The organism is Sphingomonas sp. FW306-05-A (genome assembly GCF_058782275.1).
In genome coordinates, this window is sequence record NZ_JBYSXN010000002.1 from 854,639 (window position 1) to 912,309 (window position 57,671).

Consider the following 57,671-nt stretch of genomic DNA (forward strand, 5'->3'; position numbering starts at 1 on the left):
CCCGACCCGCCCGGTCCCACGTCATCAGCATGATGAAGCTGTCCCCGTGATTGACGACGAGCCGGCCATCGGGGGCTTCGGTCCACGTCGACGCCGCGCGCAGCACGTCGGGTGCGCCGTCGAGCGGTAGGTCGACTTTGCCATGCCGCAGCCGCAACACCGTGCCGAGCGGGGGATCGAGCGTGCCAAAATGCGTCTGGAGATACGCCGCCGCCTTCGCCAGCGCATCGCGCGGATCGAGTTCGGGGCGGCGCTGGTAATGCCATTTCTGCCCGGTCCGCAGCAGGATCGCGGCGAGTGCCTGCCCGCTGTGCTGCCCGTCGAAGTTGCGGTTCCAGCGTTGCAGCACGCCGAGCGCGGCGCGGAGTTGCGGATCGCCGCGCGGGTCGACCCGTGCGATGTCGCGATACCACCGCGCAGCCCAGCTGTAGCGGCTGATCCCGGTGTCGAACTTGATCCGCAACAGCTCCGCCTCGCCGATCCGCGGGGTCTGGCCCATCAGCTCGAGCGCGCGGGTGCCGCGGTTGGTGGTGTCGGTTTCGATCCCGAGCAGCGGGCTGTAATCCTGCGGGCGAAGCTCGGACCCCTGCCCCGCCGCCTGATACGGCGTGTTGTTGGCGTTGATGAGGAATCTCGACGCGGGGTTCACGTTGCGCGGCACCTGCGCGAATGGCACCGTCCCCGGCATCAGCGCGCGCGACGTGTCGCCGGGCAGCAGATGCTGGTAATCATAGCCCGGCCGCCGGTTGGGGAAGCTCGCGTTATAGACATAGGCAATGGTCCCGCGCGCATCGCCATAGAGGAAGTTGGTCGCTGGAACGCCCTGGATCGCGAGCGCCTGCTGCCATTCGCCGAAATTGCGCGCGCGCGTCAGGCGGTAATATTCCTCGATCATGCGGAGCTGGTCCGCACCCGCATAGCGGATCGCAAAGGCACCGCTCTTGTTGACGATCACCGGCCCCTGCACCGCGCGGTAAACCATCTTGGGGATCGGCAGCACGAACGGACCGAACCGCACGCCGAGCCATACGCGCTGCGCCTCAAGCGGCCGCCACGCGCCGTCGAAGCGATAGCGGGTGTGGTCGGCATCGGTGACGAGTTTGTAGACATCGGTCAGGTCGGGGCGGTTGACCGTGTTGGTCCAGCCGAGATGCTCGTTATGCCCCATCACCGGGAACGGCACGCCAGGGAAGGTCGCGCCCGAGAAATGCCAGCCGGTCCCCGATTGCACCGACAGCTCATACCACGCGACCGGCCCCTTCCACGGCTGGTGCGCATTGGAGAGAACGCGGGTTGCGCCGTCGGTCGATCGCCCAGGCGCAACGACGAACGCGTTGGAGCCGTTGGGCATCCGCTCGCCGGTTGCCGGCAGCGTGGCAGGATCGGGCGCATCGGGGGTCGCGCCAGCGCTTTCGCGCGGAAGCGGCCGGTCGCCGGACAGTGCGCCCAGCACGGCGTCCAGCCCGAAGAAGAAGGGCGTGCGCAGGACGAAGCCGGTCGCGATGTCCTCGCCGTTGACCGGGAACAGCCGCGCCAGTCGCACCTCCCCCGGATGCCGTCGCGCAAAGACGTTGAGCCCGGTCGCATAGGCATCGAGCAACGCGCGGACATCGGCGGGTTGCTTGCGATAATCGCAATGCGCGGTCTCGCGCGCGCCGAGCAGCGCGAGCGTGTAATCGACCTTTGCCCCGTCCGCCCCGGTCATCGCACCGAGCCGTCCGCGCGCCATCGCCACCGCTTCCTGCAGCGTCGCGAAATCGTCCTCGGCATGCGCATAGGCGACGCCATACGCGACGTCAGGATCGGTCTTGCCGAAGATGTGGGGTACGCCGAAACGGTCGCGCGCGATGACGCTGTCGTAGCGGTGCGCGGGCGGCGGGGTCGCGCTGGTCGACGCGATCGGCTCCCACAGTGCAAGGCCAGCGGCAGTGACGACCAGCAGCCCGGCGAGCCCAAGCCCGAGTGTTCGCAGCATCCATTCCCCCTGTGGCTCTGGTCTTGGCCAGTGCCATCGCTATCTTGGCCTACGGGGCGTATTTGTCACGCAATCCGTAGTCTCACGACTTGTGTTGTATATTTGCAACACCATATCGGCGCGAAAGCAACTGTGAGGGTGGTGAATGAACATCGAGAAATTTACCGATCGCGCCAAGGGTTTCCTGCAGTCGGCCCAGACCGTCGCGATCCGCATGAGCCATCAGCGGATCGCGCCCGAGCATATCCTGAAAGCGCTGCTTGAGGATGAGCAGGGCATGGCGTCCGGGCTGATCAGCGCGGCGGGCGGCGATCCGAAGCGCGCTGCGAGCGAGACCGATCTGCTGCTGGCGAAGATCCCGGCGGTATCGGGGAGCGGCGCGCAACAGACGCCGGGGCTCGACAATGACGCGGTGCGCGTGCTCGACCAGGCCGAGCAGATCGCGACCAAGTCGGGCGACAGCTTCGTGACCGTCGAGCGGCTGCTCGTCGCGCTCGCCTTGTCGCTCAATACGGCTGCGGGCAAGGCGCTCAAGACCGCGGGCGTCACGCCCGAGGCGCTCAATGCGGCGATCGAGAAGGTGCGCAACGGTCGCGTCGCGGACAGCGCGGGGGCCGAGGACAAGTTCGACGCGCTCAAAAAGTTTGCGCGCGACCTGACGCAGGCGGCGCGCGACGGCAAGCTCGACCCCGTGATCGGTCGCGACGAGGAAATCCGCCGCACGATCCAGATCCTCGCGCGCCGCACCAAGAACAACCCGGTGCTGATCGGCGAACCCGGCGTCGGCAAGACCGCGATCGCCGAGGGGCTCGCGTTGCGCATCGCGAATGGCGATGTCCCGGATACGCTCAAGGACCGCAAGCTGATGTCGCTCGACATGGGCTCGCTGATCGCGGGTGCCAAATATCGCGGCGAGTTCGAGGAGCGGTTGAAGGGCGTGCTCGACGAGGTGAAGGCCGCCGAGGGCGACATCGTCCTGTTCATCGACGAGATGCACCAGCTGATCGGCGCGGGCAAATCCGAGGGCGCGATGGATGCGGGTAACCTGCTGAAACCGGCGCTCGCGCGTGGTGAGCTGCATTGCGTCGGCGCGACCACGCTCGATGAATATCGCAAATATGTCGAGAAGGACGCAGCGCTCCAGCGCCGCTTCCAGCCGGTGTTCGTGGGGGAGCCGACGGTGCCCGACACGATCTCGATTCTGCGCGGACTGAAGGAGAAGTACGAGCTCCACCACGGCGTGCGGATCACCGATGCGGCAATCGTCGCGGCGGCGACCTTGTCCAACCGCTACATCACCGACCGCTTCCTCCCCGACAAGGCGATCGACCTGATGGACGAGGCCGCGTCGCGCATCCGCATGGAGGTCGAGAGCAAGCCCGAGGAAATCGAGATCCTCGACCGGCGGATCATCCAGCTCAAGATCGAGCGTGAGGCGTTGAAGCGCGAGAGCGACGCGGCGTCACAGGACCGGCTGGTCAAGCTCGACGGCGAACTCGCCAATCTCGAGCAGCAGTCGAGCGAGCTGACGACGCGCTGGCAGGGCGAGAAGGACAAGATCTCCGCCGAGGCAAAGCTCAAGGAGCAGATCGATGCCGCGCGGCTCGAACTCGAGCAGGCGCAGCGTGCGGGTGATCTGGCGAAGGCGGGCGAGCTGTCCTACGGGCGCATCCCCGACCTTCAGCGCCAGTTGGATGCCGCGGCGGGTGCGACCAAGGGCGCGATGCTGCGCGAGGAAGTGACGGGCGAGGATATCGCGGGCGTCGTCGCGCGTTGGACCGGGATTCCGGTCGAGCGAATGCTCGAGGGCGAGCGCGACAAGTTGCTCCAGATGGAGGCGACGATCGGCAAGCGCGTGATCGGCCAGCAGAACGCGATCCGCGCGGTGTCGACTGCGGTGCGGCGTGCGCGTGCGGGATTGCAGGATCCCAACCGGCCGCTGGGGTCGTTCCTGTTCCTCGGGCCGACGGGCGTCGGCAAGACCGAGCTGACCAAGGCACTCGCGGAATTCCTGTTCGATGATCCAACCGCGATGGTCCGCATCGACATGAGCGAGTTCATGGAAAAGCATGCGGTCGCCCGGCTGATCGGCGCGCCTCCGGGCTACGTCGGTTACGAGGAAGGCGGCGTGCTGACCGAGGCGGTGCGGCGGCGGCCGTATCAGGTCGTGCTGTTCGACGAGGTCGAGAAGGCGCATGGCGACGTCTTCAACATCCTGTTGCAAGTGCTCGACGACGGGCGGCTGACCGACGGCCAGGGTCGCACGGTCGACTTCACCAACACGATCATCGTGCTGACCTCGAACCTTGGCAGCCAGGTGCTGACGACGCTGGGCGAAGGCGAGGATGTCGCGAGCGTCGAACCGCAGGTGATGGAGATCGTCCGCGGGCATTTCCGGCCCGAGTTCCTCAACCGGCTCGACGAGATCGTGCTGTTCCACCGGCTCGGCCAGGCGGAAATGGCGCCGATCGTCGACATCCAGGTCAAGCGGATCGCGACGTTGCTGGGCGAACGCAAGGTGACGCTCGACCTGACCGATGCGGCGCGGCTGTGGCTCGGGCGGGTCGGTTATGATCCGGTGTACGGCGCGCGGCCGCTGAAGCGTGCGGTGCAACGCTATCTGCAGGATCCGCTCGCTGACCTGATCCTGCGCGGGAGCGTCAAGGATGGCGCGACGGTACGGGTCGATGAGGGCGACGGGAAGCTGGAGCTGGTGGTGGAGTGATGGGCTTCCCTGCCTGAGGCGGGCGGCTTGGTGTTGGGCGCTGCCCCCACCTCATACCGACCCACCCCCGGCCCCTCCCTTCCAGGGAGGAAAGGAGGCTGCGGTACCCCTCGGATTAGTCCACCAATACCGTGAGAGTGCGAGCCAGTGCTTGCAGACCAGCGTAACGGGCTCCCCTCCCTGGAAGGGAGGGGTTGGGGGTGGGTTGGCCCGTTGTATAACGCTGCGCCAGCCTCATACTCCCCCAACCTTTCCAGGGATGGGACGCAGACAAAAAAAGGGGGCGGTTCCTGTCCAGGAACCGCCCCCCTTTTCGATACCCCAGCCTTACAGCTTGAACTTCGCCCCTGCCAGGAAGCGACGGCCATAGATGCCCTCGCCGGTCTGGACCGGGTTGTAGAGATACGCGCCATAGGTGACCGGATCGATCGGCGGCAGGCGATCGAACAGGTTGATCGCGTTGACGTAGAAGGTCAGCCCGTCGGTAACCCGCACGCTCGTGTTGAGATCGAACGTGATGTAGCTCTTCACGCGGCAACCGGTGTACGCCGGCGACGGTGCCAAGCCGCAATCGCGGTAGCCCGTGCCCTGGTCCTCGGCCGACAGATCGTAGCCCGACACGTAATTGACCGTCCCCGTCAGCGACATCGGCCCCTTCTGGAAGGTGTTCTGCCAGTTGCCGCGCCAGCGGTACGTGCCCGAGCCGGCGGTCAGGTTGAAGTTGCCGAGCGTGTCGACATACGTCTCCTTGTGGCCGTCCGGGAAGCTCGTGCTGAGTTCGAGCTGCAACGTCGCGTCGAGGTTGCTGGTCCACGTCACGCCGGCGATGTTGACGCGGCTGTTGATGCCGAAATCGATGCCCGACGACTGGATCGTGTTCGCATTGACCAGTGCCGAGGCGACATACAGCACACGCGGCGTCGCATTGGGGAAGGCAGCGTCGGGCGCGTCCGGGGTGATCGTGAAGCCGTTGGGGATCGCCGCGCCCGAATAATAAGCATTCAGCGCGTCGCCAGACGTCAGCGAGGTGATCGCATTGGTCTTCTTGATGTTGAAGTAATCGACCGTGAACGCGACGTTGCGGATCGGTTCGAACACCACACCACCGGTGAAGCTGCGCGACCGCTCAGGCTTGAGGTTGGGCGAGGCGAGCGTCGTCGCGCCGTAGCTTCCCGAGCGCAGGTACGTCGGGCAAGCGGTGCTGAACGTTGCGACCGAGCAGCCATATTGCGCAAGATACGTATCGTTGAACAGGCCGGCGGAGTTGGTGACATAGCCCGTCGTCGGCAACGCATTGGCTTCCGCAAAGCTCGGGATGCGATAGCCGCGCGACCAGGTGCCGCGGATCGTCAGTTCCTTGATCGGCGAAAACTTCGCGCCAACCTTGGGCGAGAACGCGCCCTGCCCGGTCGAATAATGATCGTAGCGGCCCGACGCATTGACAGACAGCTGGTCGATGATCGGCGCATTCAATTCGCCGAACGCCGAGGTAACGGTACGGTGCCCGCTGGTGCCGAAGGCGTTGATCGTGAAGTACCGCTGCGTCGCGCCATTGATGTCCGAATTCGCGCTCGGCGAGTCGATCCCTTCATAATAGACCGATGCACCCGCACCGAGCTGAAGCGGGCCGCCCGGCAGCTGGAACAGCGATTTGCTGACGGTCGCCTGTGCCTGGTACAGATCCGAGCTCGAGTCCGTGATGTTCTCAGGCGTCAGATAGTTCATCGTCGCCGCACTGGTCGCCGACGGGTTGACGAAATTGTACGAACCGTCCGCGATCACATCGAGCAGATGCTGGATGTAGACATAGCCGTTCTGCTGGCGACGCAGGTCGGTGTGCATCGCGGTCAAGTCGACGCGATAATCCCAATCGCCCAGGAACGTACCGTTGATCCCGGCGGCCGCACGATAGACGCGGTAGCGGGTTTCGTCGCGCGTGACCGAATTGGGCAACGTGCCGACGATCTCCGCGGTCTGGCCTGCTGCGGCATACGGGTTGTTGGGGTTGAGCGTCCCGTTGGTCGCGTTGCAGTTCGCGCGCGCGGCGCAGACATAGACCGGGAGCGTCAACGCCCCCGAACCGGGCGCGTAGGACGCGGCATTCGACCGCGTCGAATACGGCTGAAAGTAGATGCCCGCCGGGGCGTTCGCGTAGATCCCCGAGGGATCGCCGGTGTAGCTGCTGCGCGTCTGGAGGAAGTTGAACTGCGCATAGGCTTCCGAGCTGTCACCGATCTTAGCGGTGAACTTGGCGGTGCCGCCGAACCGCTCGATCGTGGGAGCAACGACGCCGTAGCGGTTGACCGAATCCTGCGAGCAGACGACCGACGGGACGACGCCGCCAGCGGTGTTGGTCGTCGGCTGGCCGTTGACGCACCCGCCGTTGAGCAGCGAATATTGCGTGCCGCCGGTCGGCCGCGCGTAGATGTTGGCACCCGCATTGGTCGCGCCGAAATTGTCGCCGCTGAGGATGTTGTTGGGTCCGCCGATCCCGCTCTGGTCCGACGAATTGTACGGCGCGGGCAGATCGTTGTTGGTGACGCCGCCCGAGCGATAATAGAAGCCGCTGATATAGGCGTTATAGCCCTTCTCATCCAAGCTGCCGGTACCCGCGGTCAGCGTCAGGCGCTGGCTCGGTGCGATGCCGCCCTCCGAGATGCCGGCTTCCGCACGACCAGACACGCCCTGGATGCTGCGCTTGGTGATGATGTTGACCACGCCACCGATCGCGTCCGCGCCGTAGCTCGACGATGCGCCGTCCTTCAGGACTTCGATCCGGTCGACGACGTCGTCGGGGATGGTGTTGAGATCGACGAAGTTGCGCGTCGCGTCATCGGCGAGCGGGTAATAGGCCGCGCGCAGGCCGTCGATCAGGACGAGGGTCGAGCTGCTCGACAGGCCGCGCAGCGACACCGCCGAGGCGCCACCCGCGAACGCGCCGTTCGCGCTGAACGAGTTGGTCAGTGCCGCGCCGTTGTTCGACGAAAGCCGCTGGATGCCTTCCTGCACCGTCGGAATACCGCGGCGGTCGAGCGATTCGGTCGACAGCGTCGTCACCGGCGACGGGGTGACGGTCGCGCGGAACAGCGAGCCGGTGACGACGATGTCCTGGCCCTGTTCGGCGGTCTGCGGGACGGGGGCGGCAGCGGGCGCATCGACAGGAGCTGCCGGGGCGGTCTGGTCCTGTGCAAATGCGGGCAGTGCGACGAGCGAGAGGGCTGCCGACGTCGTCAGGAGCCAAGGCTTCGAGATGAGGGAGGAATTCCGGGGCACGACTGGTTCCTTACAAAACGCGCACCCGAAACGGGGTGCCGGAGTTGGGTGATGATGAGCAAACCAGCGGACGTCTCCGCTTGATGGCGCCAAAGATCACGTGCCGACCGTGTCTGTAAAGCGCGACGCAGCAACGCCATGTTGGATTTGAGAAACGCCGTAGCAAAATTGCAACACCACACGCGCTTGGGGCCGGATCGGCCAAGTATCAGCGTCGTAACGCTGTGTTACCCTTTGCTACTAACCTTTGCTTTGGAGCAACATTATCATCATATTACTTCGGTCCGATTCGGCCTTAACCAACAGCTGGATATCGGATACTTGAGTATACCAAAGAATAGATTTGCTTCTTTGAAGTGCCGCTGAGGAGTCCCGCAAGACAAGGCAAAAAAAAGGGGCGGTGGATCGCATGATCCACCGCCCCCAGATGCTTCGATTAAGAAGCCATATTTTACATGTCGATCGTCAGACCCACGAACAGATACCGACCGTTGGCGTCGAAGATGCCCGGGTAGGTGTTACCGTTGCCGAGCGAGCCGATCGGCGAGGCCGCCTGGCTGAGGATCGGCGGCTGGCGGTCGAGCAGGTTGTTGGCACCGATGCGGAACGTGAACTTGTCCGCCGCACGAACCGTTGCTGCCAGATCGAAGTAGCTCTGAACCGGGATGCGTGCGTCCAGCGGCGAGAACGAACCCGCGAGATCGGCATCGCCGCTCGTGCGCTCATACTTGGTCGCCGACAGGTAGCGCCAGCGTGCCGACAGACCGATGCCCTGCGGCGAGGTGTAGGTCACGCGTGCCGAATGCCGCCACTTGGACTGCGGGTACCCGCACTGTGCGCCATAGAAGCCTGCGCAATCGAACTCGGCGCCGACCTTGTTCGACGTGAATTCGTCCACATAGGTGCCGTTGAACGACAAAGCGAAGGTCCCGACCGAACGCGTGCGCAGCGTGTAGCCAGCAGCGACGTCGATGCCGCGCGTCTTGAGCGAGCCTGCATTGACGTTGGTGTCGACGATGTAGCCGGTGTTGCCCTGGAACAGCGTGCCGTTGGCGTCACGGTTGATCGCACCGCACAGCGCGGGGTCGGCGGTCGCGATGCACTGCGCGATGATCGTGTCGGCGCCGATGACGCCGATCCGGTCCTGCAGCTTGATCGAGAAGGCGTCGACCGACAGGTTGAAGCCGCGCAGGAAGCTCGGCTGGAGCAGGACGCCAACCGTGAACGTGTCCGCCTTTTCAGGGCGAAGGTTCGGGTTGCCGCCGAGCAGGCCGTTATACTGCTCCGACGGGTTCGCTGCGATCAGGCCGAAGCGGTTGGCCGGAACGCCCGCACGGGCGCAGGCTGCGGCATTGTTGCCGTTGACCAGGCCGTTGACGGCCGGACCCGCGCACGGATCGGTCGCGCCGTCGAGCTGGACCGACTGCTGCGCGAACAGCTCCTGCGTGTTCGGCGCACGAACCGCACGGTTGTAACCGCCACGGAAGCGGATGTCCGAAACCGGTGCCCAGACGATCTCGCCCTTGTACGACGAAACGCCGCCCGAGGTGCTGTAGTCCGAATAGCGGAAGCCGCCGTTGATCGTCAGTTCCTTGAAGAAGCGACGGTCGGTGACCAGCGGAACCTGGACTTCGGTGAACACTTCCTTGACGTTGAACGAGCCGTCGATCGGCAGCGTCGCACCGCCCTGCCCGGCGAGATCGCCGGTGAGGAAGCCGTTGTCGACTTCGAGCGTCAGCGATTCCTCGCGATACTCGCCGCCGATGTTGATGCCGATGCCCTGCGTCGAGAACGGCGACTGGAAGCCGTACTTGCCGCCTTCGAACGTGACCGAGCCGCTGACGACCTTTTCCTGGGTGGTGCCCGTCTGGAAGCCCGGGGTCTGGACGTAGTTCAGTGCACCCGCGGAAATGTTGCCCGCACCGAAGATGTTGAGCGGGACGCAGTTCGGATCGGTACCGTCGACGACCGAGCGGCAAACGGTCTGCCCCTGGGTTGCCGAACCGGCGCGCGTATCGGTGATCGCATCGAGCGCGCGCGTGGTGCGCGAGACCGAGAATTCATTGCGATAGACCTGGTTGAAGATCGTCGTGCCGTACTGGCCATAGACGTCGTACGAAACGCCATCGGCGATGTCGCCACGGGCGCCCGCAACGAAGCGGTATGCGGTGTGACGAAGATCGGCCTGACGACCGCCGCCCTCGACGTTACGACGCCCGATCTGGACCATGCCCTGCTGGTACTGCGACCCATCCGGGTTGGTCAGGTTGACGACATTGCCGTTTCCGTCCCGAACGAGGTTCGTGTTGCGGAAGAAGACATCGCGCTGTGCCTGCGACAGGAACGGGTTGTTGCTGTTCAGCACCGTGGTGTTGCTGAAGTCACCCGACGGCGCGATCTGTGCAACCGAGCGATCGTCCATGAACATGAACTCGGCGTACGGCTTGAAGCTGTCGCTCACGTCGTAATGCGCGAGGAAGCCGGCCGTGTAGCGCGTGTCCGGGCGCTGGTAATAGTTGAGCGGGTTGGCGTTGTAGAGCGTCCGGCCAGGGACGAGAGCGCCCGCGCCGTTCAGCGTGTAGAGCTGCTGAAGATTGGTCGCCGCGCCGTTGAAGACGGCGTCGCTCGTGGTGAAGTTCGCCGGGAATGCCGTAGCCGAACCGCCGCAGACATATTCCGCGCCGCTCGCCGGAGCATTCAGGCCGCACGACGAATAGTCGCGATCGCCCTGGAGGATCGCGCCGATCTTGCGATAGCCCATGTAGCCGACGACATGGCCGCGGCCGTCGCTGGTGCCAGCACCCATCTTCAGGTTGACGTCGAACTGCGTGCCGTCGAACGCCTGGCCGTCACGGGCGGGGTAGCCTGCCCGTGCCGAGATGTCCTGGAACCGCTGGCTGCGGTTGTCATGGTTGTAGATGCCGCCCGATGCATCGAGGCTGACGCCTTCGTAGTTGGTGTCGAGCACGAAGTTGACGACGCCGGCAACCGCGTCCGAACCATAGACCGAGCCTGCGCCGCCCGTGAGGACGTCGACGCGCTTGATCAGCGCCTGCGGGATGACGTTGAGATCGCCAGCCGCGGGTGCGGTGCTGCTCGACGAGGGGTTGCCCGGCATCAGGCGACGGCCGTTGACGAGGACGAGCGTACGCGACTCACCGAGGTTGCGCAGGTTGGCGGTCGCGGTCCCGTTCGATCCGTTCGACACCGACGAGCTCTGCGCCGCAAACGACTGCGGCAGGCTGTTGAGCACGTCCTCGATGCGGGTCGCGCCCTGGAGCTTGATCTCGGCTGCGTTGACGACCGTGATCGGGCTTGCCGAGGTCAGGTTGGGGTTCGAGATGCGCGAGCCCGTGACGACGATGTCGCCTGCGTCCGCGCCGGGGGTGTTCGACGCAGCGGGCGTGGTGCCGGCGATGCTGTCGTCACCCGGGGTGGCGCTGGTCGGGGCCTGCTCCTGCGGTGCGGCGGGCGCGGCTGCATCCTGCGCGAGCGCGGGGAACGCGCCGAACACACCGGCGATCATCGTGGACGCGAGCAAGGAGTCGCGCAAAACTCGGTTCTGCATGTAGGATTGGTCCCTTTGGTACGCACCGCTTTTGGAACGGCGTCATGTCAAAGACAGTCATTATCTGGCTGCCGATGCGGCGGTTCTTTACTGTGGGGCCACGCTTCCAAAAGTAAAAAAACATGAACGTACGCAATTGGCGTCATATTGTTCCAAGGATGTAGCCAAATTGACACACTCGACATGTGGCGCGCTTGCCGCTGCGAGAACGCCACCGTATCGCGCGACCGAGCCCCGAACCGAGGACCGCCCGTTGCGCCACAATCCGACCATTCCGACCCTTATCGCGATCGTCTCGGCCGTGGCCGCGATCGTCCTTCCGACCGCGATCGCCGCCGCCGAACCCCGCAAGGAGGTGCGATCCAAGGCGCTGAGCGACGTCGTGCGGTGCCGTCAGATCCAGGACACGACGGCGCGGCTGGCGTGTTTCGACGCATCGGTCGCGGTGCTCGATTCGGCGGAGCAGCGACGCGACGTCGTCGTGGTCGATTCGCAGCAAGTACGGCAGGCGCGGCGCTCGCTGTTCGGGATCGGGGTTCCGAGCCTGTCGATCTTCAGCGGATCGCCCGAGATCGATTCGATCGACACGACCGTGACCGATGCGCAGGTCGATGGTGCCGGACGCTGGACCGTGCGAATGGCGGACGGCGCCCGCTGGGCGCAGACCGACGACAATGTCCTCGGCCGCAGCCCGCGCGCGGGCGACAAGGTCCGCATCAAGCGCGCCGCGCTCGGCAGTTTCCAGATGATCATCGGCGGGCAGCCCGGCGTGAAGGCACGGCGCCTCAACTGAGGCCCGCGCAAACCCATATCGTCCATGCGCCCGGCACGATAAGAGACGGCATGCCGCAGGACCGCCAGGCGTTGCACTTACTGACCATCGCGGCGTCGCATCTCCGCGCGGGCGACATGGCGCAGGCCATCGCCGCGTTCGAAGCAAGCCTCGCGATCGATCCGCATCAGCGTGACGCGTGGTTCAACCTCGGTTGGGCCCAACGGGCCATGCGGCAATTCGACGCGGCGTTGCAGTCCTATGCCCGCGCGATCGCGGAAGGCGATCCGCACCCCGAACAGGCGCTGCTCAACCGCGCGACGATCCTGTCGGACCATCTGTTTCGCCCCGACGCGGCCAGGGCAGAGCTCGAACAGGCGTTGCGCGCCAGCCCCGGTTTTCTTCCAGCGTGGCTCAACCTCGGCAATCTCCACGAGGACCTTGGCGACCCCGCGTCGGCGCGTCAGGCTTATGACGCGGTTCTGGCGCGCGCGCCCGACAATGCCCGCGCCCATGCGCGGCTCGCGGCGATCGATGTCGCGACCGGTGCGGCAGGGTCGGCGATCGCACGGCTCAAGGCGGTGGTTCCGCAGGCGACCGACGTAACCGATCGCGCAGAGCTGCTGTTCGCGCTGGGCAATGCGCTGGATGCGGTGGGGGAGACGACCGATGCGTTCCAGGCGATCGAGGCGGCCAACTGGATCGCACGTTCGATCGCGCCACACCGCTACGACGCGCCTGCACAGGAGCGGCTCGTCGACGCGCTGATCGCGGGCTACCCGGTGCGCGGCGAGACACGCGCTGCGACGGGTCCGGTAGCGGCCAAGACGCCGATCTTCATTTGCGGGATGTTCCGATCGGGATCGACGCTGGCGGAGACGATCCTCGGGCGGCACCGCGAGATCACCCCCGGCGGCGAACTGGAGACGATCCCCGCGATCGTACAGGCGCTGCGCCCCTACCCCGCCGCCGCACTCGCGCTGTCGCCCGATGCGATCGCGCAGCTCCGCGCCCGCTATCTCGCGGACCTGCCCGGCGACGGGTGGGTCACCGACAAGCGCTGCGACAATTTCCTCCACATCGGGCTGATCAAGACGCTGTTTCCCGACGCGCGGATCATCCACACCCGGCGCAACGCGGCTGACACCCTGCTGTCGACCTATTTCCTGCACTTTGGCGACGGCGTCGTTTACGGCAGCGATCTGCTCGAGGCGGCGCATTACTACGTCCAATATGCGCGGCTGATGGCGCATTGGCGGGCGTTGTACGGGGCGGACATCATCGACCTCGATTACGACACGCTGGTGGTCGATCCGCATGCGGCAGTGTCCGCAGTCCTGGATGCGCTCGGGTTGCCGTGGGACGCAGCATGCCTTGGCGAGCCGAACGCTCCGCTCGCCGTCCGCACCGCAAGCGCTTGGCAAGTGCGCCGTCCGATCCACCGCCGCTCGCTCCACCGCTGGCAACGGTATCGCGCGCAGCTTGGCGACGCGATCGCCTTGCTCGAACGACACGGGATCGGCGTTACGCCCTAGGCGCGGTCAGCCCCCGGTCAGTCACCGCGAACAACCGCGCAAGATCCTCCTGTTCGCCCTGCGTGAGGTGCGGATTCCATACGTCGAAGATCAGCACGATCCGCACCTGGTCGCTGCGATTCCACGCCTCATGCTCGATCGTGTCGTCGAACGCGAACGCCTCGCCTTCGCGCCACGCGCGCGTTTCGCCGCCCACCCGGAAACCGCATCCCTCGGGCACCACCAGCGGGAGGTGGATGATCGCGCGAGTGTTGGTAACGCCGGTGTGCGGCGGGATCGCCGCGCCACCCTTGAGGATCGAGAAGAAGGCGGACGGTGCCTTCCCCGGCAAATGCGTCTGCGGCACCCGCGCGAGCGCTGCGGCGGTTTCGGGGCAGAGGTCGCAAACCGCAGCGTTGCGCTGGCCATATTCCCACAGGAAACACGCGCTCCAGTCGCGCGAATCGTCGAGCTTGCTCCACGGCGTATCGGGCGTGCCCTTGTCGAGCCGGACATAGGGGCGGATCGCAGCGCCACCCCCCGCCAGCATCGCGAGCGCCTCCGGGCGGATCGCCGGCGTCGCCGCCTCGAGCTCGGCAAACCAGGGGAAGAGCGCACGATCGAAGAATTCGTCCGCGGGGAGGAACGGAAAATGCACGCCCGCACACTGGTTGGTGTAGATCCGCCGCCGCCCGAGCAGCGTATCCGCGCACGCCTGGAACCGCCGCGATGCCGTGGCGACCTGCCCCGCCTTGTCGAACTCCTGCGACAGTGCGTCGGCAAACGCAGCGTTATGCGCCTCCAGAAACGCGCGCGCGCGCGCTTCCGCATCGATCAGCGCGGGGGGCCGGTCCGTCGCATTGCCCGCAAGCTGGACCACCGCGCTCCAGTGCGGCGCCGCCTCGGACAGAAGCCCCTGGCGTTGCAGCAATTCGCCCATCCGCAAATGCGCGAGGAAATGCAGCTGATCGAGGTCGAGCACCGACTGGAGCGCCTGCCGTTCGCCCGCGTTGTCGCCCGCCGCGCGGTGGGCCGCTGCGAGATTGAGCCGCAACGCGGGCTCGCCCGGATCGAGCGCGACGGCGCGCGCGAAGCTGGTTGCGGCGGTCGGGAAATCTCGATCCGCCAACGCACGCATTCCCCGCGCGTTGAATGCCTCGGGCCGCGGCGGGACGATCGCGATCGCGCGGTCGAGGACCCTGCGCTCGCCCTCGCCGTCGCCGCGTTGGCGCAGCGCCGCCGCTTCGCGCAGCAACGTTCCAACGGCACCGGCAGGATCGACCATGGCCTGTGAAAGCATAGTCCCCCGCGCCATGCAAGCGACCGGGGGACGACGCGTTCCTTAGCGAGCCAGACGGTCGGATTAGGATCGCCCGACGCGACGATTCACAAGCTAAAGTTGCTTCCCCGACGAAGGCCGGGGCCCAGTAGCGCACCGGACAGAGTCGGTCGCTGCGCGCCATTGCGGCTACCATCTCTACTGGGCCCCGGCCTTCGCCGGGGAGGTGCTCAAGGAACCGAGGCGCTGGCGGCATCAAATGTTCGAACCGGGTCGCGCCGGTAAACAACACCAAGCGCGCATTCTCGTCGGCTTCCCCGATCCGCAGCGCCTCGCGATACAAGCGCGGCTTGATCCCGCGCGCGACGTCCGCGAAGATCGGCGGCATGTCGATCCCGGAACCGCCCGTCGCCCCTGCCCCCGAATGGCTGGCCCATCGGTACGATCCGGGGATCGACGCGTTCCAGTTCGTCTCCGCGCCCCGCGATGTACGGCACCGCGTCCCGTTCCTGACCGACGAACATCTCGGATCCTCAGGCGCGCCCGTCGTGATCCCGCGCGGTCGGTGCGATCGATCGGCGGCGACGGGGCGGATCAATTTCGTCTTCCATTCCGCCTATTGCTGCTCGACCCTGCTCGCGAACGCGTACGACCGGCCGGGGCGGGCGTTCAGCCTGAAGGAACCGATGCTGCTCAACGACCTGGTCGGCTGGCGGCATCGCGGGGGTGATCCGCGGCAGATCCTCGCGGTGCTCGGCGACGGTCTCGCGATGCTCGCCCGACCGTTCGCGGCGGGCGAAGTATGCGTGATCAAGCCGTCCAACATCGTCAACGGCCTCACCACCGCGATGCTGGCCGCGCGGCCCGAGGCGGGGGCCGTGTTGCTATACGCGCCGCTCGGACCCTATCTGGGGTCGATCGCGAGCAAGCGGTTATGGGGGCGGTTGTGGGTGCGCGAGTTGCTCGCGAGCTTCCTCAAGGAAGGACTGGTCGACATGGGGCTCGACGCGGAGGCCATCTTCCGCCTGTCGGACCTCCAGGTTGCCGCGGTCGGATGGCTTGCGCAGCACGCGCTGTTCGCGAAACTTGTACAACGGTGGCCGGAGCGGGTACGCACCCTCGACAGCGAAGTCCTGCTCGCGCGTCCCAACGCCGCGCTCGCGGCGATCGACGCGCTGTTCGGGATGACCGCAACCGACGATGAGCGCGACGGGATCGTCCAGTCGGTGTTCCGGCAGCATGCCAAGTTCGGCGGTGCGTTCGACGCCGAGGCGCGCAAGGCGGACCAGCAGTCCGCGTCGGCGCTTCATGCCGAGGAAATCGCGATGGTGCTCGGCTGGGCCGCCAAGGTCGCGGAGGGTGCAGGGATCGCGCTGACGCTGCCGGGCGCGCTGCTCCCGCCATCGGCCTGACGCAAAAAAAGAGGCGACCCGAAGGCCGCCTCTCGAAGATACGAACCGGGCGGACGCGCCGCCCGGGATCGGTCAGAACCGGAACCGCACCGCCGCGCTGAACGCACGACCCAGCGGATCGTAGGTCGACGGGAAGGTGTTGCCGCTGTTGGCGGCGGTCGTCCCCGCCTGACCGCCGACGACGGGCGGCTGCGCGTTGAGCAGGTTCTGCACGCCAAGCGTCAGCTGATATTGTTTGGCGACATCGAACTGCAGCGTCAGGTCCAGATAGTTATACGCCGGGATGCGGTTGAAGTTACGCGTCTGGCCCGCGAGCTCCGAGCTGACGCCAGCGCCGTTGCGGATGACGCCCGAGTAGAGCGCGGGCAGGCCCGGCTCGTACCGCACCTTGTTGATGTGCCGCCACAACAGCGACGCGGTCGCGCCATACGCACCCAGTGTGGTGCGCTGCTGCCACGAGAACTTCGGCATGATCTGCCCAAGGCTCGGGCCGCAGTTCGCGCTGTAATAGCCGACGCAATCGCGGTTGGGCGAGCTTGGGGACGCCTGGAATCGCAGGTGATCCGTCCAGTTGCCGACGAAGTTGAGGTCGAGGGCGAGATCCCCGAACTTGCGGTTGTAGTTGACCGTCAGGTCGATCCCGTCCGTCGCATAGCGCCCGTTGTTGGTCAGCGGCGTCGGCAAACCGAAGGTCGTCGAGGTCGGGCCGCTGAGACGCCCGTTCGCCGGGTTGCGCCGGATGATGGTGCACGCGGACGATGCCGCCGACGCTGCGGTAATGTTGGCGAAACATGCGTCCATCACGTCGCTCGGCAGCGCCGAGGTGATCGCGTCGTTGATCTTGATGTCGTAATAATCGACCGACACCGTCAGGTTGGGAATGATCCCGCGCGGAACGATGACGAGCCCGGCCGTGAACGTATCCGCCTTCTCGGGCCGGATGTTGGGATTGCCGCCGCCGGTTTGGTTCGCCTGCCCTGCCGATGGGTTCTGGATCGAACCGATCGAGGCAGCGGGCGCGCCCTGGGCGATACACACCGCCCGCAAATTGGCGTTGCTCGTGACCGCCGCGCCGGCGCACGGATCGGTGCCGAGCGAGGTCAGCCCGGTGACGGTCGGCGCGAACAGCTCGCCGATGTTGGGCGCGCGGACGGCACGCTGATAGGTACCGCGCAGGCGGATACCGTCGACCGGCTCCCACGTCGCGCCACCCTTGTAGGTGGTGGTGTCAAAGCTCGGGTTGCTCGGCGCATCGATGTTATACGACGAGTAGCGCACACCGGCCTCGAGCGTCAGCTGCTTGAAGAACGCCTTGTCCGCGACGAGCGGGACGAGCAATTCGCCGAACGCTTCCTTGACGTCGTAGCCGCCCGAGAAGGGAAGGATAGCGCCGCCAGCCCCGCCCAGCGCGGACGGATCCTGCGCAAAGGCGTCAGGGATGCGGTCATACTTGTACTTGCGATATTCGGCACCGATCGCATAGCTGATCGCCTTGTCCGACGTCGGCAGGAAGGTGCCCACGTCGCCCGTCAGCAGCGCGCGCGCCTGGTACAGTTCGGTGTTGATGCGGACCGTGCTCTGCGCCTGCAGGAAGGCGACCTGCGCCGGCGAGATGCTGCCCGCCTGGCCGAACAGATTGACGGGTACGCAACCGCCGGTCGTCACGGTGCAGGTCGTCGTGTTGGTCGCGTTGAGCGCCTGCTGCACGCGCTGCGTGATGACATAGCCCGACTGCGTCAGCGACTGTTCGGCGCGGCCGTACGATCCCGAGATGTCGAGCTGGGTCGATTTCGCGATGTCGACCTTCAGGCCCGCGCGGACGTCATAGACCGTGTTTTCCCAGTTGCTGATACGCGGCCCGAGTTCGACGAGGCGACGGTAGACGCCGGGGAGCGGCAATGCTGCGTTGGTGTTGCAGGTTGCCCCAAGCGCGATCCCGTTCGCGGTGCAGATCTGGTCGCGGATCGTCGTGTTGAGATACGGGTTGTTCGCCGGGATCGTCAGTTCGTTCCCGAACACGCCCGACGGAGCGATGATCTGCTCGATCGTGTTCTGCGTGAACATGCCGCGGGCATAGAATTCGACCCCGTCCGCGACGTCGTAATGCGTCGCCGCATAGACGCTCTTGCGGATCATCGGCGTCTGGAAAATATTGTACGGGTTAAAGTTGAACCCCTGATATTGCGGCACCAGCGATGCGCCCGACTGCGAGACCTGCAGATCGGACGTCGGGAAGGAGATCGTCGTCGGCACCGACGTGAAGGACGAACCCGAGGCCACGCCACCGCTCGCGTTGTTGGTGCTGGTGATGCCGAACAGCGAGAAGGGCTGGGTCTGATAGACCGGGTCGATCTTGGTATAACCGAAGCTCAGCACCGCGTTGCCGCGATCGTCGGCGAAGTTCGAACCGACCGTGATGTCACCGCGGAACGAATAGCCGTCGCCGGACTGCAGGATCTTGTTCTGGAAGTTGACTTCGAGGCCGGTGAAATCGCGCTTGGTGATGAAGTTGACGACACCCGACACCGCGTCCGCGCCGTAAGTCGTCGAAGCGCCGCCGGTCAGCACCTCGGCGCGTGCGACGAGTGCGAGTGGGATGTTGTTGAGATCGGTCGCTCCATTGGCGAGCGCCGGAACGACGCGCGCGCCGTCGAGCAGCACCAGGTTGCGCTGCACGCCGAGACCGCGAAGGTCGACCGTGTTGGTGCCGTTCGCACCGTTGTTGACCTGGCTGCCGATGCCCGGCGAAACGCCGGGAAGCGCGCGGAGGAGTTCCTCGACCGTGTTCGGTGCGCGCTTGGTGATTTCGGCATCGCTGATGACCGAAACGGGCGATGCGGACGTCAGGTTGGGATTGCGGATCAGCGTGCCGGTGACGATGATGTCCGAACTCGTCGGTTCGACGGCGGCTGCGTCAGTCACGCCGGGTTCGATCGGGGCCGTTTGTGCCGTTGCAGCAGGAGCAAAACTCGCAGTCGCAATAACCGACAAGGCCGATCCGATTCCGAGCTTACGCGCAAACCTATTGTTCTTCATGAAAGTTTCCCCTTTATTACCGTCACATACGAAATGTGCGGAAATGTACGTCATTCAAAAGAATGACGTCCGATCAGCATCTTTTGTGTGCTTGGGGAAAAGATGCAGTTACATCGGGCTACTGTAAAGTGGCCGCCGTGGACCTTTTTGTGTTTTTGCTGCGATGTAGCAATTTTGCAACAACGTTACGGGAAGGCAATCATTCGTTCGAAGTACGGCCGATCAGGTCCCGTCGGAACGCCGCGTGAAACTGGCATCACCCCAACGCAAGCGAGGCGGAAATTGCTTTCCGCCTCGCTCTGGTAGGTCATGATCCCCGGGTGAACCCGGCCGGATCGTTCAGAACTTGAACGATGCCCCGGCGCGGAACGTCCGCCCGATGACGCCGGCATAATGCCAGGTCGGCAGGTAGTTGATCCCCGAGTAGGATGCCGGTGCGATCGGTGCCTTCTCGTTGGTGAAGTTGCCCACGTTGACGCTGAACGTGAACTTGTCGTTGACCTGCGCCGCCAGGTTGAGATCCGCGTAGATGAAGCGACGGATGTAGCAGAAGTTGTTCCCCTCACCGGTCGGCGAGGAATACAGGTTGTTCGCGCACGACAGGTCGATGTTACCATTGTCGTCCGGTGCGATTTCGTCGGCAGCGACCGACTTGATCCGCGAGACGTAATAGGTCGTCGCCGACAGCGAGACCGGGCCCATTTCCAGCGTGTTCTGCCAGTTGCCGCGGATCCGCGGGGTGCCTGCACCCGACGACAGCTCATATGGCCCAAGCGTCCCGACGAACTTTTGGATCACGCCGTCGCCGTTGTCCTGATTGTATTTCAGGATCGCGGTGACATCGAGCCGGCTCGAGAAGCGCGCCCCGCCGCCGAGCGGGATGGAAGCCTGCGCACCGAAGTCGAGACCCTCGGTCGCGATGTTGGCCGCGTTGACGTACGGCACGTTGATCACGAGCACGCGTGGCAGCGCGTTCGGGAACAGCGGGTCGACCGCGTCGACCGCCGAGACGGTGTAGCCGGCCGGGAGCGGCAGCCCCGCGAAGTAGTTGTTCCGCGCGGTCGATGCCTGCGGGCCGGTCACGATCACGTCGCTCTTCTTGACGTTGTAATAATCGACCGTGAAGCTGACCTGCGGGATCGGCTGGATCACCGTACCTGCGGTGAAGCTGCGCGACTTCTCGGGCTTCAGATTGGGGTTGCCGGTGCTGCCGCCGCCAACGCTGTACGAGTTGTTGTACGGGTTGCCGCCGCCGGTGCACGACTGAAGCGTACCGGTGCCGCCATGCGCCAGGACGAAGTTGCACGGCGGGTTGAAGGACACGAAGCCGGCGAAGCTGCTGCGCGGGTTGCTCTCGGCGAAGGTCGGGGCGCGGAAGCCCTGCGAATAGGTTCCGCGGATCGCGATCTGCTTGATCGGCGTGAACTTGGCGCCGATCTTGGGCGAGAAGCGTCCGAACCCTTCCGAATAGTGATCGTAGCGGCCCGAAGCGTTGATTTCGAGCGTATCGAGCACGGGTGCCTGCAGTTCGACATAGCCCGCCGAAACCGTATGCTGGCCGAACGCCGCCGAAGTGTTGCCGTAATTCTCGAGGTTCGGGTTGAGGCTGTTGTTGTTGGCAACCTCACGACGGACCTGCCCGCCGACCGCGACCTGCAACGGACCACCCGGCAGTTCGAACAGCGACTTGCTGACCGACGCGTCGAGCGACACCATCGAGGTGTAGGACGGTACGCTCAGCGTCGGCGAGATCAACTGGCGGACTGCAGCGCTGTTCAACTCGGGGTTGACGAAGTTGTACGCCCCCGTGTTCACCGCCTGGCGCAAGCCCGCGATGTTGATCGTGCCGTTGGACACGATGTTGAAATTGTCGCGCGCGCCGACCGCATCGACTCGCCAGTCGAACCCGCCGCCGAAGCTGCCGTGCAGGCCAGCGGCCCCGCGGATGACTTCGTTGGTACGGTTGGTCGAGGCGGGAATGTCGCCGAACAGATAGTAGATGCGCGCTGCGCCGTTGGCGGGATCAGCCGCATAAGCCGCCGCATACGGGTTGTTCGGGTTGAGGCGACGATCCGCTGCGATCGAGCAGTTGGTGCCCGCTGCGCAGACATAGACCGGGAGCACAATACCGGGTGCGCTCGATGCCTGGGTCGGCGCGGCGCCGTAAGGCTGGCGCTGACGGATGGCGGGTGCCGCGGTACGGATCAGCACCTGGCTGTGCGAGTAGCTGCCGGTGATATAGCCTTCGACATTGTCGCTGACGCGCAGGCTCAACCGGCCCGTGAATGAGTAGCGGGTCTGCTGCGGCTGGATCTGCGAATATTCGTAGGTGTTGTTATGCTTGCAGCCGACGCCGCCGGCTGCACCGGCGACCGTGTAGGTGCCGCCCGCGCAATTGGTCAGGTTCAGCGTGGTGTACTGGCCCGTTGCGACAGTGCCGCCGGTGAACGGATCGTTGAGGTTGGTCTGGTTCGTACGACGAACGACGGCGTTGACCGTCGCGGTCGTCAGCGCGCTATCCGCGGTGTTAAGATCGCTTCCGCCGATCGAGCTCAGATCGGTGGTGTTGAACGGAAAGCCGCGGTCCTGCACCGAAATTGCGCTGTCGCGCTGATATTCGCCGTTGACGTAGAAGTTGAAGCCCTGGCGTTCGTAATCGCCGATACCGGCGGTCAGATTGGCACGATAGCGCGATCCGTCGCCCTTTTCGGAAACGCCGCCCTCGGCAGTCCCGCTGACGCCGACGACGTTCTTCTTCATGATGATGTTGACGACGCCGCCGATCGCATCCGCGCCGTACGTCGACGAAGCGCCGTCCTTGAGGACTTCGACCCGGTCGACCGCGCTGAACGGGATCGAGTTGAGATCGACATAGGCGTTATGGCCATCGTCGTTGAGCGGGAAGTTGGTCGAGCGCAGACCGTCGATCAGCACCAGCGTCGACGAAACGCCGAGGCCACGCAGCGAAACCGCAGCGCCACCAGCGGAGAAGCCACCCTGGAAGCCGGTCGAGATCGAGCCGGCGCCATCGGCCGAGACCGAGCGGATCGCGTCGTTGATGTTGGTGATGCCGGCGCGTGCCAGCGATTCACTGGTTATGACGGTGACGGGCGAAGGCGTTTCGGTATTGGTGCGACGGAACAGCGACCCGGTGACGACGATGTCCTGGTCGGGTGCGGCGGTTTCCGGGCTGGTCGGCAACGGTGCCTGCACCGATGCAGGTGCGGTCTGCTCGGACGGCGTCGTCGCCGGGGCGGTTTGCGCCCAGACAGGCGCGGCCGCAAATGCCATGGCGAGCGCCACCGGCGCCGCGCTCTGACGCAGACGAGACAGAGTCATGCTGTTCGTTGGATTCATGTTCGATATTCCCCCTGATGCACCCCCCTGGCGCACCGTTAAGATCCGGCCTTTCGGCCTGACCTGATGAGGCGAGACTGTATCCTGCCCCTTATGATGTAAACGGGCACATCCAAATAACTGTATACTGTTACAATCGTGCAACAGACCAATCACATACCCATTGGTCGCGTATTATTATTGCGCAGGCATCGGCCCAGCAACCAGCAACGGATCGATCTTGGCATCCCGCCAGCGCAGGCTCCAGTGCAGATGCGGCCCCGTCGCACGCCCGGTCGCACCCGACAGCGCGATCGGCTGGCCACGCCGGACATGGTCGCCGACATGCACCTGGATTGCCGACAGATGCAGGAACGCGCTGTTCAGCCCCATGCCGTGGTCGATCATCAGCAGATTCCCCTCGAGCGTGAAGGGATGATCCGCCGCGAGGATCACCACCCCGTCGGCAGGGGCGACGATCACCGACCCGGTCGGCTTGGCGACGTCGAGCCCGGAGTGATAGGACCCCGCCTCGCCGTTGCGGTAGATCCGCTGCGATCCGAACAGCGTCGAGATCCGCCCGGTCGTCGGCCAGAGAAACGCCTGCCGCCACCCCTGCGCATCGCTCTGGATTCGCCGCGCGGCGACGATCTGCGCGAGTTCGGTGGGACGGACTGCGTCGAACTCGGGTTGCGGCAGCGGGATCTTGGGGAGCGTCGACAGCCGGGAGATATCCCAGGCGCGTGGCGCGATACTGAGCGTATCGCGGATCACCACGCCATCGTCGCGCGTCGCCGCCAGTGTGGCGCTCGGCCCGGCATCGCGGTCGAACGCGATGACGAAGCGACCGTCCGCCGCCACGGGGACGGCAACGCCATTGAACAGCAACTGCCGCGTGTGATCGGGTGCGGTGCCCAGCAGCAATCCGCCCTGCATCCGGCTGCCTGCATAGTCGAAGCCGGTGCTTGCCGAGGGGCGGGCTGGCTGCGGCAGCGCCGGGCGCACCGTCGTGGGAGCGCCTACCGGAGGAGTGCGGTCGCCCTGCGGTGCCGAGGGCACGACCGCGCAGCCGCCGAGCAGGACGACAAGAAGCCCCGTCGCAATGCCCCGAACCGGGCCAGCGCCCGGGGTCGGCTTATGCGGCAGCGTCGCCGCCCATCGCCTGCGTCGCGAGCGCCGCGGTCGCATAGGCTTCCTGCCGCGCGACGCTCCAGTAGCGCAGGTCGTCGAGCGCGATCCGCGACCCCGACACCGCGCAGACGACGTGATCCCCCGGATTCAGCACGCGAAAGCCGTTTGCCATGAAATGGAGGCGTGCCGCGCGATCGCTGTTGGACATGAGCATCGACTGGGGGCTTTCGGGCAAGAGCGGTTACAACAGGGTCGGCTGGTCGCCGGGTTTGCCAGCATAGGCCTTGCCGCCGCCGCGCTCAACCTTGGCGTCGACCTCGCCGTCGCGGAAGTGGAGCGTCACGGCCCCGGCAGTGCGCGCCGCCGCCGCAGAACCGACAACCTCCCCGCCTGCCGCGGCCCTGGTCGAGACGAACGCATAGCCACGGTCGAGGATGCTGTTGGGCCCCAGCGACTGGACCAGCCGCCACGCCGCCGCGGTGCGATCGCGTGCGCGTTCCAGCTGGCGTTCGAGCGTCGACAGCCGCAGCGCCCCCGCCGAACGATCGAGGTGCCCGCGCGCCACCGTCACGCGGCGTTCGAGCCCGCGGTCGAGCCGTGCGCCGACATCGTCCGCGCGCTGGCGTTGCGGCCCTAGCAACGCGTCGCGCTTGGGCAGCACGCGGACCAAAGCGGTCAGTTGCTCGCGCCCGCGGTCGTGATAGCGGCGCGCGCATTTGCCGGTGCGCTGGCCATAGCCCGCGATCGTCAGGCGCAGGTCTTCGAGGACCGGGACCGCGATCTCGGCGGCGGCGGTCGGCGTCGGGGCGCGCCGGTCGGCGGCGAAATCGGCGAGCGTGGTGTCGGTCTCGTGCCCGATCGCGGAGATCGTCGGGATGGTGCACGCCGCGAGCGCGCGGACGACGACTTCCTCGTTAAACGCCCACAGATCCTCGATCGACCCGCCGCCGCGCGCGACGATGACGAGGTCGGGGCGCGTCTCGGGCGGCATCGCATCGAACCCGCGGATCGCTTTGGCGACTTCCTCCGCCGCGCCAGCGCCCTGCACCTTGACCGGCCACACCAGCACATGCGTCGGGCAGCGATCCTCGAGCCGGTGGAGGATATCGCGGATCACCGCGCCGGTCGGCGATGTGACCACGCCAATCGTCCGCGGCATGAACGGCAGCAATTGCTTGCGGTCGGCGGAGAACAACCCTTCGGCGGCGAGCTTCGCCTTCAGCTTCTCGAGCAGCGCCATCAGCGCGCCCTCGCCCGCCAGTTCCATCCGGTCGATGATGATCTGATATTTGGAACGCCCCGGATAGGTCGTGATCCGGCCCGAGACGATCACCTCCGCGCCATCCTGCGGCTGGAACCCGAGCGCGGCGACCTGGCCCTTCCAGATTACGCCATCGAGCACCGCGCTGTCGTCCTTGAGGCTCAGATACGCATGGCCCGAGGCCACGCGCTTATAGCCCGAGATTTCGCCACGCAGCCGCACGCTGCCGAACTCGCTTTCGACCGTGCGCTTGAGCTTGCCCGCGAATTCGCCGACGCTCATCACCGAATTGCCTGGTGGGCCACCCGCTGCGGGGCCGTTGTCGGCAGGACCGTCCCCCGCTAGGAGGCGGGCCGCGGCGTCAAAAAGAGGGTCCGACATGAATATCCTACTGATCGGATCGGGTGGGCGCGAACACGCGCTGGCGTGGAAGCTCGCGCAGTCTCCGCTGTGCGATACGCTGTTTGCCGCGCCGGGCAACCCGGGGATTGCGGAACATGCGACGCTCGTGGCGCTCGACGTGCGCGATCATGCGGCGACCACTGGCTTTTGCACGACCAACGCGATCGGCCTCGTGGTGATCGGGCCGGAAGCGCCGCTGGTCGACGGGCTCGGCGATTCGTTGCGGGCGGCGGGGTTTGCGGTGTTCGGGCCGGACAAGGCGGCGGCCCAGCTCGAGGGATCGAAGGCGTTCACCAAGGCGCTGTGCGATGGCGCGCAGATCCCGACCGCGCGCTACGCGCATGTGACGTCGCTCGACGCCGGGCTCGGTGCGCTTGCGCGCTTCGGGGTGCCGGTGGTGGTCAAGGCGGACGGCCTCGCCGCGGGCAAGGGCGTGACGGTCGCCACCACGCACGACGAGGCCGAAGCGGCGCTGCGCGACCTGTTCACGGACGCGGGCGGTGAAGCAGTGATCGAGGAATTCCTCGAGGGCGAGGAAGCCAGCCTGTTCGTGCTGACTGATGGCAAAGCGATCCTGCCGTTCGGTTCGGCGCAGGACCACAAGCGCGTCGGCGAAGGCGACACCGGCCCCAACACCGGCGGGATGGGTGCGTACAGCCCGGCACGCGTCCTGACGCCCGAACTCGAGCGCCGCGCGCTCGACGAGATCGTGCGGCCGACCGTGGCCGCGATGGCGGCGGCGGGGACGTCGTTCTCGGGCGTGCTCTATGCCGGGCTGATGCTGACCGCCGACGGCCCCAAGCTGATCGAATATAATGCGCGCTTCGGTGATCCCGAATGCCAGGTGCTGATGGCGCGGCTCGATTGCGACCTGGTGCCGATCCTGCTCGCGGTCGCGCGCGGTACGCTCGCCGATCATGGCGCGGCACAGTGGCGCGATGCGGTGGCGCTGACGGTGGTGCTCGCGGCGAACGGCTATCCGGGCACACCCGAGGCGGGCGGCGCGATCGACGGGATCGCCGACGCTGAGGCGACCGGCGCGATCGTGTTCCAGGCGGGCACGCGCGCGACCGATAGCGGGATCGTCGCGGCGGGCGGACGCGTGCTCGCGGTGACTGGGCTCGGCGACACGATCGGCACCGCGCGCGATGCGGCGTATCGCGGGGTGGATGCAATCCGCTTCCCGAGCGGCTTCTGCCGTCGCGACATCGGCTGGCGCGAAATCGCGCGCGCGGGCGACTGAGCAGGCGTTTTCGCGCGACGGCGGCGGATGGCGTGCGCTAGGACAACCCGACTTATGTAGGAGTATCCGATGGCCGCCTCGCCCGAAAACCCCAACCAGGCGATCGACTTCATGATGCCGATCACGACGGTCCACGTCGCGTTGATGGTCGTGCTGGCCGTGCTGGCCGTGGCGACGATCGTGTGGGGCAGCACGCTCGCGCGACGCCGCAGGAACGCCGCGAAACAGGTCGAACGCAATTTCGAGATCGCCGAGGCGAACGGCGCGACCCAGGAGCCGAGCGTCTCCCCGGACGGTACCCAGGTCGCGACCCCGTCGGAGGACGTGCCCGAACGGCCCGCGCCCGCACCGGCGCCCGCACCTGCCGAGCGCACGGCGGCACCTGCCCCCGCGCCGACACCACCCCACACGATGTCCCCGGTAGCAGCCCGGATCCCGGTCCCGAGTCCCGCGCCCATGCCTGCGCCGGCCCCGGCTAGCGATGCGGCACCGACCCCTGCGCCGGTGCCCCAGCCGACCACCGCCGCTCCGGCCGCAAGCGGGCTCACGCAGATCAAGGGTCTCGGCCCAAAGCTCGCCACGACGCTCGCCGATTTCGGGATCACGCAGGTCGACCAGATCGCCGCGCTCAGCCCGGCCGATGCCGAAGCCCTCGACGCCAAGCTCGGGGTATTTCGCGGGCGGATGGCACGCGACCGGTGGATCGAACAGGCCAAGCTGCTCACCGCAGGCGACCGCGCAGGGTATGAGGCGCAGTTCGGAAAACTGGGTGGGTAGGCGCGCCGCCTCGAACCGATGAAGCCGACGCACTCCTGACATGCCCTTCCCCGGCGAAGGCCGGGGCCCAAGCGCGACGTCCAGCGTCATCGAGCGCACCGCGCCGTTACCGTCGTTCCGCGACTGGGCCCCGGCCTCCGCCGGGGAAGCGGAAGGGCGCGTGGCGTATCGCGCCTTACCCGACTTCGCTGACCAGCAGCTTGTCGATCCGGCGGCCGTCGAGATCGACCACCTCGAACTTCCAGCCCTGCTCGACGAAGCTCTCGCCCTCGCCCGGCAAATGGCGGAATACCGCGAGCGCGAGACCCGCAACCGTCGCATAATCGCGGTCCTCGGGCAGATCGATGCCGAGCCGTTCCGCCAGCGCATCCGCTGCCATCTGTCCGGCGACCAGCAGCGACCCGTCGTCGCGCGTGACGACCGAAGGGGCTTCCTCGGGGTCCGAATCCGACGCGAACTCGCCCGCGATCGCGGCGAGCAGGTCAGCGGGGGTCACGATCCCCTCGAAATGCCCGTATTCGTCGTGGATCAGCGCCATCGGCACCTCGGCCTGACGCAGCGCGTCGAGCGCATCCATCGCGTCGATCTGGTCGAGCACGACCGGTGCCTGGCGCATCAGCGCGCGGACGTCGAGCGGCTGCCCCTTGAACAGCGCCACCGCGATGTCGCGCGCCTGGACCACGCCGATCACCGTATCGACCGATCCTTCGGTCACCGGCAGGCGGCTGTGCGATGCGGTCATCAGCGCGGCGCGGATGCCCATCTCGTCGAGCGTCGCGTCGATCCATTCGATGTCGGTGCGCGGCGTCATCACTTCGCGCACCGGGCGGTCCGCGAGCCGGACGACACCCGAGATGATCGAGCGTTCATGTTCCTCGATCACCCCCGATTTGGAGGCCTCGGCGACGATCAGGTGGAGTTCCTCGGCGGTAACATGCTCTTCGGTCTCGCGCTTCATCCGCATCAGGCGAAACAGCAGGCCCGAGGACGAATCGAGCAGCCACACCACCGGCGCGGTCGCCCAGGCGAGCCCCAGCAGCGGCCCCGCCATCACCGCGGCGATCGGCTCGGGGGCGCGGAGCGCGATCTGCTTGGGGACAAGTTCGCCGATCACCAGCGAGGCATAGGTCGTGATGCCGATGACCAGCGCAAAGCCGATCGTCTGCGTCAGCTCGGTGCCGAGCCCCAGAAACTGAAGCCGCGCGCCGACTGGGCCGCCGAGGCTCGCGCCCGAATAGGCACCCGACAGGATGCCGATCAGCGTAATCCCGATCTGCGTGGTCGAAAGGAACTTGCCGGGGTCCGCCGCCAGCGTCAGCGCAACGCGCGCGCCACGCTTTCCGCTGCGCGCCATCGCATCGAGCCGCGCCTTGCGCGCGGAAACGATGGCAAGTTCGGACATGGCGAAAACGCCGTTGAGCAGGATGAGCGCGAAGATGATCGCGACGTCGATCCAGGGAAAGGGGGGAAGTGGGTGCATGGCGCAAGACGTCCTTCGCGCGATTCGCCGGATTTCACAACAGTTCTGCTGCACCGCGCCGCGTTTCACGACGCGTTGGCGCCGCGATCAGCGCCGGTTTGCGAAGAAACCGCGCAGCATTGCGGCGGATTCGGTTTCGCCGATGCCCGGGAAGATTTCGGGCCGGTGGTGGATAGTAGCTTGCGTGAAGATCCGCGGACCATGTTCGATCGCGCCGCCTTTGGGGTCGCTCGCGCCATAGTAGAGCCGGGCGATTCGGGCGTGCGCAATAGCGCCCGCACACATCGCGCACGGCTCGAGCGTCACCCACAGGTCGCACTCGTCGAGCCGGTCGTTTCGGATCGCGTGCGCCGCGGCACGAATCGCGAGGATCTCGGCATGGGCGGTCGGATCGTGCAGCGTGCGTGGCGCATTGGCGGCGGTGGCGATCACTTCGCCGCGCCGCATTACGACCGCGCCTACCGGTACCTCCCCCGCCGTCGCAGCTGACGCCGCGGCGTCGAGCGCGGCGCGCATCGCGGGAGGCAGCAGGAGCGCGGCGATCGACATCAGCGCGTCATGCCCGATGCGATCGCCGCTAACCAGTGCGGACGGCGCTTACTGCGTGGTGACGGTGTTGCCAGTCGCATCGGCCGGCTTGTTGACGCGCAGCGTGGGGACCGCGATCGTCTTGGTGGTCGTGCCGACCGTCGGTACTTCGACCGACTTGTTCGCGGTGCCGAATTCGACCGTCGCCATCTTCGCCTCGACCTCAGGCGCCTTGCCGCCGGCGACGCTGACCGACGGCAGCTGTCCGGCGAACCCGTCGATCTTCAACATGCCGAGCGACACCAATGCCACGACGACCAGCGCCGCAATCCCGACCAAAGCCAATAAAAAGCGCATCCCACTCTCCCCTGATACCGTCTGATCGAATCGTTACCGAAACCAAACGCCGTGTGTTTGCGGAAGGTTGCATCCGCACCGGCGCGTCGCGGCAATGGCACGTGCGGACCACGGATGTTACAGCAAAAAGGCTGAATCGGTTGACGCGCCCCGGCGTGTTCGGTAAGCGCGCCCCCTTCTAGGGGTTCGCCACGGGCCCCACCGGACATTCAGGAATTTACGATGTCGCGTATTTGCGAACTGACCGGCAAGGGCCGGATGGTGGGTAACAACGTTTCCCACGCCAACAACAAGACCAAGCGCACGTTCCTGCCGAATCTGCAGAACGTCACGCTGATGTCGGACGCGCTGGGCACCAGCGTGAAGCTGCGTGTCTCGGCACACGGTCTGCGCTCGGTCGAGCACGTCGGTGGTCTCGACAACTGGCTGGTCAAGACGACCAACGACAAGCTGTCGCTGCGCTGCCGTCGCCTCAAGCGCGACGTCTCCAAGAAGCTCGTCGCTGCACAGGCTCCTGCGGCGTAAGCCTCAGTTCCGGTCGCCTTGTGCGACCGGATCCAGTCTGAACTTCAGCAGCAGGCTGCGCTGCACCGGCAACTGGTTATCGTCCGAGACGAGCCAGATGACGGTGGCGCGGCCTTCTTGCGTTGCGGTCACACCCTCGAAATTGTCGTGGATCAGCGGTGCCTCCAGCGTCGCGATCTCGCGTCCGCGGACCTGTGCGCCCGGTTTGACCTCGGCGGTGTCGACGATCGTCAGCACGTTCGAGAAGCGGAACCATGCAAAGCGTCGGTTGAGAATCAGCCAGCGCCCGTCGGGCAGCAACGTCATGTCGCTCGGGCTGCTGTTCACAGGCGGGATATAGTCGAAGCGGAAGCCGCGCCGCGGGTCGACCGTCGGGTCGCCCGCGAAGACGATCCCTGCCCGCCCCTTGTGCCCGCGCCACGGCTTGACCTCGCCGATCGTCACCATCCCGCCCCGGGGAAGCAGCATCATCGCTTCCGGCCCCATGTTGACGGGCCACCCCTGCATCGCAGGCGGCGCGACGTGCGCCTCGGCACGGGCAAAGCTCGGATCGTAGCGCCAGAACGCATTGTAATTCTCGAACCCGACCCAGATCGCGCCGGTATTGGGGTCGACGCTCATCGATTCACTGTCGCGGTCGCGCTTTTCCCATCCGGTACTGGGGCCGTCGGGGAGTTCGGCGAAGCTCTGGTCGTGGACCTGCCACTGCGAATCGAGCCTGAAGCGGACGATGTCGCCGCTGTCGCTGAGCAGCGTGAAGCGATCCCCCGCCAGCGTCAGCGCCGAAAATCCCCCGAATTGCGGATCGCGGCTCTTGAGCCGGACCCCGCCCAAATAGACGAGATCACCGACTCGCCGCCGTTGCGGGTCCCGCGGGTCGAGCGCCACGGGTTCGACCGTGAAGCTCGGATCAGGTCCGAGCAGCGGGATACGCGCTGGTCCGCTCCATTCGGGGACGAACAGCAGGAAGAGCAAGGCACAGATCATCAATCGCACCGATAGCCCCTGCGGGAGGGTCCCGCACGACGCAACCGGCTTTCGCGCATGAACGGTTGCTAACAACCGCATTCAGGCTCGTCTCAGCGCGACTCGGTCATAACCGCAGCATCGGAACACACCACGCCGACAAGGGAGACGACGATGTTCAAGAAGCTCATGCTCGCCACGACGACGATCGCAATCGCCGTCTCCGGCCTTGCAGCCACCCCCGCCAGCGCGCAGCGTTATCATGATCGCGGTGGCGATGGCTACGCTTATGACCGCGCGTACAGCGACGGGTACAATCGCGACGATGGCTACCGCGGTGGCTACCGCGACGACCGGCGCGGCTATCGCGATGACCGGCGCGGCTATTACGACAATGGCTACAATGACCGGCGCTATTATAATACGTCGCGCAACCGCTGCCGCAGCGGCGACAGCGGCACGATCATCGGCGCGATCGCGGGTGGCTTGCTCGGCAACGTCGTTGCCGGACGCGGCGACCGGACGCTGGGCACGGTGCTCGGTGCGGGCGGCGGTGCACTGGCAGGACGCGCGATCGATCGCGACGGGCGTCCGGGCTATTGCCGCTGATCCGCTGACGGTTTCACCAGTTTCCCCCGTGTAGCGTATCGGGGGATACGGGGCCGGCTCTGCCCTAGAGGGGCCGGCCCCGGACTTTTTTGATTTCCCTACTTGCTGCCCCCTCGTGCTGCGGCCGCCTGCTGTCTCCACTTCCTGCACTTCCCCGGCGAAGGCCGGGGCCCAGTAGCGGGCCGGTCATCAGCAGGCGTTGCGCCCCGATACCATCGACCTTCGCTACTGGGCCCCGGCCTTCGCCGGGGAAGTGCAAAAGGAGTAGCGGCGCTATCGCCGATCCCCCGCACCTTCGTTGCGCCGGAGCGTGAGCACCTTGACCCCGGTGGCGGTCACCGCGACGGAATGTTCGCATTGCGCGGACAGTTACCGGTCGCGGCAACCGTGCGCTTCCCCGGCGAAAGCCCGGCCCCAGCAGCGGGCCGGTCATAAGCGGGCGTTGCGCCCCGATACCATCGACCTTCGCTACTGGGCCCCGGCCTTCGCCGGGGAAGCGCAGACAGAAGGGAAGGCGCTAGCGCCGAACCCCCGCAACCTCGTCCCGCCGCAGCGTCAGCACCTCGACCCCGGTAGCCGTCACCGCAACGGTATGTTCGCTTTGCGCGGACAATTTGCCGTCGTCGGTCACGACGGTCCACCCGTCCTCCTCGGTCGAGACTTTGCGCGTCCCCTGGTTGAGCATCGGCTCGATCGTGAAGGTCATCCCCTCGCGCAACACCATGCCGGTGCCCGCCCGCCCAAAGTGGAGGACGGTCGGCTCCTCATGCATTTGGCGGCCGATCCCGTGGCCCGCATAATCGCGCACCACCGCATAGCCGTGCTTCTTGGCATGCCGCTCGATCGCAAAGCCGATGTCGCCGAGCCGCGCGCCGGGGCGGACCGCGCCGATGCCCTTCCACATCGCCTCCTGCGTCACGCGCACCAGCCGCCGCGCGGCGGGGGATGCAGTGCCGACGACGTAGGTCTTGCTCGAATCCGCGATGAACCCGTTCTTCTCGAGCGTGATGTCGAGATTGATGATGTCGCCGTCCGCGATGATGTCATCCGCGCTCGGCACGCCGTGGCAGACGACGTGGTTGATCGAACTGTTGAGCACGTACTGGAAGCCATATTGCCCCTTGCTCGCGGGGCGGGCGGCGAGGTCCTCGGTGATGAACCGCTCGACCAGATCGTTGACTTGCAACGTCGACCGGCCCGCAAGGTCCTGCGTGTCGAGCATCTCGAACACCGCCGCGAGCAATTTGCCCGACTGGCGCATCAGGGCGAGGTCTTCCGGAGTCTTGACCATCTCAGGCGGAGGCGTCGGCGGGGAGATGCACCTTGGCGGACGCAAGCTGCGCCGCGACGATATCGTTGAACGAGAGCGTCGGATGCGCCTCGGCCAGCATCCCGATCTTCATCCAGAACTCGGCCTGCGCGTTGATCGAGCGGCACATCACCGTGCTCGCGCGGCGCGCCTCCTCGTGGAGCACGTCGTCGATCTTCACGATACCCATATGTGCGCTCCAGCCGCCCTGACCATATGGTTCGTATATGTTTCGTATAGCGACGCGTCAACGCGGACCGTTCCACGGGCCGCCGCGAACCATCACGCCATTCGCTCGTGCCGCGCCAGTTCGACCCGGACACGCAGTTCGACATCACGTGCAATTTCGGCGGCTTGCGGATCATCAGGCGGCACGAACTGCTCCACCCAGTCGCTCAGTTCGGCGAGCACCGCGGGCGTAACCGGCCCGGTCGCGGACACGGCGTGCAGCCGCTCGAGCAGGCCCAGCCCGCGATCGACCTCCGCCACCACGCGACGCCGCCGCTCGCGCGGGGGTTCGGTCGCGGCGAGTGCGACGAGCATCTGGACCGACGTCGCCGCCTGCAACGGACGTGGCGGCGGGGGCAACTCGGTCGCGGGCGCGGCGACGTCGCTCGCACGAAACGCCCCGGTCGCGCGCGGCAGCGCCGCGAGCAACGCCTGTACCGGCAGGGATACGCCTTCGACCCGCAAAACCTCGCCTCCGCGGCGAACCGACGTCGCCTTCCCTTTCTATAAGAGAAGCGAACGGCCTTTGGTGGCCGGGGGGAAGGGAAATATGCGCATCGCCGCAAAGCTTCACGATATCCTGTCGCCGACGCTGTGCGCTGCGCTGGCGCTGGTGGCGGCGACCCCGGCTTGGGGCAGCGGTCGGATCAAGGACGTGGTCGACGTCGAGAACGTCCGCTCGAACCAGCTGGTCGGCTACGGCATCGTCGTTGGGCTCGCGGGCACCGGCGACCGTACCCGCAACGCGCCTTTCACCGAGGAATCGCTCCAGGCGATGCTCGAGCGGATGGGGGTCAACGTCCGCGGCTCCCCGCTCAAGACGCAGAACGTGGCCGCGGTCTCGATCACCGCGACGATGCCGCCGTTTGCGCGCGCGGGCTCGCGGATCGACGTCACCGTGTCGGCGATCGGCGATGCGACCAGCCTGCAGGGCGGCACGCTGATCGTCTCCTCGCTGCGCGCGCTCGACGGCGAGATCTACGCGGTCGCGCAAGGGCCGCTCGCGGTCTCCGGCTTCAAGGCGCAGGGGGCCGGCGCGAGCGTCAGCCGCGGCGTCGCCACCTCTGCGCGGATCGCCGACGGCGCGATCATCGAACGCGAAGTGCCCTATGCGCTGCGCTCCGCGACGACGCTCAAGCTCGCCCTCAAGAACCCTGATTTCACGACCGCCAACACGATCGCCGCGGCGGTCAACGGCCGGTTCGCGGGCACCGCGACGGTGCTCGACCCCGCCACGGTCGAGCTCCATTCGGGCAGCGGCTTCGGCGGATCGATGGTCGATCTGGTAGGCGCGATCGAGAATCTGCCGATCAAGGTCGATCAGCCCGCACGTGTCGTCATCAACGAAGCGTCGGGAACGGTCGTAATGGGCGCGGACGTGCGGATCAGCCCGGTCGCGATCGCGCAAGGCGGCCTGACGATCAGCGTCACCGAAAGCCCGGTCGTGTCGCAACCGGCACCGCTGTCGAACGGCCAGACGACGACCGTCCCGCGCACCGCGATCACCGTCAACGACGGCAACAACGCCTCGCTCGGGCTGGTCGGCGGCGAGCCGACGCTCGCCGCGCTGGTCAGCGGGCTCAACACGCTCGGCGTCAGCCCGCGCGACCTGATCACGATCCTCCAGGCGGTGAAGAGCGCAGGCGCGCTCCAGGCCGATATCCAGGTGCAATGATGGACCCGATCACGCCCGCCCGCGCTACGCCCCCGCCGACGATCACCCCGAAGGACCGCGCGACCGCGCAGTCGTTCGAGGCGGTGTTCCTCGGCCAGATGACGCAGCTGATGATGGAAAGCGTCGACACCGGCACCTTCTCCGGCGGCCACGGCGAGGAAGTGTTCCGCGGCGTGCTCGCGGAAAAGCTCGGCACCGCGATGGCGGCGCGCGGCGGGCTCGGCCTCGCGCCCGCGGTGCTCGACCAGATCCTCCGGCTCAAGCAAGGAACCCCCGATGCGCAATGACCTGCTCGACCTCGTCCAGTCGCTGCTATCGCTGATCGAAGAGGAAAGCGCTTTGCTCGGCCAGCCCGGCGGCTATCGCCGGATCGGCGAGCTGGCGACCGCCAAAGGTCGCGTCGTGGCGCAGCTCGAGACGCGGCTGGCGCAATATGCACGCGAGACGCCCGGATGGCAGTATCGGCTCGACCCCGCCGATCGCGCGGCGCTGGCGACGGCATCCGAAGCGTTGATGGAAGCGGCCCGCGCCAATGCCGCGGTGCTCGCGCGGCAGATTTCGCTGTCGGACGAACTCCTCGCGGCGATCGCGCAGGAAGCGCAACGCAAGACCGGCGCGACCGCGACCGCTTATGGCGCGGGCGGCCTATTGTGGAGCACCGAACAAGCCGCACCGATCGCGATCAACGCGAGTTTGTAAGTGGCCCCACCCCGTTCGCCCTGAGCGAAGTCGATGGGCCCGCGCTGTGCCGGGGGCTTCGACTGCGCTCAGCCCGAACGGACGGGGACATCACCCGCCATGCTTGCCCAGCGCGGTCTGGAGCAGCGCTTGCTGCTTGCGGTAGATCGTGGTGACCGCGGCGAAATCGGCCTGGATCTGGCCCATCTTGAGCAACTGATCTTCCAGCGTCACGGTGTTGCCGTCGGGCTTGGTCTCGAACGTGTCGGGGTCCGTGACGATGCCGGGATTGACCCCGGTCCGTGCGCCCAAAGCGACCATCCCCGTGGTCGCCGCCACGCGCGGCGCGGCGATCCGCGTGGTGCCGCTGGCCCCGAGCAGATCGGCGAAATCGGGCGCAGTCACGTCCTGCGCCTTGAACCCCGGCGTCTCGCTGTTGGCAATGTTCTGCGCCACGACGCGCTGGCGTTGGCTGAGGAAATGCATCTGCCGCGCGGCACCCGCCATCAGGTCTGTCATGTCCTGCGTTTCCATCCCCGTCGATTGCTGGGTCGCGTGCCCGAATGGCCGTGCCGCGCCTCTATAATAGACGGGTCGCGCGCCTCCCGGCCGCGTTAACGATGTCGCTGGAGCTGCACCGCCATGCTGATGGCCCCCGTCGCCGAACCCGTCGAGCTGAAGCGTTTCTCGCAACGCGAACGCGCCGCCGCGCTGATGCTCGCGCTCGGGCAGGATTATGGCGCACCGATCTGGGAGCAACTGTCGGTCGAGGAAATGAAGGAGCTGTCCGCGGCCATGTCGCAGCTCGGCCGCGTGCCGGCGGCGGTGGTCGAGCATCTGCTGCTGCAATTCACCACCGAAATCTCAAGCCTCGCGTCGTGCCACGGCTCGTTCGAGTCGACCGAGCGGCTGCTGGCGGGGATGATGCCGCCCGAAAAGGTCCGCGACATCATGGAGGACATCCGTGGGCCGTCGGGCCGGACGATGTGGGACAAATTGTCGAACGTCAGCGAAGGCGTGCTCGCGAGCTATCTCAAGAACGAATATCCGCAAACGATCGCGGTGATCCTGTCGAAGCTCAAGTCGGACCATGCCGCGCGCGTGCTCGCCGCGCTGCCGCGCGACCTCGCGGTCGACGTGGTGCAGCGGATGCTGCGGATGGACACGGTGCAGAAGGAAGTGCTCGCCCAGGTCGAGGCGACGCTCAAGAACGAGTTCATGGCCAATTTTGCGCGGTCGCAACGGCGCGACCCGCATGAGGCGATGGCCGAGCTATTCAACGCGATGGACCGTTCAACCGAGGAAGCGATGCTCGAGGCGCTCGACGCCAAGGCACCCGAATCGGCGGAGCGAATCCGCGCGCTGATGTTCACCTTCGAGGATCTCGCCAACCTGCTCCCCGCCGCGATCGCGGTGATCGTCCGCCAGGCGGACAAGCGGCAGATGGCGCTCGCGCTGAAAGGTGCGCCGGAAGTGATCAAGCAGCTGTTCTTCTCGACCATGACCGAACGCTCGGCCAAGCTGCTGCGCGAGGACATGGCCGGCATGGGGCCGATCCGCGCGCGCGACTGCGAGGAAGCGCAGAACGCGCTCGTCCGGCTCGCCAAATCGCTCGCCGAACAGGGGGAGATCGTGCTGGTCGACCCCAAGAGCGACGATACGATGATCCTGTGAGCGAGAGGTAGAATCGATGGACCTGTCGTTCCAGGCGCGCCCGTTCGCGTTCGACCGCATTTTCACCGCGCCCCCCGCGCCACGCCCCGGTTGCGCCCCCGAACGCGACGCCACGTCGCTCGCAATCGAGGTCGAGCTGCTGCAAGGCGAGCTGGCGCGGCAGGCGGAGGCGCATCGGGCGGAACTCGTGCGCGCGCGCGCCGACGGGTTCGAGGCGGGGCTGGTCCATGCCCGCGCGGACCGCGAAACGGCATTGCTCGCGGCGATCGATGCGCTCCAAGACGGGGTCGAGGCGATCACGGAAACGGTCGATGTGACCCGTGCGCAGCTGGTGCAGGACGCCGCCGCGCTTGCGCGTTCCGCGGCCACGCATCTGGCCGCACATACGCTCGCGCTCGATCCCGCCGCGCCGATCGACGCCGCCATCGGGCGCGCGCTCGCGCAGGTCGCACGCGGGACCGAACTCGTCGTTCGAGTGCATTCCGACCTTGTGCCCGCAATCGAGCAACGCATCGCGACCCGCCAGGCGCATGATCGCCGAAAGCTACGGCTGCATGTCGAAGCCGATCAGATGCTTGCGGTTGGTGACGCGCGGATCGACTGGGATGAGGGCGGATCCTGCCTCGATCACGCAGCGCGCGAAGCCGTGGTCAGCAACGAATTCGCAACTTTATTGGCTCATTAATCAGGCCGTCCATAAGGGTTTGCAGGTCCATGAAAGGTGTCATCTTCAACCTCCTGGAGGATGCCGTCGCGATCGAGCACGGGCCGGACACCTGGACCGACCTGATCGACGCGGCAGGAATTGACGGCGCGTTCACTTCACTCGGCAGCTACCCTGACGAGACACTGCTCGCGCTGGTCGACACGGCAGCCGTGGCGACCAATGCGACGCCCGCCGACGTGCTGCGCTGGTTCGGCACCGCCGCGATCCCGCTGCTGGCCGAGCGCTACGGCGTGTTCTTTGAGGGGCATCCCGGCGCGCGCAGCTTTATCCTCAGCGTCAACGAGATCATTCATCCCGAAGTCCGCAAACTCTATTCGGGCGCGGGCTGCCCGCATTTCCAGTTCAGCACCGCGCCAGAGGGTGATCTGATCATCGGCTATCAGTCCCCAAGGCGGCTGTGCGCGCTGGCGGAGGGCTTTATCCAGGGGGCTGCAACCTATTATGGGGAACGGGTGACGATCTCGCATCTTGCCTGCATGCTCGACAACAGCCCCCTGTGCCGCATCCGGGTGCGGTGGGACGAATGATACACGCCCTGGTGGCGGAACCACCATCGGTCGAGACGCGCCTCGCGCGCGCCGAACGCACCGCACACCGCGAGCGCACCGCTCGGCTCGAAGCCGAACGGATCGCCGAGCATGGCCTGCGTACGCTGTACGACAGCAAGCAGCGGCTGCAATTGCTCCAGCACATCACCGGCGTCGCAAACCGTGCACGCACGATTCCCGAGGCGTTGGCGGCGGCGCTGGAGGCGATCTGCGAGCGGATGAACTGGACGATCGGCAACGTCCTGATGGTGTCGGAAGACCGCAGCTACGTCGAGGGCTGCGACATCTGGCGGGCGACCGACGCAAGCGGCGTCATGGCCTTCATCGAGGCGTCGCGCCGGGCGCGCTTTACGACCGGCGAGGGGCTGCCGGGTCGCGTCCTTGCGAAAGGCCGGTCGGAATGGATCGCCGATCTCGGCAACTCATCGATGTTCGTCCGCGCGGCGGAAGCGCTGCACTGCGACCTGGGGACAGGATGTGCGTTCCCCGTGCTGGCGGGGGATGAGGTTGTCGCCATCCTCGAATTCTACATGCGGCAAACGGTTACCGAGGATCCCGAGATCGTCGAGATCCTCGAACAGGCGGGCGTGCAACTGGGCCGTGTGTTCGAACGCGACCGTGCGCAACGCGCGCTGATCCACGATGCGCTCCACGATCCGCTGACCAGCCTGCCGAACCGTGCGCTGTTCAACGACCGGTTGCAGGAAAGCTTTGAGCGCCTTGCCCCCGCGCGCCGTCATGCGCTTGCGGTGCTGGTGCTCGATCTCGACGGGTTCAAGCTCGTCAACGATACGCTCGGTCATCATGCCGGAGACCGCGTCCTGATCCGCGTCGCGCGAGCGTTGCGCGACGCGCTGGCGCGGCTGGAAACGACAGGGGGGTGTGGCCTTGGTGGCGTGCGCTTCTCCTCGGCGCGCATGGGGGGCGATGAATTCACGATCCTCGTCGAGGACCTCGCCGGCGAGAACCTCGCAACGCGCGGCGTGATCGACATGATCGCCGCCGCGCTTCACCGCGCGCTCGACGAAAACCTCGGCTCGACCAGCGAATCCGCGCACGTCGGCGCGTCGATCGGCTATGCGATCGGCTCCGCCGCACACGTCAACGTCGACCAGTTGCTGCGGGACGCGGATCTCGCGATGTACGAGGCGAAGGCGGGCGGGCGTGGCCGGACCGTCGGATTCACCGACGCGCTCGGCGAAACGCTGCGGGACCGGGCGCGGCTGACCAACGAATTGCGCGACGCGATCGAACGCGAAGAGTTCGAACTCGATTACCAGCCGATCGTGACGCTCGATGCAACCGAGGCCGTTCGCGGGTTCGAAGCCTTGATTCGCTGGAACCATCCGCTTCGGGGTCGACTGCTACCAGCCGACTTCATCGACGTTGCGGAGAGCAGCGGCCTGATCCTGTTCCTTGGCGATTGGGTGCTGCGCGAAGCATGCGCCACCGCCGCCAGCTGGCCAGCGACCGGTGGGCAAGCCCCGTTCATCAGCATCAACATCGCCGCCCGCCAGTTCGCGCAACCAGGGTTTGCGGCGCGAGTCCGCCAGATCGTCCTGGAAACGGGGGTCGAACCGACGCGGATCCGGCTGGAACTGACCGAAAGCACCGCAATCGTCGATATCGAGCATACGTGCGCGGTGATCCAGGAGATCCGCAAATGGGGCGTACAAACCAGCCTCGATGATTTCGGCACGGGCTTCTCGTCGCTGTCCTCGCTGCACCGGCTGCCGTTCGACGTGCTCAAGATCGACCGCAGCTTCGTCATGGCGATGGACGGCCAGGGCAAGGGCGACGGGATCGTCCGCGCAATCGTCGCGCTGGCGCGGACGATCGGGATGACGATCGTCGCGGAAGGGATCGAGACCCCGGCGCAGGCGCAGTTGCTGATCGAACTGGGATGCGAACTCGGCCAGGGTTATCATTTCGGCCGCCCCGCCCTTGCGAGCCACGCCGCGGCGCTGCTCGAACGCTGATCGCCGAGCCGGGTCCGACCCGGCAAGTTTTTCCCCCCGGCAAGACCTGCCGCCCTGCATCCTGCCTATAATTTGCCAAAGCGGGGCCACTGCCTCGTAAAGCAACGGGGTCGGGGTTGGAGCAGGTCCGCAATCTGATGGCCCAATTGGGGCCCAAACGCCTGATCATCATGGGCGTGGTCGCCGCGGCACTGCTCGCGGTGCTGGGCGCGGTCGCCCTGCGGGGCGAGGATCGCACGATGGCGTTCCTGTACACCGACCTCGACCCCTCCGCCGCCGCCGCGATCGGCGAGAAGCTGCGCGCACAGAACATCCCGTTCCAATTGTCCGCCGACGGCAGCGCGGTGATGGCACCACAGGACAAGGTCGCGGCACTCCGCATGACGCTCGCCGGGGACCGGCTGGGCGGCAAGATCGGCTATGATGTGCTGGATGCCGAACAGCCGTTCGGCGTGTCCGCGTCGCGCGCGAAGATGGACGAGACCCGCGCGATCGAGGGCGAACTCGCGCGATCGATCCAGAGCATCGACGCAGTGACGCATGCGCGTGTTCATCTCGTCATGCCCGAGCGCCAGATGTTCGCCGCCGAGGCGCGGCGCGCGTCCGCGGCGGTCACGGTCAAGACGCGCGGGCGCCTTCCCGGCGAGACGATCCAGTCAATCCGCTATCTGGTCGCGTCCGCGGTTCCCGAACTGTCCCCCGAAGCGGTGTCGATCGTCGATCAGACCGGCGCGCTGCTCGCGCGGGCGGGCGAGGCGAACGCGGGGGGCGGCGCGGATGCCGACACCCGTCAGGCGCAGGTCGAGGCGAAACTGCGCGACCAGATCATCGCCTTGCTCGAGCCGATCGTTGGCCAGGGCAAGGTCCGCGCCGAAGTGTCGGCGCAGATCGAGCGCGACCAGACGCGCGAGGATTCGACCGTGTTCGATCCCGACAAGCAAGTCATCGCGCATCAGGTGACGGTCGACAGCGACAACCAGGATCGCGAGCTGCAGGGCACCGGCGCGGCGAGCGTCGCGACGCAGCTGCCCGAAGCGCAGGGCCAACCCCCGGCGACCGGCGGCAGCGACACGCGCCAGACCGCACACAAGGAGACATCCGAGGACACGACCTATTCGAACAGCGCGACCCACAGCGTGGTCGTCCGCGCGCCCGGCAAGGTCAACCGACTGTCGGTGGCGGTGATGGTCGACGGCGGGGCGAAGGGACTGCCCGCGCCACAGATCCAGCGGCTGACGCGGCTGGTCGAGAATACCGTCGGGCTGGACGCGCAACGCGGCGACAGCGTGGTCATCGAAAGCATGGCGTTCGCCGCGGACGATGCGCTAGCCGACGGCAAGAGCGCATGGTGGTCGGTGGTGACGTCGGATCAGGTGATCGGGCTGATCAAGCTGCTGGTCATCGCCGGGGTCGGGCTGATCGCGCTGCGGATGATCCGCGCACGACGCGAGCCGGTTCCGGCGGAAGACCCCGAAGCCGCGCAAGCCGCGCTCGCGGACCAGCAAGCTGAGATGCTCGCGATCGCCGAACAGGCGGCGGGCGGCGATCCCGAGGCGCTGCGCCAGCTCGAAGCCTTGCAGGCGTCGCAAAGCGACCAGCCGTTGCTCGACCATGAAATTACCGTCGCGCAAGTCGATGGCCGCGTGAAGGCGTCGGTTCTCAAGAAGATCGGCGACAGCGTGGCGGCAAGTCCGCCCGAAGCCGCGGCGGTGCTCAGGCAGTGGATGAACGCATGATGGGGATGAACGCATGATGGAGCAAAGCATGTCCGACCAGCCCTTTCCCGAAGGCGATCCGGTGTCGCACGATCTTGCGATGCTGGGCGGCGGCGGGGACGATGCGATGGCGTCGGTCTTCCAGGAACTCGATGATCTCCCCGCGAGCCCGCATCACGCCGGACCGACCGGGCTGGAGGCGGTGCACGAAGTTCCGGTCAAGGTTCAAGCGGTGCTCGGGCGGGCGCAGATGCCCGTCGGGGATCTGCTCGGCCTGTCGACGGGCATGGTGTTCGAACTCGATCGCCGCGTCGGCGAACCGGTCGACGTGTTCGTCAACGACCGGCTGGTCGCGCGCGGCGAAGTCGTGCTGGTCGATCATGCGCTGGGCGTGACGCTCACCGAAATCGTCCGGGCGGGGCGCTGAGCGCGTGGCGGGATCGATCGTCCGGATGCTGCTCGTCGGCCCTGCCGGTGGCGCGTTTCACGTTGCCGCCGGGATGGCGCGCGACGCAGGCGCCGAAGTCGCGACCGCAACCACGGTCGAGGCGGCGCTTGCGTGCCTGCGCGAACAGGGTGCTGCGCTGGTGATGATCGACATCGCGGCCGACGTCTGCGGGTTCCTCGCGGATCTTGCCGCCGAGCGGTTCGCGGTTCCCGTCATCGCGTGCGGGATCGATGCCTCGGCGGCGCGCGCGGTCGCCGCGATCCGCGCGGGCGCGCGGGATTATGTGCCCCTGCCCCCCGATCGCGAGCTGATCGCCGCGGCGATCCGCGAGATCGCCGCCCTTCCGGTCGGGCCGCTGATCGGCGAGCATCCCGCCTTCCGGCGCGCGCTCGACTTTGCCCGCGCGATGGGCGCGAGCCACGCCCCGATCCTGCTGACCGGCGAACGCGGCACTGGCAAGGAACGTGTCGCACAGGCGATTCACCAGGCCGGGCGCGGCGGCGGGACGTTCGTGACGATCGAATGCGCCGGGGTCGCCCCCGACATTCTCGAATACGAACTGTTCGGCCATGACGGCACCGCCTTCCCCACCGCCCGCGCACAACGGCGTGGCGCGATGACGACCGCGCGCGGCGGCACGGTGTTCCTGCGCGATATCGAGGTGTTGCCCGCCGCCTTGCAGGCGCGCCTGCTGAACGCAATCGACGAGCCGGGCGCGCCGCGCATGATCGCAAGCGCCCGCCGCGCGCTCGACACGCTGGTCGATGCCGGACGGTTTCGCGCGGACCTGCTTGCGCGCTTCGCGCTGGCGACGATCGTGCTCCCGCCGCTCCGCGCGCGCGGGGGCGATATCGTGTTGCTCGCGCGCAGCTTCGCGTCGAGCTTCGCGGCTTCGGAAGGCCATCCCGACCCGTCGCTGGCGGACCAGACGTGTCGCCTGCTCGGCGGCTATGATTGGCCGGGCAATGTCGCCGAACTGCAAGACGTCATGCACCGCGCGGTGTTGCTGAGCACCGGCCCCGACATTCTGCCCAACGCTTTGGTCTTGGCGGACGGTTCCTGCATCGCCGCAAGCGCCGCGAGCGGGAACGGACCGGCCGAGATGGGCGCGCTGGTCGGCCGCACGGTCGAGGACGTCGAACGCGACCTGATCCTGCTGACGCTGGAACGCTGCCGCGGCAACCGCACATCGGCCTCGCAGATCCTCGGCATTTCGGTGCGGACGATGCGCAACAAGCTCAAGACCTTCGTCGAGGCGGGAATCGCCGTGACCCCGGCGCTGTAAGCGATGCCCGCGCTCAACCAGATGCTCGCGCGGATCGGCGCGAACCGCGACATGGCGCTCGCAATCGGCGTCGTCGCGATCATCGCGATGCTCATCCTGCCGATGCCCGCGTGGCTGCTCGACCTCGGGCTTGCGCTGTCGATCACGCTGTCGGTGATGATCCTGATGACCGCGCTTTTCATCGAAAAGCCGCTGCAACTGTCCGCCTTCCCGACGATCCTGTTGATCGCGACGATGCTGCGACTGGGGCTCAACCTCGCTTCGACGCGGTTGATCCTCGCGCATGGCCATGAAGGCGCACAGGCGGCGGGCGGGGTGATCGGCGCGTTCGGCGAATTCCTGATCGGCGGGGAGACCGTGATCGGGCTCACCATCTTCGCGATCCTCGTCGTCATCAACTTCGTCGTCATCACAAAGGGCGCAGGCCGCATCGCCGAAGTCGCGGCGCGGTTCAGCCTGGATGCGATGCCCGGCAAGCAGATGGCGATCGACGCGGATCTGTCCGCCGGCATGATCACCGAGCAACAGGCGCGCGACCGCCGCAGCGAGGTCGAGGCCGAAAGCGGCTTCTACGGCGCGATGGACGGTGCCTCCAAGTTCGTGAAGGGCGACGCGATCGCTGCGTTGCTGATCACTGCGATCAACGTGGTCGTCGGGCTGATCATCGGCGTCGCGATCCACGGCGTGCCGTTCGGCGAAGCCTTCCACACTTATACGTTGCTGACGATCGGCGACGGGCTGGTCAGCCAGATCCCCGCGCTGATCGTGTCGATGGCGGCGGGGCTGCTCGTCTCCAAGGGCGGGATCGCGGGCAAGACCGGTGCCGCGCTCGGCGAGCAGCTCGGGCGCTATCCCAAGGCGTTCGGCATGGTGTCCGCGCTGATGGGCGCGCTCGCGCTGCTGCCAGGCTTGCCGTTCGTGCCGTTCGCACTGTTCTCCGGATTGGCAGGCTATGCTGCCTGGTCGCTGTCGCGCGCCGCCACCGTCAATGCCGCACGCGCCGCCGCCGCCAGTGCGGCTGCCGAGGCGGCGGAGTCCGCGAACACCGAGGAACCGATCTCGCGCACGCTCGCGATCGACGCGGTGCGGATCGAGATCGGCTACGGCCTGCTCCCGATCATCAACGACGCCGCGCGCGAGCCGCGGCTCGACGATCAGGTCCGCGCGCTTCGACGGCAGATGGCGACCGAGTTCGGCTTCGTGCTGCCCGCGGTGCGGATCATCGACAATCTCGCGCTCAAGCCCGACGAATATCTCGTCACGATCAAGGAAACCGAGGCCGCGCGCGGCGAGATCCGGCTCGACCGGCTGCTCGTCATCAACCCCGGCGGCGGCCAGGTCGGCATCCCGGGCGAAGCGACGCGCGAACCCGTCTTCAACCTGCCCGCTTTGTGGATCGACCGCGACCTGCGCGAGGAGGCGGGGTTCCGCGGGCTGACCGTGGTCGATGCGGGGACGATCATCACGACGCATCTGACCGAGCTGGTGAAGGGCAGCATCGCCGATTTGCTGAGCTATACCGAAGTGCAGAAGCTGCTCGGCGAAATCCATCCGGATTCGGCCAAGCTGGTCGCGGAGATCGTGCCGTCGCGGATTTCGGTCTCGGGGGTGCAGCGGATCCTGCAGAATCTCTTGTCCGAAGGCGTGTCGATCCGCGACATTCCGACGATCCTCGAGGGCATCGCCGAGGCCGCGCCGATCACCGCCAATCTGACGCAGATGACCGAACATGTCCGTGCCCGCCTCGCGCGGCAGATATCGGCGCAACAGGCAATGGATGGCGCGATCCCGATCGTCACTTTGTCCCCCGACTGGGACATGGCGTTCGCCGAGAGCATCATCGGCCAGGGCGACGAGCGCCAGCTGGCGATGGCCCCCTCCGCTTTGCAGGGGTTCATCGCCGCGGTGCGCGAGACGTTCGACCGGCTGGCGGGCGAAGGCGAGATCCCGTGCCTGCTGACCAACCCTTCGATCCGCCCGTTCGTCCGCTCGGTGATCGAACGTGTCCGCCCGGCGACCGTGGTCCTGTCGCAGAACGAAATCCACGCGCGCGCGCGGGTGCGTGCGCTCGGGAGTATCGGCTGATTAAAGCGCGCCCGAAACGGCGCTGCTGCGCGGTAGAGAAGATCGGTCACGCGAAGATATCGTCCCATCATTGCAACGTCTTGTTGCCATGTCGTTGCAGCGCGCGCGTTGAAGGTTCAGAAGCCGGGAATGACACCACCCCAGCCAGCCATCCCGACCGATGGAACAACCGCCAACCTCAGTACGGCGGGACGCGCGCGCGCGATCGTTGCCGGATCGATGGGCAATCTGATCGAATGGTATGACTTCTACGTCTATGCCTTCACTGCCCTGTATTTCTCGAGCGAGTTTTTCCCGAGTGGCGATCGTACCGCGCAGTTGCTTGGAACATCCGGCATTTTCGCGGTCGGCTTCCTGCTGCGTCCGCTTGGCGGATGGTATTTCGGGCGATTTGCCGACCAGCATGGACGCCGTCGTGCGATGGTCGTGTCGATCCTGCTGATGGGGGTCGGTTCCGCACTGATCGCCTCCCTGCCGACCTACGCCACGATCGGCGCGTTCGCGCCCGCTCTGCTGCTGCTCGGCCGCATGATCCAGGGCTTCTCGACCGGCGGGCAATATGGCACCGCGGCGACCTATTTGAGCGAAATCGCCTTTACCGGGCGTCGTGGCTTCTTCGCATCCTTCCAATATGTCACGCTGATCGGCGGACAGCTGCTCGCGCTGGCGGTGATCCTGATCCTGCAACAAGTGCTCGACGTCGAGCAGATGAAGGCGTTCGGCTGGCGTATCCCCTTCGCGATCGGCGCGGTCGCCGCGCTGACGATTCTCCTCTTCCGGCACGTGCTGCATGAGACCACCAATACCGACGCCAAGCACCCCGATGCAGGGACACTGCGCGGGCTGCTGCCGCACTGGCGCGCGTTCCTCACCGTGCTCGGGCTGACCGCGGGCGGATCGCTGATGTTCTATGTCTTCTCGACCTACATGCAGAAATATCTGGTCAATACGGCGCAGATGGACGCGAAGACCGCCAATTGGGTGATGACCGCGGTGCTCATCCCGTTCGCGCTGCTCCAGCCGGTGTTCGGCATCCTGTCGGACAAGATCGGGCGCCGTACCAACATGCTGCTGTTCGGCGCGCTGGGTACGCTGGCCACCGTCCCGCTGCTGTCGCTGCTCGCCAACGTGCAAAGCGCGAGCGCTGCGTTCGCGCTGGTGCTGGCGGGTCTGGCGATCAACAGCCTGTACACGTCGATCAGCGGGCTGTTCAAAGCCGAGCTGTTCCCGGTCCATGTCCGCGCGCTGGGGGTGAGCCTGGCGTACGGCATCGGCAACGCGCTGTTCGGGGGCTCGGCGGAATATGTCGCCTTGTCGTTCAAGAAGGCAGGAAACGAGTCGGGCTTTTACTGGTACGTCACGGCGATTTGCGCGGTGGCATTCGTGACCGCGCTGTTGATGCGCAATACGCGCGACACGGACCCGCTGGACGATGCCCGATGACACGGCGAAGTCCGCGGGCGCGATCGGTTTCCCGTCGGATTTTGCGCGAACGGGCGACTATGATACGTTTGATCGCAATTCCTGACCCAGTCGGAACCCAAGGGTGAACGCGAGGTTTAACGATCATGTTGTGCGACCGATATATGGACGAACTGATCGATGCCTTCGAGGCGGGATTTGGTGCCGTGAACGCGACACCTGCCGCCTGCCCGTTCGATCGGGCCGATGGCGTCCGGCATACTGCCTGGGTCGACGGAACGCAGTACCGCACCGCGACCTTCGCGCAGCACCTGCATTGCCGCGAATCGATCGCGCCGACGGTGCCCTATGTCGCGCTGGTGTCGCACTTTCGGCATGACCATCCTTTTGTACGAACCGCCGTTTCCTTTAATAGCGCGAGCAAGTAGTGGCGTCGCGTTAACCTTACAAACAGCACGTTTGACCGACCACATCGTTCAAAAGCCTAGCGTTTGTTAACCCCGTTGGGCAATTCCGGATCGTCTGGATAGGCGATCCGTAAACAGTATCTTATGGACCCAGCCCCCAGATCGATCGGCATGCGTGCTGAATTTTGGGGGTTTGCGATGTCTGTGCAACCAGAGGCGTTTTTTTCGACGAGAGCGATGGGCTCGCTAGGGTCACGATCAACGGATCGTGGCACGACCGTGCAGCGGGCCCGACTTGCCGCCGGCGCATTTGACACCGCGATCGATATCGAGCTTGCGGATACGACCGATCGTCGGGAAGATGCCTGCTCGCTGATCAACCGCCGCTACGCGTGGCGGGGATATGGCAGCCATCACACGCTCCCCGCGCACCGCGCGAGCGCGACCTTCACCGCATCCGACGCAGCGCGCGTGCTGGGGACCGTGACCCTGGTGGTGGATTCGGATGCCGGGCTCGCCGCGGACAAGATCTTCGCTGACGAACTCAACCCGTTCCGTGAAACCCCGGGACGCAAGATCTGCGAACTCAGCCGCCTCGCGTTCGAAACGGGTCTTCCGTCCAAGCCGCTGCTGGCGGCGCTGTTCCACATCGTGTTCATCTACGGCTATCACCACCATCGCTGCACCGACCTGTTCATCGAGGTCAATCCGCGGCATCGCCGGTTCTATGAGGCAATGCTGGGGTTCAAGCCGATCGGCGCGCCGCGCACCAACGCCAGCGTCGGTGCGCCGTCGCAACTGATGTGGCTGGAAATCTCGAGCATTCGCCGGCGGATCGACGCCGCGATGGGCGATCTGTCGTCCGATGCGACGCCGCGATCGCTGTATGCGCTGTTCTTCTCGCGCGACGATGCGCTGGAACTGGCGGACGAGCTGACGTCGGAAGGTTCGGTGCATCGTGCCCGGAACGGCAACGCGCTGGTGAAGGTCTTCCTGCCCGATCTTTGACGGACAAAAAAAAGGCCGCCGGTTTTCACCGGCGGCCTTTCCTAGCTTAGCGCGATTAGGCGAAAGCGACGGTCGAGCTGCGACGACGATAGCGCAGGCCTGCACCCATCATGCCGAAGCCGGCGAGCATCATCATCCACGTTGCGGTCTCGGGAACTGCCGACGGAATGAAGGTCAGGTTGCCGCCGTACGAAGCGCCGCCCTGCGACGTGCCCGAAACGAGCAGCGTGTTCAGCTGGCCAGCGACAACCGGGAGAGCGTCGCCACCAGCGAACACCAGGTTGCCGTTCGAACCGATTGCGAGGTCGATACCGTTGAACTTCACCGACGAGAAGGTCAGCGAGGTAACGCCGTTCATCAGGACGGTCGAGCTGATCACCGAACCGCTACCGAAGCCGGAGGTCGGCAGCGTGAACGTGAACGTGTCGCTGAACGTGCCAGCGCCGATGGCGATACGCGAGATCGCGCCGTTGTACGTGCCGTTCGGGCCTTCTGCTGCCTGGAACGAACCAACGCCCGGGGTAACGGTGCCGACGGGGAACACTGCTGCCGAAGCCGGTGCAACGTTTGCGATCGCGACAACTGCGACGGCGGCGACGGCGGAAAGGAACTTGGTACGCATTAACATCACTCCAACTGATTGACGAAACCTTACTCGCAAAGAGCGTGCCAATGCCGGTTTTGTGGGAAACGCCGATAAACCCTTAGAGCGATGTGTAAAAATTGCTGACAGGGGGGTCAGTCGCCCCCACTTTTACCCTCTGACGCGACACGCTTGAGCACGCTTTTCGATCCGTCGCGGTGAGAATATTTATCGATGCCCGCTCGTCGAGAACGGGCGCTCCGAAGGAGCGCTCGCCCAGCGCTTGTTCGGCGTGGCCTGCATCCGGAAGCGCAATTCGCCACCCGCAAGGATCTGGTCGTGGCGCAGATACGCCTTGGTCACGGGTTTCCCGTCCAGCGTCACGCCGCCGACATAGGGGTGCGCCGGGTCGAGGCCCTCAGCGATGATCGTCAACCGTTTGCCGCCCGGCAGCGCGAGCACCGCGCGATCGACGAACGGACGCCCGATGACATATTCGAGGCTGCCCGGAGTCACCGGATAAAAGCCCAGTGCGGTGAAGACGAGCCACGCCGACATCTGCCCGAGGTCGTCGTTCCCGGCCAAGCCGTCGGGGGTCGGGTGGTACTGGCTGTCGACGATTTGCTTGAGCCGCGCCTGAGTCCGCCACGGTGAGCCGGCGTAGCTGTAAAGATAGGCGACATGGTGGCTCGGTTCGTTGCCGTGGATGTACTGGCCGATCAGCCCGGCAATGTCCTCGGCATGGCTGTAGTCCAGTTTCGAATTGTCGTAGTCGAACATCGCGTCGAGCTTGGTGACGGTCGCCGCGTCGCCGCCGAGCGCGCTGACCAGCGCGGCCTGATCCTGGGGCACGAACCAGCTATATTGCCACGCATTGCCCTCGGTATAATCCGATCCGTAGTTGATCGCGGTCGGATCGAAGGGGACACGGAACGCGCCGTCGCTCTTGCGCGCGCGGACGAACCCACTTTTGGGATCGAAGCTGTTGCGCCAATTCCCGGCGCGTCCGGCGAAGGTCGCCGCGACGTCCTTGCGCCCCATCGCGGCGGCCATGCGCGATATCGTCCAGTCGTCGAACGCATATTCGACGGTCTTGGACGCCGCCTCGGGTTCGCGGTCGATCGGGACGTAGCCGAGCTTCCGATAGTCGCCGAGCCCGCCGTACGCGTCGTAGGAAGCACTGGCGACCATCGCGTCGAGCGCGGCGTTGGCGTCGAAGCCGCGAATGCCCTTCAGATAGGCGTCGGCAATTACCGGGACCGCATGATAGCCGATCATCGTCCACGTCTCGCGCCCCTGGAATTGCCAGACGGGGAGGATGCCATCGGGACTGTCCACGCGGCTGGCGATCAGCGACTGGACGATTTCGCTCGTCGTCTTCGCGGGCTGGACCAATGTGAGCAACGGATGCTCGGCGCGGAACGTATCCCACAAGGAGAAGGTCGAGCGGAAAGTATAGCCCTTCGCCAGATGGACCTGGTTATCGGGCCCGCGATACCGCCCGTCCGTGTCCCCTGCGACCGAGGGCGCGATCAGGCTGTGGTATAGCGCAGTCGCGACATTGCGCTGCATCGGTGCGGGTGCCTGCAACGTGAGGACGTCGAGCGCCTTGTGCCACGCCGCCACCGTCCGTGCGCGGACCGTATCGAAATCGCCTGGCTCGCTCGCGAGATTGGCAATCGCCCCCGCCTCGTCGACCGACGAGATCGCGACCCGGACTTCAAGCGGTCGCGTCAGTTGCCCGAAGTCGAGCCGCGCGACCAGCGCCCGCCCCGTGCGTTCCGCCAGCGCATCGCTCCCGCGCCCCGGCCCCTGGAAGCCTTTGTAGGGCACGTCGCGCTCGGTGCTGACGAACGCATGATCGGTCAGTGGTGCGGAGAAGCGCATCGCGAAGAACAAGTGCCGATCGGGCGCCCAGCCCCGCGTCTGGCGAGAACCAACGATCGTCCCGTCGGGCAGCAGGCGGACCGACGACCACAGGACCTTGCCGGGATAGGTATAGAGCGAACTGCGCAGGTCGAGCACGAGATGCGCCGCCTTACCCGTGGGAAAGGCATAGCGATGCACCCCGACCCGCGTCCCCGCGGTCATTTCGGCGCGCACCCCGGCGTCGCGAAGCGTCACGGCATAATAGCCGGGTGCCGCGACCTCACTGCGATGGTCGAACCGCGAGCGATAACCCGATCCCGGCTTGGCCACGTCACCGGGTTCGAGCGACACCCTATCGCCCGCCACCGGCATCACCAGGAAATCGCCGAGATCGGAATGACCCGCGCCCGAGAAATGCGTGTGCGAGAAGCCCTGGATCGTCGGATCGTCATAGCGATAGCCCGCCGCCCATTTGTAGCTGTCGCGCACGACATGGGTGGTGTCGGTATCGGGGCTGAGCTGGACCATCCCGAACGGGGCGACCGCACCGGGGAAGGTATGGCCCTCCCCGCCAGTGCCGATCATCGGATCGACCTGATCATAGGTCGATTGCGCCGCGAGCGGAGCGGCAATGGCGACCGCGGACGACAGGGCGAGTGCGGTGAGACTGCGGGCAATGGTCATGGAAACGGTAGAGCAAACGGTAGCGCTGTTGGAAAGGGGGTCGGTTCGCTGTTGCGTTTGACTCGTTTCGTCCCCTAAATCCCTCAGATGGGCGACGAATCAAATGAATGGTTGCTTGAAAGCCGCCAAGGTCTGCCTGCCACGATCGCGTATTTGCGCGAGGCCTATCCTGCACCGCAGTGGCGGGATCACCACAATTTCGGCGAACTCGCCGACTTCTGGCTGCAGGTTCATGCCAGTTTGCGCCAGCAGGGCGACCAGTTGCAGCAGATCACGCAGTCATTTCGGGAAGGTGGACTCGACGCAAATGCGTTCCAGCAGGCTTTCGTGCCGCGGTTCAATCATTTCCTGCAGCATCTCGAGGGGCACCATCAGATCGAGGACGCGGTCTATTTCCCCAAGTTCCGCCAGCTTGATCCGCGGATGCAGCAAGGGTTCGACCTGCTCGAAAACGATCACGAACTGATCCACAGTGCCCTGGTGACATCGCTCGACGCCGCGCGCCAGCTGGTCGTCGCACTGCCGCGCGGTGCGCGTGCGGCGCAGACCGCGAACGACGGATATGCCGATGCGACCGATCGGTTGATCCAACTGCTCGCGCGCCATCTGGCGGACGAGGAAGACCTCGTCATCCCGGCAATGCTGGAACACGGTGAACGCAGCGTCGGCTAGCCCGGGCGCTTCAACGGCCCCAGTTCGATCCCGAGCCGTTTGACGCGGTAGTAAAAGGTCTTGCGCGGAATGCCGAGACGGTCGATCGCCGCGCCGACCTCGCCGCTCGCCGCCGCCATCGCCGCGACGATCGTTGCCCGTTCGAAGGCATCGAGTTGTTCGGGCAAGCTGGCCGGACGCACCTCGGCGACATCCGCGACCGTGTCGAGCCCAAGCACGAAACGCTCGGCATAATGCGCGAGTTCGCGAACGTTGCCAGGCCAGTCGTGCGTCGCGAGATGATGTTGCGCCGCCGCCGTCATCGCCGGCACCGCCTGTCCGATCCGTCGCGCCGCCTCCGCCACGAAATGCGCGAACAACGGAACCACATCCTCGCGGCGTTCGCGCAGCGGCGGCATCCTGAGGCGGACCCCGGCGACGCGGTACAACAAGGCCGGGGCGATCGCATCCTCGGCACGCGCGCCCGGTTCGTCCGCAGTGGCGATCACGCGCAGGTCGATCGGCACCGCATCGCGCGCCCCCGGCGTAACCAGCGCGCGCGCCTCGACCAGGGCGGTCAGCCGCGCCTGCAACGCACGCGACGCCTGATCGAGATCGTCGAGCAACAGCGTCCCGCGGCTCGCCGCCACCACGCTTCCCGTGCCGACGCGCGCGAACAGATCGGTGTCGAGCAGTGCGTCGGGATAGGCCGCGCAGGCGACACCGAGCAGCCTGTGCCGCCGCCGCTTGCCCGCCGCATGGATCCGCCGCGCGAGCAGCGCCTTGCCGGTCCCCGTCTCCCCCTCGATCAGCAAGTCGATATCCGCGTCGGCCAGCATCGGGATCATCGCGCGGAGCCGCTCGATCGCGGGGGAGCGTCCGATCAGGCCGTCGCCGGCATCGTCCTCCGACGCCCCCGCTGCCGCCGCCCGCAACCGCCGATTGTCGAGTTCCAGCGTCCGCGCGGTCGACGCGCGCGCGACCGCAGCCAGCAGCACGTCGGGATCGAACGGCTTGGTCAGGAAGTCCCACGCCCCCGCCTTCAACGCGGATACCGCCATCGCCACGTCGCCATGCCCGGTGATCAGGATGACCGGCAGGCTCGGATCGCGCGCCCGCAACAGTTCGAACACCTCGGTACCCGAAATGTGCGGCAGCCGCACGTCGGTGACGACGACGCCCGCGAAATCGGGCTGGATCGCCTCGAGCGCAGGGGCTGCGTCCGGATAGGCGTCGACCGCAAAGCCGGCGAGCGACAGCAATTGCGTGGTCGACACACGGAGATCCGGATCATCCTCGATCAACGCGACGCGGGGTGTTGCGGCGGTCATGACGCCCGCTGCAACACGATCTCGAAACACGCGCCCCCTGGCCCTGGAACAAGTCGCAAGGTGCCGCCGAGATCCTCCATGATGTCCTTGGCAATCACCAGCCCGAGCCCGAGCCCCGCGGTCCGGCTCGTCGCGAACGGGGTGAACAGCCGTTCCGATATGTCGGGAGCGATGCCGGGGCCGTTGTCGCGGATGCGCACCACGACGCGTTCGGATTGCGGGTCGACCGTCACGACGATCGCGCCGTCCCGATGGGTCAGAAGCGCCTCGGTCGCATTCTGCAGCACGTTGACGAACACCTGTTCGAGCCGGATCCGCCCCGCGATCACGCGCAGGTCCGCGGCGACCGCGGGCCAGTCGACATATATGCGCGATAGCGGTTCGCGCAGGATGAGTTGCGCGCCCTCGATCACTTCGCTGAGCGGCACCGGGCCGATTTCACCGCTCGCCTTGCGCGAGAAGCCCCGCAGTTGTGCGGTGACCGCGCCGATCCGTTCGGTCAGGCGCGCGATCGCCCGCAGGTTCGCGCGAACGTCTTCGGTCGCGCCGCGGTCGAGCAGCGTCTCGCCGGTCGCGGCATAGGTGCGGATCGCGGCGACCGGCTGCGCGGTCTCGTGCGCAACGCTCGCGGTGATCTGCCCGAGCGTCGCCAGCCGGTTGGCCTGGCGCAAGGCTTCGCGAAGCGTGGCCGCGCGCGTTTCGAGCTGGGTGCGTTCCTCGATCTCGTGGCGAAGCGCGGCGGTGCGCTCGGCGACCGCCTGTTCGAGCTGGCTGGTCCGGTCGGCGCGACGGCGCGCCATCGACCGGGCGGCATTGGCCAGCCACAGCAGCACGAACACCAGCAGCCCGGCGACGATTCCGCCCGCACGGGCGACGTCGTCCACTGCCGCGCGCGTCGGCTGCGCGAGCGTGACGCGCCACCCGGCGGGATCGGCTGCGGTCCGCGCGACGAGCAAGGTGCCTTTCTCGCCCGGTACGCGGATCCGATCGGCATTCGTGGTTTGGAAAGGCACCGGCAGCAGCGCCGCCGCACCACTGACCCGCAAGGCGCTGGCACGTTCGGCGGGGGACAAGGGGCGTGTCATCGCGAAACGCCACGTCTGGCGGCTCGCGATGAGGATCAGTCCGGCGGGATCGGTGACATAGGTGATGCCGCCAGCCGCCGCCCACTGGCGCTCGATCGACGCGAAGTCGAGCTTAACGACGACGACGCCCCCCGCCGCCGTACGGCGTGCGAAATAGAGGCCGGGGCGGTTGCTGACCGTGCCAAGCGCGAACTGGCGCGCCTCGCCGCCGCGACGTGCCTGCTGGAAATACGGCCGGAAACGATAATCGCTCCCGACGAAGCTCCTGGTCGTATTCCAGTTGCTTGCCGCGATCGCATGGCCGTCGGGCGCGATGACGTACATCGCGTCGGCACCGGTCTCGGCGGCAAGATGTTCGAGCTTGCGATCGAGGGCCGCAGTCGCGCCCTTCTGTTTGGCCAGCGCCGCGACGACATCGCGATCGTCCGCGAGCGCAAGCGGCAGCAAGCGGAACCGCGCAACCTCGCTCGCGAGCAGCGACGCGCGCAACCGGGCGTCTGCCGCGACCGATGTCGCCAGGCGCTCCCGTGCAGCGTGCGCGATCACGCTACCAACCGCCCAGCCGACCGCGAGCGCGATCAGCGCGACCACGACCGCAAGACCGACTCGTCGCAAGGGAAAGGCGCGGAGCATGGGCGCTTCTAGCAAGCCCCCCGACATGTGCAACTTTCGGCACATAGCCGCTTATCGGCACGCAGATATTGGCGCGCACTTTATTGCCAAATGCTTCCAGAAGCCTGCAAACGCGGCTTTTTCGGCGTTTTTCGAAAGTACAACTGGCCCCACGTCCGACAGGGCGATACTCACCACAACAGGTATCGCCGCAGAGCAGAACCTCGTGTTCAGAGGATGAAGGCCCCATGTCCATTTCGATTCCCGCCGCCGGCGAACAGCCGCCAGCCGCCCCCAAGCGGTGGTACGCGCAACTCTATTTCCAGGTGCTTCTTGCGATCGTCGCGGGCGTGCTGCTCGGCCATTTCGCCCCCCAGACGGGCGAAGCGATGAAGCCGATCGGCGATGCCTTCATCAAGGCGGTGAAGATGGTGATCGCACCGGTCATCTTCCTGACGATCGTGACCGGCATCGCCGGGATGCGCGATCTCGCCTCGGTCGGCCGCGTCGCGGGCAAGGCATTCGCCTATTTCCTGTTCTTCTCCACACTCGCGCTGATCATCGGGATGATCGTCGCCAACGTCGTGCGGCCGGGCGCGGGGCTCAACATCGATCCCGCCTCGCTCGATACGTCCAAGATCAGCGAATATGCCGAAAAGGCGCATGAGACGACGCTGACCGGCTTCCTGACCGGCATCATTCCCGACACCTTCCTGTCGGCGATGACGCAGGGGAACATCCTCCAGGTCCTCTTCATCTCGATCCTGTTCGGGATCGCGCTCGCGCTGATCGGCGATCGCGGCACCAAGGTGCTCGACCTGCTCAACGACGTGTCGATCGCCTTCTTCAAGCTGGTCGGCATCGTGATGCGCGCTGCCCCGATCGGTGCGTTCGGCGCGATGGCGTTCACGATCGGCAAATATGGCGTCGGCACGCTCGCCAATCTGGCGACGCTGGTCGGGACCTTCTACGCGACGTCGCTGCTGTTCGTGCTGGTCGTGCTCGGCCTGGTCGCGAAGCTGACCGGCTTCTCGATCATCAAGCTGATCCTCTACCTCAAGGCTGAACTGCTGCTGGTGCTCGGCACCTCGTCGTCGGAAAGCGCGCTGCCCTCGCTGATCGAGAAGATGGAGCGCGCAGGCTGCCCCAAGTCGATCGTCGGGCTGGTCGTGCCGACCGGCTACAGCTTCAACCTCGACGGCACCAACATCTACATGACGCTGGCCGCATTGTTCATTGCGCAGGCGTGCAACGTCGACCTGACGCTGGGGCAGCAGTTGCTACTGCTGAGCGTCGCGATGCTGTCGTCCAAGGGTGCTGCAGGCGTGACCGGCGCGGGGTTCATCACCCTCGCCGCAACGCTGTCGATCGTGCCGTCGGTGCCGGTTGCGGGGATGGCGCTGATCCTCGGGGTCGATCGCTTCATGTCGGAGTGCCGCAGCCTGACCAACTTCATCGGCAATGCGGTCGCGACGGTCGTCGTGTCGAAGTGGGAAGGC

Annotated in this window: 45 protein-coding genes (2 of these 45 running past the window's edge); 24 read left to right on the plus strand and 21 right to left on the minus strand. The window is 66.2% G+C overall.

Going from position 1 to position 57,671, the window contains the following annotated elements; genetic code table 11:
- Positions 1-1,975 carry the 5' portion of a penicillin acylase family protein gene (locus AC3WJR_RS12825; protein WP_492725411.1) on the minus strand. The gene continues 161 nt to the left of window position 1, outside the view, so 1,975 of the gene's 2,136 nt are visible here — the first part of the coding sequence; its start codon is at positions 1,973-1,975; its stop codon lies off the left edge, out of view.
- Between the two features lie 145 nt (positions 1,976-2,120).
- Between AC3WJR_RS12825 and clpB the strand changes: the two genes are divergently transcribed.
- On the plus strand, positions 2,121-4,700 hold the full coding sequence (gene clpB, locus AC3WJR_RS12830) for an ATP-dependent chaperone ClpB (RefSeq protein ID WP_492725412.1): 2,580 nt from the start codon (positions 2,121-2,123) through the stop codon (positions 4,698-4,700).
- Positions 4,701-5,027: 327 nt separating this feature from the next.
- On the opposite strand, the gene AC3WJR_RS12835 is transcribed toward clpB, so the two are convergent.
- Both AC3WJR_RS12835 and AC3WJR_RS12840 read right to left on the minus strand, forming a co-directional pair.
- Positions 5,028-7,973, minus strand: a complete 2,946-nt coding sequence (locus tag AC3WJR_RS12835) for a TonB-dependent receptor domain-containing protein (RefSeq protein ID WP_492725413.1) — start codon at positions 7,971-7,973, stop codon at positions 5,028-5,030.
- A gap of 451 nt (positions 7,974-8,424) precedes the next feature.
- Positions 8,425-11,541 (minus strand): TonB-dependent receptor domain-containing protein, encoded by a 3,117-nt coding sequence (locus tag AC3WJR_RS12840; RefSeq protein WP_492725414.1) that lies wholly within the window; start codon positions 11,539-11,541, stop codon positions 8,425-8,427.
- Between the two features lie 169 nt (positions 11,542-11,710).
- Between AC3WJR_RS12840 and AC3WJR_RS12845 the strand changes: the two genes are divergently transcribed.
- Both AC3WJR_RS12845 and AC3WJR_RS12850 read left to right on the plus strand, forming a co-directional pair.
- Entirely contained in the window at positions 11,711-12,334 is a 624-nt protein-coding gene (locus tag AC3WJR_RS12845) for a hypothetical protein (protein ID WP_492725415.1), read from the plus strand.
- Between the two features lie 50 nt (positions 12,335-12,384).
- Complete coding sequence (locus AC3WJR_RS12850) at positions 12,385-13,848, plus strand: sulfotransferase (protein ID WP_492725416.1); 1,464 nt, start codon at positions 12,385-12,387, stop codon at positions 13,846-13,848.
- On the opposite strand, the gene AC3WJR_RS12855 is transcribed toward AC3WJR_RS12850, so the two are convergent.
- Complete coding sequence (locus AC3WJR_RS12855; protein WP_492725417.1) at positions 13,838-15,112, minus strand: aspartyl/asparaginyl beta-hydroxylase domain-containing protein; 1,275 nt, start codon at positions 15,110-15,112, stop codon at positions 13,838-13,840. The genes AC3WJR_RS12850 and AC3WJR_RS12855 overlap by 11 nt on opposite strands.
- A gap of 380 nt (positions 15,113-15,492) precedes the next feature.
- On the opposite strand from AC3WJR_RS12855, the gene AC3WJR_RS12860 reads away from it, so the two are divergent.
- Positions 15,493-16,518, plus strand: coding sequence for a hypothetical protein (locus tag AC3WJR_RS12860; RefSeq protein ID WP_492725418.1), 1,026 nt, complete (start codon positions 15,493-15,495; stop codon positions 16,516-16,518).
- Positions 16,519-16,590: 72 nt separating this feature from the next.
- On the opposite strand, the gene AC3WJR_RS12865 is transcribed toward AC3WJR_RS12860, so the two are convergent.
- The 5 genes from AC3WJR_RS12865 to xseA all read right to left on the minus strand — a co-directional run bounded on the left by AC3WJR_RS12865 (position 16,591) and on the right by xseA (position 25,663).
- Positions 16,591-19,440 (minus strand): TonB-dependent receptor domain-containing protein, encoded by a 2,850-nt coding sequence (locus tag AC3WJR_RS12865; RefSeq protein ID WP_492725419.1) that lies wholly within the window; start codon positions 19,438-19,440, stop codon positions 16,591-16,593.
- Positions 19,441-19,893: 453 nt separating this feature from the next.
- Complete coding sequence (locus AC3WJR_RS12870; RefSeq protein WP_492725420.1) at positions 19,894-22,893, minus strand: TonB-dependent receptor domain-containing protein; 3,000 nt, start codon at positions 22,891-22,893, stop codon at positions 19,894-19,896.
- A gap of 195 nt (positions 22,894-23,088) precedes the next feature.
- Entirely contained in the window at positions 23,089-24,078 is a 990-nt protein-coding gene (locus AC3WJR_RS12875) for a M23 family metallopeptidase (protein ID WP_492725421.1), read from the minus strand.
- On the minus strand, positions 24,026-24,235 hold the full coding sequence (locus AC3WJR_RS12880) for a DUF2093 domain-containing protein (RefSeq protein ID WP_354279244.1): 210 nt from the start codon (positions 24,233-24,235) through the stop codon (positions 24,026-24,028). The genes AC3WJR_RS12875 and AC3WJR_RS12880 overlap by 53 nt, the downstream gene beginning before the upstream one ends.
- 27 nt (positions 24,236-24,262) lie before the next feature.
- Entirely contained in the window at positions 24,263-25,663 is a 1,401-nt protein-coding gene (xseA, locus tag AC3WJR_RS12885; RefSeq protein WP_492725422.1) for an exodeoxyribonuclease VII large subunit, read from the minus strand.
- On the opposite strand from xseA, the gene purD reads away from it, so the two are divergent.
- Complete coding sequence (purD, locus tag AC3WJR_RS12890) at positions 25,662-26,927, plus strand: phosphoribosylamine--glycine ligase (protein ID WP_492725423.1); 1,266 nt, start codon at positions 25,662-25,664, stop codon at positions 26,925-26,927. The two genes, xseA and purD, sit on opposite strands and share 2 nt — an antisense overlap.
- 69 nt (positions 26,928-26,996) lie before the next feature.
- Entirely contained in the window at positions 26,997-27,704 is a 708-nt protein-coding gene (locus AC3WJR_RS12895; RefSeq protein WP_492725424.1) for a helix-hairpin-helix domain-containing protein, read from the plus strand.
- A gap of 175 nt (positions 27,705-27,879) precedes the next feature.
- Here AC3WJR_RS12895 and AC3WJR_RS12900 read toward each other — a convergent pair whose 3' ends face one another.
- From AC3WJR_RS12900 to AC3WJR_RS12910, 3 genes are all read right to left on the minus strand, one after another.
- Positions 27,880-29,184, minus strand: coding sequence for a hemolysin family protein (locus tag AC3WJR_RS12900; protein WP_492725425.1), 1,305 nt, complete (start codon positions 29,182-29,184; stop codon positions 27,880-27,882).
- An 87-nt stretch (positions 29,185-29,271) separates the two neighbouring features.
- Positions 29,272-29,700 carry a nucleoside deaminase gene (locus tag AC3WJR_RS12905; protein WP_492726134.1) on the minus strand — a complete coding sequence of 143 codons (429 nt, stop codon included), beginning with the start codon at positions 29,698-29,700 and terminating at the stop codon, positions 29,272-29,274.
- A gap of 81 nt (positions 29,701-29,781) precedes the next feature.
- Positions 29,782-30,069, minus strand: a complete 288-nt coding sequence (locus tag AC3WJR_RS12910) for a hypothetical protein (protein ID WP_492725426.1) — start codon at positions 30,067-30,069, stop codon at positions 29,782-29,784.
- Positions 30,070-30,291: 222 nt separating this feature from the next.
- Here AC3WJR_RS12910 and rpmB point away from each other — a divergent pair, with 222 nt between their 5' ends.
- Positions 30,292-30,594, plus strand: coding sequence for a 50S ribosomal protein L28 (rpmB, locus tag AC3WJR_RS12915; protein ID WP_131526490.1), 303 nt, complete (start codon positions 30,292-30,294; stop codon positions 30,592-30,594).
- A gap of 3 nt (positions 30,595-30,597) precedes the next feature.
- Here rpmB and AC3WJR_RS12920 read toward each other — a convergent pair whose 3' ends face one another.
- Positions 30,598-31,581, minus strand: a complete 984-nt coding sequence (locus AC3WJR_RS12920; protein ID WP_492726136.1) for an esterase-like activity of phytase family protein — start codon at positions 31,579-31,581, stop codon at positions 30,598-30,600.
- Between the two features lie 153 nt (positions 31,582-31,734).
- Here AC3WJR_RS12920 and AC3WJR_RS12925 point away from each other — a divergent pair, with 153 nt between their 5' ends.
- Positions 31,735-32,169, plus strand: a complete 435-nt coding sequence (locus AC3WJR_RS12925; protein ID WP_492725427.1) for a glycine zipper 2TM domain-containing protein — start codon at positions 31,735-31,737, stop codon at positions 32,167-32,169.
- 517 nt (positions 32,170-32,686) lie between these two features.
- Here AC3WJR_RS12925 and map read toward each other — a convergent pair.
- The 3 genes from map to AC3WJR_RS12940 form a co-directional block, all read right to left on the minus strand.
- A complete protein-coding gene (gene map, locus AC3WJR_RS12930; RefSeq protein WP_492725428.1) occupies positions 32,687-33,460 on the minus strand; it encodes a type I methionyl aminopeptidase in 774 nt (257 codons plus the stop codon).
- 1 nt (position 33,461) lies between these two features.
- On the minus strand, positions 33,462-33,668 hold the full coding sequence (locus AC3WJR_RS12935) for a ParD-like family protein (protein ID WP_492725429.1): 207 nt from the start codon (positions 33,666-33,668) through the stop codon (positions 33,462-33,464).
- A gap of 92 nt (positions 33,669-33,760) precedes the next feature.
- Entirely contained in the window at positions 33,761-34,171 is a 411-nt protein-coding gene (locus AC3WJR_RS12940) for a flagellar assembly protein FliX (protein WP_131532345.1), read from the minus strand.
- 85 nt (positions 34,172-34,256) lie between these two features.
- Here AC3WJR_RS12940 and AC3WJR_RS12945 point away from each other — a divergent pair, with 85 nt between their 5' ends.
- From AC3WJR_RS12945 to AC3WJR_RS12955, 3 genes are read left to right on the plus strand one after another with little or no spacing between them, the layout of a single operon-like run.
- A complete protein-coding gene (locus AC3WJR_RS12945; protein ID WP_492725430.1) occupies positions 34,257-35,381 on the plus strand; it encodes a flagellar basal body P-ring protein FlgI in 1,125 nt (374 codons plus the stop codon).
- Positions 35,378-35,668 carry a rod-binding protein gene (locus tag AC3WJR_RS12950; protein ID WP_492725431.1) on the plus strand — a complete coding sequence of 97 codons (291 nt, stop codon included), beginning with the start codon at positions 35,378-35,380 and terminating at the stop codon, positions 35,666-35,668. The genes AC3WJR_RS12945 and AC3WJR_RS12950 overlap by 4 nt, the downstream gene beginning before the upstream one ends.
- Positions 35,658-36,080, plus strand: coding sequence for a hypothetical protein (locus tag AC3WJR_RS12955; RefSeq protein ID WP_492725432.1), 423 nt, complete (start codon positions 35,658-35,660; stop codon positions 36,078-36,080). The genes AC3WJR_RS12950 and AC3WJR_RS12955 overlap by 11 nt, the downstream gene beginning before the upstream one ends.
- Before the next feature lie 90 nt (positions 36,081-36,170).
- On the opposite strand, the gene AC3WJR_RS12960 is transcribed toward AC3WJR_RS12955, so the two are convergent.
- Positions 36,171-36,578, minus strand: coding sequence for a flagellar basal body protein (locus AC3WJR_RS12960; protein WP_492725433.1), 408 nt, complete (start codon positions 36,576-36,578; stop codon positions 36,171-36,173).
- 123 nt (positions 36,579-36,701) lie between these two features.
- Here AC3WJR_RS12960 and AC3WJR_RS12965 point away from each other — a divergent pair, with 123 nt between their 5' ends.
- The 11 genes from AC3WJR_RS12965 (at position 36,702) to AC3WJR_RS13015 (ending at position 49,357) form a co-directional block, all read left to right on the plus strand.
- Entirely contained in the window at positions 36,702-37,733 is a 1,032-nt protein-coding gene (locus AC3WJR_RS12965; RefSeq protein WP_492725434.1) for a flagellar motor switch protein FliG, read from the plus strand.
- A 16-nt stretch (positions 37,734-37,749) separates the two neighbouring features.
- Positions 37,750-38,418, plus strand: a complete 669-nt coding sequence (locus AC3WJR_RS12970) for a FliH/SctL family protein (RefSeq protein WP_492725435.1) — start codon at positions 37,750-37,752, stop codon at positions 38,416-38,418.
- Between the two features lie 29 nt (positions 38,419-38,447).
- Positions 38,448-38,987 (plus strand): heme NO-binding domain-containing protein, encoded by a 540-nt coding sequence (locus AC3WJR_RS12975; RefSeq protein WP_492725436.1) that lies wholly within the window; start codon positions 38,448-38,450, stop codon positions 38,985-38,987.
- Complete coding sequence (locus tag AC3WJR_RS12980) at positions 38,984-40,987, plus strand: putative bifunctional diguanylate cyclase/phosphodiesterase (RefSeq protein WP_492725437.1); 2,004 nt, start codon at positions 38,984-38,986, stop codon at positions 40,985-40,987. Before AC3WJR_RS12975 ends, AC3WJR_RS12980 begins: the two co-directional genes overlap by 4 nt.
- A gap of 137 nt (positions 40,988-41,124) precedes the next feature.
- Positions 41,125-42,723, plus strand: a complete 1,599-nt coding sequence (gene fliF, locus AC3WJR_RS12985) for a flagellar basal-body MS-ring/collar protein FliF (RefSeq protein ID WP_492725438.1) — start codon at positions 41,125-41,127, stop codon at positions 42,721-42,723.
- 106 nt (positions 42,724-42,829) lie between these two features.
- The gene (gene fliN / locus AC3WJR_RS12990; RefSeq protein ID WP_492726138.1) at positions 42,830-43,129 is read left to right on the plus strand and encodes a flagellar motor switch protein FliN; all 300 of its coding nucleotides are present in this window, start codon (positions 42,830-42,832) and stop codon (positions 43,127-43,129) included.
- A 4-nt stretch (positions 43,130-43,133) separates the two neighbouring features.
- Complete coding sequence (locus AC3WJR_RS12995) at positions 43,134-44,435, plus strand: sigma-54-dependent transcriptional regulator (protein ID WP_492725439.1); 1,302 nt, start codon at positions 43,134-43,136, stop codon at positions 44,433-44,435.
- Between the two features lie 3 nt (positions 44,436-44,438).
- Positions 44,439-46,520, plus strand: coding sequence for a flagellar biosynthesis protein FlhA (flhA, locus tag AC3WJR_RS13000; protein WP_492725440.1), 2,082 nt, complete (start codon positions 44,439-44,441; stop codon positions 46,518-46,520).
- Positions 46,521-46,649: 129 nt separating this feature from the next.
- On the plus strand, positions 46,650-47,963 hold the full coding sequence (locus AC3WJR_RS13005) for an MFS family transporter (protein WP_492725441.1): 1,314 nt from the start codon (positions 46,650-46,652) through the stop codon (positions 47,961-47,963).
- Positions 47,964-48,106: 143 nt separating this feature from the next.
- Complete coding sequence (locus tag AC3WJR_RS13010) at positions 48,107-48,370, plus strand: hypothetical protein (RefSeq protein ID WP_354279222.1); 264 nt, start codon at positions 48,107-48,109, stop codon at positions 48,368-48,370.
- Between the two features lie 258 nt (positions 48,371-48,628).
- Positions 48,629-49,357, plus strand: a complete 729-nt coding sequence (locus tag AC3WJR_RS13015; protein WP_354279221.1) for an N-acyl amino acid synthase FeeM domain-containing protein — start codon at positions 48,629-48,631, stop codon at positions 49,355-49,357.
- A 55-nt stretch (positions 49,358-49,412) separates the two neighbouring features.
- Here AC3WJR_RS13015 and AC3WJR_RS13020 read toward each other — a convergent pair whose 3' ends face one another.
- Both AC3WJR_RS13020 and AC3WJR_RS13025 read right to left on the minus strand, forming a co-directional pair.
- On the minus strand, positions 49,413-49,979 hold the full coding sequence (locus AC3WJR_RS13020) for an FxDxF family PEP-CTERM protein (protein WP_354279220.1): 567 nt from the start codon (positions 49,977-49,979) through the stop codon (positions 49,413-49,415).
- Positions 49,980-50,168: 189 nt separating this feature from the next.
- Positions 50,169-52,493 carry a GH92 family glycosyl hydrolase gene (locus tag AC3WJR_RS13025; RefSeq protein ID WP_492725442.1) on the minus strand — a complete coding sequence of 775 codons (2,325 nt, stop codon included), beginning with the start codon at positions 52,491-52,493 and terminating at the stop codon, positions 50,169-50,171.
- A gap of 87 nt (positions 52,494-52,580) precedes the next feature.
- On the opposite strand from AC3WJR_RS13025, the gene AC3WJR_RS13030 reads away from it, so the two are divergent.
- The gene (locus AC3WJR_RS13030; protein WP_354279218.1) at positions 52,581-53,165 is read left to right on the plus strand and encodes a hemerythrin domain-containing protein; all 585 of its coding nucleotides are present in this window, start codon (positions 52,581-52,583) and stop codon (positions 53,163-53,165) included.
- Here the strand turns inward: AC3WJR_RS13030 and AC3WJR_RS13035 are convergent.
- A complete protein-coding gene (locus tag AC3WJR_RS13035; RefSeq protein WP_492725443.1) occupies positions 53,162-54,475 on the minus strand; it encodes a sigma-54-dependent transcriptional regulator in 1,314 nt (437 codons plus the stop codon). The two genes, AC3WJR_RS13030 and AC3WJR_RS13035, sit on opposite strands and share 4 nt — an antisense overlap.
- A complete protein-coding gene (locus tag AC3WJR_RS13040) occupies positions 54,472-56,193 on the minus strand; it encodes a sensor histidine kinase (RefSeq protein WP_492725444.1) in 1,722 nt (573 codons plus the stop codon). Before AC3WJR_RS13040 ends, AC3WJR_RS13035 begins: the two co-directional genes overlap by 4 nt.
- Before the next feature lie 227 nt (positions 56,194-56,420).
- Here AC3WJR_RS13040 and AC3WJR_RS13045 point away from each other — a divergent pair, with 227 nt between their 5' ends.
- Positions 56,421-57,671, plus strand: the 5' portion of a protein-coding gene (locus AC3WJR_RS13045) for a dicarboxylate/amino acid:cation symporter (protein WP_492725445.1). The gene runs 105 nt beyond the window's last position; 1,251 of the gene's 1,356 nt are visible here — the first part of the coding sequence; its start codon is at positions 56,421-56,423; its stop codon lies beyond the right edge, outside the window.

Excerpts from the sequence above, each read along its gene's own strand:
- clpB (WP_492725412.1), top strand. The coding sequence starts at position 2,121 with ATGAACATCGAGAAATTTACCGATCGCGCCAAGGGTTTCCTGCAGTCG.
- AC3WJR_RS12840 (WP_492725414.1), bottom strand. The coding sequence starts at position 11,541 with ATGCAGAACCGAGTTTTGCGCGACTCCTTGCTCGCGTCCACGATGATC.
- AC3WJR_RS12850 (WP_492725416.1), top strand. The coding sequence starts at position 12,385 with ATGCCGCAGGACCGCCAGGCGTTGCACTTACTGACCATCGCGGCGTCG.
- AC3WJR_RS12855 (WP_492725417.1), bottom strand. The coding sequence starts at position 15,112 with ATGGTCGATCCTGCCGGTGCCGTTGGAACGTTGCTGCGCGAAGCGGCG.
- AC3WJR_RS12860 (WP_492725418.1), top strand. The coding sequence starts at position 15,493 with ATGTCGATCCCGGAACCGCCCGTCGCCCCTGCCCCCGAATGGCTGGCC.
- AC3WJR_RS12870 (WP_492725420.1), bottom strand. The coding sequence starts at position 22,893 with ATGACTCTGTCTCGTCTGCGTCAGAGCGCGGCGCCGGTGGCGCTCGCC.
- AC3WJR_RS12875 (WP_492725421.1), bottom strand. The coding sequence starts at position 24,078 with ATGCGACCGCGGCGCTCGCGACGCAGGCGATGGGCGGCGACGCTGCCG.
- AC3WJR_RS12880 (WP_354279244.1), bottom strand. The coding sequence starts at position 24,235 with ATGCTCATGTCCAACAGCGATCGCGCGGCACGCCTCCATTTCATGGCA.
- purD (WP_492725423.1), top strand. The coding sequence starts at position 25,662 with ATGAATATCCTACTGATCGGATCGGGTGGGCGCGAACACGCGCTGGCG.
- xseA (WP_492725422.1), bottom strand. The coding sequence starts at position 25,663 with ATGTCGGACCCTCTTTTTGACGCCGCGGCCCGCCTCCTAGCGGGGGAC.
- AC3WJR_RS12895 (WP_492725424.1), top strand. The coding sequence starts at position 26,997 with ATGGCCGCCTCGCCCGAAAACCCCAACCAGGCGATCGACTTCATGATG.
- AC3WJR_RS12900 (WP_492725425.1), bottom strand. The coding sequence starts at position 29,184 with ATGCACCCACTTCCCCCCTTTCCCTGGATCGACGTCGCGATCATCTTC.
- AC3WJR_RS12905 (WP_492726134.1), bottom strand. The coding sequence starts at position 29,700 with ATGCGCGCCGCGCTCGACGCCGCGGCGTCAGCTGCGACGGCGGGGGAG.
- AC3WJR_RS12910 (WP_492725426.1), bottom strand. The coding sequence starts at position 30,069 with ATGCGCTTTTTATTGGCTTTGGTCGGGATTGCGGCGCTGGTCGTCGTG.
- rpmB (WP_131526490.1), top strand. The coding sequence starts at position 30,292 with ATGTCGCGTATTTGCGAACTGACCGGCAAGGGCCGGATGGTGGGTAAC.
- AC3WJR_RS12920 (WP_492726136.1), bottom strand. The coding sequence starts at position 31,581 with ATGATCTGTGCCTTGCTCTTCCTGCTGTTCGTCCCCGAATGGAGCGGA.
- AC3WJR_RS12925 (WP_492725427.1), top strand. The coding sequence starts at position 31,735 with ATGTTCAAGAAGCTCATGCTCGCCACGACGACGATCGCAATCGCCGTC.
- map (WP_492725428.1), bottom strand. The coding sequence starts at position 33,460 with ATGGTCAAGACTCCGGAAGACCTCGCCCTGATGCGCCAGTCGGGCAAA.
- AC3WJR_RS12935 (WP_492725429.1), bottom strand. The coding sequence starts at position 33,668 with ATGGGTATCGTGAAGATCGACGACGTGCTCCACGAGGAGGCGCGCCGC.
- AC3WJR_RS12945 (WP_492725430.1), top strand. The coding sequence starts at position 34,257 with ATGCGCATCGCCGCAAAGCTTCACGATATCCTGTCGCCGACGCTGTGC.
- AC3WJR_RS12950 (WP_492725431.1), top strand. The coding sequence starts at position 35,378 with ATGATGGACCCGATCACGCCCGCCCGCGCTACGCCCCCGCCGACGATC.
- AC3WJR_RS12955 (WP_492725432.1), top strand. The coding sequence starts at position 35,658 with ATGCGCAATGACCTGCTCGACCTCGTCCAGTCGCTGCTATCGCTGATC.
- AC3WJR_RS12960 (WP_492725433.1), bottom strand. The coding sequence starts at position 36,578 with ATGACAGACCTGATGGCGGGTGCCGCGCGGCAGATGCATTTCCTCAGC.
- AC3WJR_RS12965 (WP_492725434.1), top strand. The coding sequence starts at position 36,702 with ATGCTGATGGCCCCCGTCGCCGAACCCGTCGAGCTGAAGCGTTTCTCG.
- AC3WJR_RS12970 (WP_492725435.1), top strand. The coding sequence starts at position 37,750 with ATGGACCTGTCGTTCCAGGCGCGCCCGTTCGCGTTCGACCGCATTTTC.
- AC3WJR_RS12975 (WP_492725436.1), top strand. The coding sequence starts at position 38,448 with ATGAAAGGTGTCATCTTCAACCTCCTGGAGGATGCCGTCGCGATCGAG.
- AC3WJR_RS12980 (WP_492725437.1), top strand. The coding sequence starts at position 38,984 with ATGATACACGCCCTGGTGGCGGAACCACCATCGGTCGAGACGCGCCTC.
- fliF (WP_492725438.1), top strand. The coding sequence starts at position 41,125 with ATGGCCCAATTGGGGCCCAAACGCCTGATCATCATGGGCGTGGTCGCC.
- fliN (WP_492726138.1), top strand. The coding sequence starts at position 42,830 with ATGGCGTCGGTCTTCCAGGAACTCGATGATCTCCCCGCGAGCCCGCAT.
- flhA (WP_492725440.1), top strand. The coding sequence starts at position 44,439 with ATGCCCGCGCTCAACCAGATGCTCGCGCGGATCGGCGCGAACCGCGAC.
- AC3WJR_RS13005 (WP_492725441.1), top strand. The coding sequence starts at position 46,650 with ATGACACCACCCCAGCCAGCCATCCCGACCGATGGAACAACCGCCAAC.
- AC3WJR_RS13010 (WP_354279222.1), top strand. The coding sequence starts at position 48,107 with ATGGACGAACTGATCGATGCCTTCGAGGCGGGATTTGGTGCCGTGAAC.
- AC3WJR_RS13020 (WP_354279220.1), bottom strand. The coding sequence starts at position 49,979 with ATGCGTACCAAGTTCCTTTCCGCCGTCGCCGCCGTCGCAGTTGTCGCG.
- AC3WJR_RS13025 (WP_492725442.1), bottom strand. The coding sequence starts at position 52,493 with ATGACCATTGCCCGCAGTCTCACCGCACTCGCCCTGTCGTCCGCGGTC.
- AC3WJR_RS13030 (WP_354279218.1), top strand. The coding sequence starts at position 52,581 with ATGGGCGACGAATCAAATGAATGGTTGCTTGAAAGCCGCCAAGGTCTG.
- AC3WJR_RS13035 (WP_492725443.1), bottom strand. The coding sequence starts at position 54,475 with ATGACCGCCGCAACACCCCGCGTCGCGTTGATCGAGGATGATCCGGAT.
- AC3WJR_RS13040 (WP_492725444.1), bottom strand. The coding sequence starts at position 56,193 with ATGCTCCGCGCCTTTCCCTTGCGACGAGTCGGTCTTGCGGTCGTGGTC.